We start from the raw sequence: 57671 nt of genomic DNA on the forward strand, positions 1-57671 counted from the left end.
TGGAAAGACTCTTCGGCCGAAGAAATGATCAGAACCTATGTAAAACAGATTATTATCCGGGCTACCAGAAAGTGGAAAAAGCAGAATCTGGATAATGACATTATAAAGATTCCGGGCAGTGAACTTGACATTTTCAGGGACTTCAGCAGGCACCTGGAAATTCACTTCAGAGAAAAGCATCATGTAGCAGACTATGCCGAACTCTTACATGTGGCACCCAAAACACTTAGCCATAAGTTTAAAAACCTCAATTTGGATTCTCCCAACCAGTTTATTATCAACAGGATTTTATTAGAGGCAAAAAGACTCCTTTTCTATACAGATAAACCCGTTAAAGAAATTGCCTATGACCTGGGCTATGAAGATCCGGCCTATTTCAACAGACTTTTTACCCATAAAACAGGAAGCACACCCACTAATTTCAAGAAAAATTACAGCTCGGGAAAAAAGTACAATATTTAAGTCTTTTTATCTATTGAATACGGCAACCCATCGACATATCTTTGTAACATCAAAATCAATCAATATTAAAAAATAAAAATCAAACATTATGAGACGTAACGCAACTGCCGTTTGGAACGGTACTATCAAAGAAGGTAAAGGTCACTTAACAACTCAAAGTACCACTTTAAACCAGACTCAATATTCTTTTAACAGCCGTTTTGCCGATGGTGTAGGAACCAACCCTGAAGAATTGCTGGCAGCAGCACATGCCGGATGCTTCACTATGAAATTGGATGCAGAACTTTCTCAGGCAGGCTTTACTCCTGAAGAGCTTAAAACAACTTCTGTGATCACCCTTGACCCTAATATCGGAAAGATTACAAAATCTGAGTTGACGTTAACAGCTAAAGTTCCGGAAATTTCAGAAGAAGAATTCCAGAAATACGCCAAGATTGCTGAGGAAGGATGCCCTGTAAGTGCAGCTTTTAATTTTGAGATTACTCTAAGTGCTACTTTAGAGCAGTAAAATCTCACTTTATAATATCTTAAATCTGAGTATATCACTACTCAGATTTAATTTTCAAACAAAATATACCGAATGGTATATTTTTTGTATATTTGTATTCAGAATTGTACCCATATGTCGAAGGCAGAAAAAACGAAACAGCATATCATCGAGAAAACAGCTACTTTATTTAATACAAAGGGCTATACTTCTACGTCGTTATCAGACATTACAGAAGCCACAGGCCTTACCAAAGGCAGTATTTATGGAAATTTTGAAAATAAAGATGAAGTGGCTATTGAAGTTTATAAATACAATGCCGGGCTATTAAGTAGAACAATCCAGCATTCTTTTGGGGATGAATATCCTACATCAGCTGAAAAACTTCATGCTTTTGTCGCTTTTTACAGAAAAAACTGGCCGGTGGTCTTTTCCAATGGAGGTTGTCCTCTGATGAATGCAGCCACAGAAGCAGATGACTCTTTTCCGGCTCTTAAGCCCCATGTCAGAAGTTCTTTTGAAATATGGATGACAAAAATATCAACAGTCATTATACAAGGCCAAAAAAACGGAGAAATTAATGAAAAGGTAGATGCTGAGAAATATGCCTCTCTATTTATTATGCTTATTGAAGGTGGAATTCTGCTTTCAAAAACCATGGGTGCCCAAAGCTTTCTGAACAATGCTTTGGATACAATTACCCACATGATTGATCATGAACTAATTATTCTTCCATCATAAATTTCACAATATGGAAACAAAAAGAGTGGCTATTGTAGGATACAACAGAATCCCATTTGCCAGAATGAACACCGCTTATACAGACCAGGGAAATCAGGATCTTTTACTTGTTGCCCTTAACGGCCTCATAGACCGGTACCATTTGAAGGATAAACTTCTTGGAGAAGTTGCAGGTGGTGCCGTGATCAAGCATATCTCAGAGAGCAACCTCATCCGAGAAACCGTAATGAATACGTCTCTTGATCCCGCCACTCCCGCCTGTGATCTTCAGCAGGCTTGTGATACCGGTATTGAAGCGGCAATTTATATAGGAAATAAAATTGCTTTGGGGCAGATAGAAAGCGGCATTGCCTGCGGTGTAGAAGCCATGAGCAATATTCCTTTTGAATCTGCACCCAGATTAAGAAAAGCCCTTCTTAAAGCCAATAAAGAAAAAACAGCATTCGGAAAACTGAAACAGCTACTAAGCCCAAAACTGAAAGACTGGATGCCTGTTCCCTACAAAGGACAGGAACCTAAAACAGGACTTGTTATGGGGGAACATACAGAAATTACTGCAAAATATTATCATATTTCAAGAGAAGAACAGGATCAGTTAGCTTTAAAAAGTCACCTGAATATGGCAAAGGCCTATGATGAAGGTTTTTTTGATGATATGATCACGCCTGCTTTCGGATTGGATAAGGACAATAATATGCGTCGTGATACCAGCTTAGAAAAATTATCACAGCTGAAACCAGCTTTTGACAGGCAAAATGGTACCTTGACCGCCGGAAACTCCACTCCTTTTACGGATGGGGCCTCAGCAATATTGCTAGCCAGTGAAGAATGGGCAAAAGCCAATAACCTTCCTGTCTTAGCCTATATTACTTTTTCAGAGTTGGTAGGGATAGAATATGTTGAAAACAAACAGAATCTGCTTTTAGCCCCTGTTTTTGCAGCAGAAAGAATGTTAAAAAAAGCAGGACTGCATTTTGAGGATTTTGATTATTATGAGATTCATGAAGCTTTTGCAGCCCAGGTATTAGCCACTATAAAAATTTGGGAAGACGATGACCTGGCAAAAAAATTTGGGTTAGAAAAATCTTTGGGAAAAATTGACCGAAGTAAACTGAATGTTAAAGGAGGAAGCCTTGCAGCTGCGCATCCGTTTGCAGCAACCGGCGGAAGAATTATTGCCACATTAGCTAAACTGCTTAATGAAAAAGGCAGCGGAAAAGGGTTTATTTCTATCTGCGCTGCCCGTGGACAGGGTATCACCATGATCTTAGAAAAATAAATTATAACGATAAAAGAGTTTTCTACAGGTAAAATTACTTGCTATGCCATAAATAATATATCTAAATATTCGTGTATAGCGAAAGAAAATTGATAATATTGCAGGTTAAAACAAAATTGATACAATAAAAAGGCAAAACAGACTGTCGGTAAATCGGTTTTACTATATGGAAATTTTGCCTATTTAAAATTAGTAACTAGATATGAAAAGAGTTGTCATTACAGGATTAGGCGCCGTGACGCCTTTAGGAAATAATGTCGAAGAATTTTGGCAAAACAGTATTAATGGGGTTAGCGGAGCTGGATTAATCACTCATTTCGATACCGAAAAGTTTAAGGTACATTTTGCCTGTGAGGTAAAGAATTTTGATCCGAAAGTGTACCTGACCCATAATGAAATAAAAAGAAGCGACCTTTTTACGCAATATGCCATGTATGCCTCCTCAGAGGCCATTCAGGATTCCGGTTTGGAATTTGAAAAAATGGATCCTTTTGATACCGGAGTAATCTGGGGTACTGGACAAGGCGGAATGTGGACTTTTGAAAAAGAGGTGATGGATTTTGCACAAGGTGATGGTACACCGCGTTTCAATCCTTTTTTCGTCCCTAAATTCATTGCCAATATGGCATCAGGAATGATTTCCATGAAATATGGACTTCAGGGGATTAATTACACTACTATTTCTGCTTGTGCTACAGGAAATACGGCATTAATGGATGCATTTAACTATATCCGTCTCGGAAAAGCAAAAGTGATCATCAGTGGAGGTTCTGAAGCAGCTATTTCCCCTGCTTCTATTGGCGGATTCTCTACTATGAAAGCGATGTCTACCAGAAATGACGACTTTGCCACAGCTAGCCGCCCCTATGATGCGGAAAGAGATGGTTTTGTAATGGGTGAAGGTGCAGGAGCATTGGTGCTTGAGGAATATGAGCATGCAAAAGCCAGAGGAGCCAAAATCTATGCAGAGCTGGCAGGTGCCGCGATGACGGCGGATGCTTATCATATGACAGCCCCTCATCCTGAAGGAGCCGGAGCGATTAAAGCAATGCAACTGGCCGTAAAAGAAGCCGGTGTCAATATGGAAGACATCAACTATATCAATCCACACGCTACGTCCACTCCATTAGGAGATTTAATTGAATTGAAAGCAATCAATAACGCCTTTAAAGGAAGTAAAAACCTTGATATCAGTGCTACCAAATCAATGACCGGGCATTTGCTGGGAGCTGCGGGAGCTGTTGAAGCGATCCTTTCCATTAAGGCGATTCAAAACAGCATTATCCCTCCAACCATCAACCTTCATGGTATTGATGAAAACATTCCTAGGGATATCAATATTGTTTTTGGAGAAGCAAAAGAAAAAGAAATCAACTTTGCGCTAAGTAATGCCTTCGGATTTGGAGGTCATAATGCCACTGTTGTATTTAAGAAATTCAGCTAATTTTCAGCTTGAAATAATTTTTAATCCCTGCATATCATTATCATGCAGGGATTTTCTATTTTGTTCCCGTTGATTGGGTAGATTACTACATAAGAGATCATTACTTTGGATCCGGAATAAAAAAATCTTCAGTATTTTCTGTCATTGGAATATAGAGCCTTTCCCATTCTTTACTCTCTACCATCTCCCAACTATGTCCTTCACCCATAACATCTTCTGCTAAAAGAACAATCCCTGGTTCAATTATAAATGTTGAACCATCACTTACTTTAAATTTTATATTTCCTTTGATTGTAATGACATACTGTCTTCGGGGTGCAACATGTGCATTTTTCTCCCATTCTTCAGTTTTGGTACTGAACCAAAATCCTGTAGTGGGTATATGTTTCAGACTAGGTATTTTTCCTTTTTCGAATGTACATGTGGTATCTGAGTTATTCAAAAGCCTTACAGCCGGAATAAATTCTGTGAAAATTTCCGAAGCCGGGTTTATATCGAGGTTGTTTTCATGCTCTGCATTCATATTAGTCAATACTTAAATAGTTGGCTTTGATAAATTTAATTATTTAAAAATAAAAACAACCATTTTTTACTATAAAAACAGGAAGCTTCATATCCGGAAGATTTCAAGGACTATATAAAAAAAGCAGCCAAAATTGACTGCTTTTCTCTTATGCTTTTAACCATTCTGAGGAGGAAAGGTAATTCTGATCAGGATAGTAGATGAACAGAAGGTTTCTTCCTTTGATACTGTTGATGATAGGCTGTGTAAGTTCTTTAGGAACGGCAGGGCATCCCCAGCTTCTTCCAATTCTTTTATGCATTGCAGCAAAGTCATCACTTACATAATTGGCTCCATGCAGTACAATTGCTCTTCTGTACGCTGCATCATTAAAGCCTTTATCCATTCCTAACAATTTCAGAGAGTATCCGTTGTCCCCTTGATAGGTGGCATCCGTGATATAAAATCCCAGGCTGCTCTGCAACGAACTTTCCCTGTTAGAAAAATTCGTCGCAAATTCTTCACCTGTATTTTTTCCATGGGCAACCAGTGAGTTGAACAGAACTTTCTTGTCATTTAGATCAATTACCCAAAGTCTTTTCATATTGGAAGACATAGAAAAATCGCAAATCGTTAATAAATGTGATTCTTCGGTAAGTAATCCTGCTTTTTTTAAATTTTCAAATCCCGTCAATGCTTTTGAGAACACTTCATAGTTTAATTCATGTTCCGGGTCAAATGCAATTGATTTGTATAATACTTCTGATGAAGATGCCGTTTCAGCATTCTTTACAGATTTCGTTTCCGCTACTTTTTCAGTTTTTGCTGTATTAATCTTTTCATTCTTTATCGCCACTCTTGGAGAAAGATAGAATGAAGTCGTCACCATGTACACAAGGCCTATTACGCTATAAAATCCTTTCATTCAATAATTATTAATTCCAAATTAGTGGGGCAAAATTATAAAAACATAGCTGTCAGACACTTATATGTCTAAAAAGTTTAACGCAATTTAAGAAACTTTAACGGAGGCTTCCTCCATCTGCCTGATTATAAATCTCTTCGATTCTTTTCCAATAACTCCTATTTATCTTATCATAGAAAAGGTAAATGCATTTGACAGCGAAAATATCCAGCTTACTTCTTGTTTCAATCCATTTCATAATATTTTTAACCAATAGCAATTCATTAAATCCTGCCCATTCTCCTGCCGGACTTAGCAGATTTGAAAAGAGGACCGGAAAAACTTCAAATTGGTCAATTCTTTTTACTTCCTCAAAAGTAAAAGGGCTTTCAAGGAGAGTTTTTGCTATATATATGAAATCAGATTCCTGAAGCTCAGTATCAAGATATAGCTCCGACAGAGCGATCCAAACTTGTTTTCTGTTTTCCAGACTCTCTTCTCCCATAGCAAGTGGATAAAAATACTTTTATGGTTGTGAATCCGAAACGAATTCCAGACTGATAGAATTCATGCAATATCTCAGTCCTGTAGGTTTTGGGCCGTCATCAAAAACATGTCCCAGGTGGGAGTCACAGCGTTTGCAAAGCACTTCTACCCTTTCCATTCCATAGGTCTGATCTCTTTTGTAGTATACCCCTTCTTTATCTGCTTCAAAAAAACTTGGCCATCCGCAGCTGCTTGCAAATTTTGATGTAGAACGAAACAAGTGGTTTCCACAGACAGCGCAATAATAATCTCCGGTTTCATCAAATTCATTATATTTTCCGGTAAAAGCCCTTTCTGTTGCCGCTTCTCTGGATATTGCGTACAGATCCGGAGCCAGAATTTTTTGCCATTCCTCATTGGAAATGTTCAGCTTGGCGGTATCAGTTCTTGAATAATATGGATTGTTTTTTGCTTCTTTATTTTCCATAGAAGTAATTTTAATAGGTTGATGTTTCTGCTTACATCCCAGCAGAAAAATTAATATGATGATTGAAACTAAAAATTTCATCACAAATTTTAATTTCTTATATCTTAACCACAAAAATGATGAGGAATGTAAAACACTTCAGTCAGTAGGAACTTACTCAAGTCTTCCAAAGTCTTTACAATAAAAATTTTATGCCTTTTGTGGTTTAAATAGTAAATGGTTTAACACCCAAATTTAGTAAATTTGAGAATATGAATGACGAAGCAAAAAGAAAACAGCTAAGAAAATACAAGGCATTTGCCACGGGATTATTTGTTCTGATGGCCGTTATTTTCATTATCACCACCATTTTACAGAAATCTAATCATTCTCATTGGATTGGCTATGTCCGTGCTTTTTCTGAAGCGGCAATGGTGGGAGCATTGGCAGATTGGTTTGCTGTAACCGCTTTATTTCGCCATCCACTCGGGTTACCGATTCCCCATACCAATCTGATCGAAAACAGTAAACAGAGGCTCGGTGATAATCTGGGAAGTTTTGTGGTCAGTAATTTTCTTTCACCTCAGAATATACGTCCTTATATTCAAAAAATTAAGGTTTCAAACTTTGTGGGTGAATGGCTGGGTAAAGAAAAAAACCAGAATATCCTGATCAGAAATATTTCAGATATTGTACTGGATATTCTTAATAAGCTTGATGATTCTACGGTAAGTCAATTCATCAGCAAGAAGGTATCCGACATGACTGATGATATCAAGCTGAATAAAGTCGTAGGAAACGGAATTCATTATATTCTGGAAAAGAATGACCATCAGAGAATCATTACCAATCTTTCTAAACAGATCAAAGACTACATTATCGAAAATGATGAAATGATCAAAGAGCGGGTAAAGCAGGGAAGCTATTCGTTTGTTCCTTCTTTTGTGGATAATAAGATTGCAGACAAGATTGCAGACGGGCTTTCCGATTTTTTCAGAGAAATTGAAGAAAACCCCCAACATGAAGTCAGGGCATTAATCACACAAAAAATCTATGAATTTTCGGTTGATCTTAAAGAAGACCCGAAATGGGAAGATGAGTTTAAAACGATCAAAAACGGACTTCTGAAAAATGATAAACTGGATGAGTATTCTAATGACATCTGGGTTTCTATCAAGAAAACACTCATGAAAGAGCTTCAGGAAGAGCAGTCTGCACTGAAAAATTATCTGTATAAAAACCTGGATGAATTTTCACAAAATCTAAAGACTGATGAAAACCTTCAGAATAAAATCGATCATTGGGTCCGTGTAACCGCCTATAAATATATTCTTAAAAACACACACCAGTTCGGAAACCTCATCAGTACAACCGTAGGAAACTGGCAGGGAAAAGAGCTGAGTGAAAAAATGGAACTTGAAGTTGGAAAAGATCTGCAGTTTATCAGGGTAAACGGAACTTTAGTGGGCGGCCTGGTAGGGTTGATTATCTATACCGTAGCCAACTTTTTTATTTAAAAAAAAATTAAAACACCATCTTCCAGCCATGAAAAAAATAGGCCTAGCAGTACTCCTACCCCTTTTTATCTTTTGTATGAGTCAAAAAGTGGAATTAAAAGCTGTAACAGACTCTTCCCAGGTTTTTAAAGGAGCAATTTCGGGAGTTCCTGTTACGATGCAGCTTAATTATACTGGGGTTGTGGACTGTCATCAGTATCAGCATTTTGTAGAAGGATGGTACTATTACGATAAATATCAAAAGAAAATTCCACTCACAGGAATTTATGATCTGGGAGTTCTTTATCTCTATAATTTTGGAAATAAACATAAACTGTATGCGAAGGAGCTAAGGAAAGTGATCACTTCTCCGCGTAAAGTAGAAAAAACAGACAGTATTGCCCGTACTTTAAAACCCAAAGAAGCATTAGTCTTTGAAAGAAACAATACGAAACAGGAGGTATTCGGAACGTTCTATATGGGAAAGCAATCCCAACCCGCTATATTATACACCAGCAATCCAACGATCTACCGGTATAATAATTATTTGCTTCTTCCTGATAATAAGAAACTCAATACTTTTGATTTTATGAACCGGCTGGGGGGAAATACACTGGTATCAACATCCGCTTACAGTACGGGAAACAGGGTACTGCTTTATTTTGAAAACCTGTCCAATTTTAATTTTTGCGGAATGTGCGGAGCCAGTGATGGCGAAAAAGGATACCGGGTTTTGTATTTTACCAAGAACTGGAATTATAAAAACTATGAAGAATTCCTTACTGAAAGTTGCCTGGAAGGAATATCTGAAACCCAAAAGATAAAGACCAAAGATCCCAATATACTCCAGTATAATGTGAAAAAATCATATGCTTCTGCTCCTTATATTCTGACCGTGGATGTAAAAAATGCTTCGGTTTCCAAATCAAAGTAATGGAAATATAAAACAAAAAAAGAGAGCTTTTCAAGCTCTCTTTTGTATTTATCTTGGCAATCGGCTTGCTCTTTTCAGCAGTTCCTGATTGATATCATTGATCAGTTGTGGACCTTCATAGATAAATCCGGTATATAGCTGTATCAAGCTCGCTCCGGCATCCAGCTTTTCGATGGCATCTTTTGCAGAATGTATACCTCCTACTCCAATGATCGGGAAAGACCTGTTGCTTTTTTCTGAGAGGTATCTGATCATTTTTGTACTTCTCTCACGAATTGGTTTTCCGCTTAAACCACCATTTCCTATTTGTTCCAAAACTTCAGGAGAGGTTTTAAGACCTTCTCTGTTGACAGAGGTATTGGAAACGATTACTCCATCTATTTTTGTTTCTGCAATCAGCTCAACAATTTCATCCAGCTGAGTATTATTAAGATCCGGAGCAATTTTCAGTAATATAGGTTTTTGTACAGATTTTGACTGATTGATTTTCTTTACTTCTGTAATCAGCTCACGAAGGTATTCTACATCTTCAAGTTTAGCATGACTTCCCACATTCGGGCAGCTTACATTCAGTACAAAATAATCCACATGAGGATGAAGACCTTCAAAACAATCCAGATAATCCTGTGTATAGTTCTCAGCTTTTGTATCGGTATTTTTTCCGATGTTTCCTCCGATGATTATTTTTCCTTTGTTGGATTTTAATTTTTCGATTGCTGCCTCAAGCCCATCATTGTTGAAGCCCATTCTGTTGATGATTCCGCCATCTTCAATAAGACGGAATAATCTTTTCTTAGGATTTCCTGCCTGAGCTCTTGGTGTCACGGTTCCTATTTCTACAAACCCGAAACCTAAGTCTCCCAATTCATTGAATAAAACAGCATTTTTATCAAAACCGGCAGCCAGTCCTACAGGATTTTTAAATTTTAATCCGAAAACTTCTCTTTCCAGACGTTTGTCTTCGATAGGTTTTGGGAGAAATAATTTGGTGAGAAATCCAAAATTCTTGAGCATTGAAAAAGTAAAGTGATGTACTTCTTCAGGATCAAATTTGAAAAGAATCGGACGAATGAGCGATTTGTACATTGAAAAAAAGTTTTACAAAATTACTCATTTTAAAATTAATCGTGGATTAACCTATGACCTTTTATCAAAATGTCTGATAAACAGGATCTATAAAGCAGGACCATCTGCAAGATATAATGGTATAAAAATTTTTTAGTGGAAGCTATTTCCCGCTTTTCATTGCAATCTTTTTTGCTAAAAAAGGATTTTCATTACAATCGGGGCTAAGATTGCAGTCTTTTATTCAATAGATTAAACTTTGTGGTGATGTGGTAGCGGAGCCTTGCCAAGGTTTTAAACCTTGGCAAGGCTCTATCTTGGAGATTTCTTTATAAAATGTTTAAAACATTTGGTTTACATTAAGAATATGCACTCAAATCAAAGTTCAGAATCTTCCCTACTCTTCCAAATTCATCATCTATAGTAGCATTTACTGTAATCCTTTCATTAGAAGTAGGATGATTAAAAATCAATTGATGGGCATGAAGCGTCATTTTGCTGATCTCAAATGTTTGAAGCCACAACTTATTTTGTTTATTGCAGCCATGTTTACGGCAGCCTAAAATAGGATGCAGAATATGCTTAAAATGTTTTCTTAACTGGTGAAATCTTCCCGTTTCAGGAATGGCTTCTACCAAAGAATATCTCGAAGTCTGATGTTTTAAAAAGGGTAAATCTATTTCCGAAGTCTGCAAACGACGGTAATAGGTCACTGCATTTTGCTTGACTTCATTTTCATTAATTAAATCATAATCAATGGTTTCTTCTTCTTTTGTCCAGCCACGAAGAATTGCCAGGTATTTCTTCTCCACTTCGCGTGAGGCAAACTGCTCGCTCATGATTCTAAGGGTATCTTTATCTAAAGTAAACAGCAGAACACCCGAAGTTTTTCGGTCTAACCGATGTACAGGAAACACTTTTTGTCCAATCTGTTTCTTCAACTCCTGAATAGCGTAAGTATCAGCTTCTCCTGCATAGAAGGATTTATGAACCAGCAATCCGCTGGGTTTGTTGATGGCAATAATATGTTCGTCGCGATAAAGAATTTCTAACATGGGGCAAAAATAGAAATTTTCAACCGATCTAGCCCTGATTGAAGCGGCATCCTTTTGCAAAGCAAAAGATATAGTGGAAAGCAGGTTCCCGGCTCCTGGAAATTAAAATGTAAATTTTTGAACTTTTATTTACCGCTTTTTTTGTTGAATTTCATGGAATTGGAATTCAAATTCATATTTTTGCACATCAGACGTTAAAAAAATTATGGCAAAGCAAGAAGATGTTTTCAAGAAAGTGATTTCTCACGCTAAAGAATATGGTTTTATTTTCCCATCGAGTGAGATCTATGATGGTTTATCCGCTGTTTATGATTATGGACAGAACGGGGCTGAACTTAAAAATAATATCAAACAGTATTGGTGGAAAGCTATGGTACAGCTTAACGAAAATATTGTGGGTATTGATTCGGCAATCCTTATGCACCCTACTACATGGAAGGCATCGGGCCACGTAGACGCTTTCAATGATCCATTGATTGATAATAAAGATTCTAAGAAGCGTTTCAGAGCAGATGTTTTGGTAGAAGATTACTGCGCTAAAATTGAAGATAAAGAAAATAAAGAGATCGAAAAGGCAGCGAAAAGATTCGGTGATTCTTTCGATAAGGCTCAGTTTGAAGCGACCAATCCAAAAATCCTGGAATACAGAGCAAAAAGAGAGGCTATTCTTTCAAGGCTGGCAAAATCTTTGGAAAACGAAGACCTTGCTGATGTAAAATCTTTGATTGAAGAGCTTGAAATTGCTGATCCGGATACGGGTTCTAAAAACTGGACGGAAGTAAGACAGTTCAACTTAATGTTTGGAACTAAGCTAGGTGCTTCCGCAGACAGCGCTATGGATCTTTATCTGAGACCGGAAACGGCTCAGGGTATTTTTGTGAACTTCCTGAATGTTCAGAAAACTTCACGTCATAAACTTCCTTTCGGTATTGCACAGATTGGTAAAGCTTTCAGAAATGAGATTGTTGCAAGACAGTTTATCTTCAGAATGCGTGAGTTTGAACAGATGGAGATGCAGTTCTTCGTTGCTCCCGGAACTGAATTAGATTTCTACGAACAATGGAAACAAAAACGTCTGAACTGGCACTTAGCGTTAGGATTAGGGAATGACAATTACAGATTCCATGACCATGAAAAACTGGCTCACTATGCCAATGCTGCCGCTGACATTGAGTTCAACTTCCCATTTGGATTTAAAGAATTAGAGGGTATTCACTCAAGAACGGATTTCGATTTAAAAGCTCATGAGAAACATTCAGGTAGAAAGCTTCAGTTCTTCGATCCTGAAAGAAATGAAAACTATGTTCCTTATGTAGTAGAAACTTCGGTAGGTTTAGACAGATTATTCCTTTCTATTTTCTCACATTGCCTTAAGGATGAAGTATTGGAAGATGGCTCTGAAAGAACGGTTTTATCTCTTCCACCCGCTTTAGCTCCTGTAAAAGCAGCTATTCTTCCATTGATGAAGAAAGATGGTTTAGCAGAGTATGCAGAAAATATCTTCAACGACCTGAAATATGATTTCAACTTATTCTACGAAGAGAAAGATGCAATCGGAAAACGATACAGAAGACAGGATGCCATTGGTACGCCTTACTGTATCACCATTGATCATGACTCTCTAACGGATCACACCGTAACAATAAGAGACAGAGACACGATGAAGCAGGAAAGAGTTCCTGTTTCTGAACTGAGAAGGATCATTGATGAAAAGACCAACTTCAGAAATTTACTTTCTAAAATATAATTTAAGAGCCCTGATTTTTCAGGGCTTTTTATTTTTGTAGACAATAGATGAATATATTACGGAATATTATTATTTTTGACGGACTTTAAAAACTAAAAAAATAATAACTATGAAGAAATTAATTATTTCATCACTGGCTATGGCAGTGATCGTAAGCTGTAGCTCATCCAACGATAATCCGGAAGACAATAATAATGGCAGCAATAATAACACCCCTTATCTTTTAAAAAAATTTACCGAAGTTACTCCAGATGGACAATCTTATGTTGTAGAATATAAGTACGATGGAAACAAAATAACTGAGTCTTTTGACGTTACAGACAACGAAAAGGAAATATACACTTATGACGGGGACAATATCATAAAAACAGAATTGTTCAGGAATGGAGTCATGAAATACATGAGAGAATTTACCTATTCTAACGGAAGGCTCGCTTCTGAAAAAGTAACTAATAAAGAACAGGCCGGAACTTTGGTATACACCGAAAACTACCAGTACCTGAGTGATAACCATGTGAGGTATAATGATTATAGCTCTGCTACATATAACCCATCAACAGGAACTTATTCCAATATACAATACGTTCAAAAAGATGTTTATCTTAATTCTAACGGGAATATAGCTTCTTCCAGCTATACGAACAATGGAACGACATATAATACTACCTTCCTTTATGACTCCAATAATCATCCTATGAAAAATGTAAAAGGTTTTGTAAAAATGGAGATGTTTTCGCTTGATGATGGTGAAATGGCTTACAATAACCTGTTAAACTCGAACGGAAGTTATTCCGGGACCGTGAGCGGAACACGCAGCTCCAGCGGGGTTCATACTCTTAATAGTTCCGATTATCCTACTAAATCGGTCATGACCTATAACAGCTCTTTTTTGGGAACCAATAAGCATACTTACCTTTATGAGTATAACAAGTAATTATTTACTTTATTAACATACATAGCCTTGAATAACTTCAAGGCTTTTTTATTTTCAACCTTATCTCTTAATTTATTATTTTAGATTTCAAAAAATTCAAATATGAAAAAAATAACGTTCTTAATGTTTGGGCTGATCCAAACATTAGTATTTTCCCAAACTCAGGATTTGACGGCATTGGCCACAGGAGACCATGTAGGGATGAACGCCTTATTCGATAATAAAGACAATCTTTATGGTTACATTTCTTTATATTCTTACGGAAAATCCGGAGAAAAGACTAAAAAGTTTGAATATGTTATCCTAGACAAAAACCTCAACCCCGTTGCCAATAAGGAATTCGAAGGAGATATTACAGCGGCTTCCTACAAAGGGTATGTGGACTTCAAAGGACAAATCATTCTAAAACCTTCTATGATTGATTATTCTTTGATAAAAAGTAAAGAACTATTCACTCCCATTTCTATGATTATCGATCCAAAAACCAATACGATTAAAAGAAAGATATATTATGACTACCAAGAAGATGGGACTTTCAAAGAAATCAATGAACCTCAAAGCTGGGAAACTCAACGTAAAGAAACTCGTGATGAGAAAAAAGAGAAGGGATACAATTATATTTCCGCAGTAGGCGAATTGAAAGAAGGAGGATACTTTGCCCACGAATACAAGCTCTATAATAAATATGTAAACGGTAACAGTCTTATCAGGTTTGATGAGAATAAAAAGGAAATATGGAGATACAAATACAATAGTGATGGGAATAAAAAAGTGTATACAACTCTAGCTATACTGGAAAGTGATGAAAACTATATATATTCTATCATGAAAAAAGTGGATAATGGGCAAAATGTATTCAGCCTTCTAGTTATTGATATGAAAACCGGAAAAGAATCATCAAACAAACCTATTGAAGGCATCTTAACGGATAATACCCTTGATAATATCGAGTCTTACCGATCAGGATACAGGAAACTTACTAATGAAAAGACTTTTGATGATAAATTTGTTTTGTTAGGCAGAAATTATGACCAGTCTGAAACTGTGGGATATGCAAGAATGATGGTCAATAAAACTGACTTTACTGTAGATAGCCGATGGATCAATTTCACCCCGGATCTTGAAACTTTTGTTCCCGCAATCAATAGAAACGGCTATGTAGAAAACGATTATTTGCTTCAAACCAAGGATATGTACTTTATGAGTGATGGAAGTGTAGGAATCCTTACGGAAAAATTCAAAGGGGACGGGGTATACACCACTCCAAAAACTACAGACCTTGTTTATATCTACACAGATAAAGATTTCAAAGTAAAAAATGTTCAGGTTTTTAAAAAGGAAAAAACAAAATGGAGCAACAATGATTACCTGTTTTCACAATATCTCAACGGAGGTAAGGATGTGGTCTTTTTCTATCGCGATTATCAAAAAGACGAAGTTACCAGACAGAAAAGATGGAACCTTTTCATCAACACCATTATCGACGGAAAGTTTAAACAGGAGACCATTCCTATTTCAGAAAAAGATAATTACACGGTAATCCCATACGTAGGAAAAGAGGGTTATATTTTACTTCGTGAGTTTAATGAAAAAGAGAAATTCAATAAAATCCGTTTGGAAAAACTGAACTACTAGATAAAAAAGAATCCTGATGATATCAGGATTCTTTAATTTGATAATAATCTGTAATATTTTTTATTTCATCCAGACTCAGATTCCACATAAAAGTCAAAAACTGCTGATAGCTTTCGCTTTGATTCTTGGGTTCTACCCTGTCTAAGTATCTGTTGAGATTATAATTTTTTCTGGCTTCATATATTTTAGAAAAACATTTCCCCAACCATCTTTTATAATATTTTTCTTCTTCATCATCCTGTAGAAACTGCATGGTTATATAAATCCCTAACCCATAGTCTTCAGCATGAAAATAATTGGGTATGGCTTCCATTTTCGCTGTTTTCTTTAACGCAATAAAAGAATCGGTAGGGTCTCCCGATGGATTTAAAGTTGTAAGCTCTGTAAATGTTTTTTTCAACATAGCTATTCTTCTCGACATTTCAGGATGGGATGCCAGAGAATCTTTATCCAGTTTTTCTTTATAAAAATTATAATTGTATAGCGAAAAGTCTTCTTTTTTCATCCATTTATCATTGAAAGCTTGCTTTGGAAGATTAAAAAGTTTTTTATATGTTTCCATTTTGAGCTCCCGTGGTGAAATGGTATCAAAGTCTTGCAATCTCTGAAGTGCATTCACAAATTCGGACTTCTTAAAATTACTGTTTTTAAAAATTATATATCCCAAAGAATCTGCCTGTATTTCCTGCTGTCTTCTTTCTACTCCTCTTTTGTAGACTTTGTTTTTCAAAATATCAAAAGCCTTCTGGTTCTGACTCTGGCTACGGTTGGGAGTGGTTGCTTTAATATCTTGAACTCTAATTTTATCAAGTTTATCCTGCTCAATAATCTTTAAAAAAGATTTCAAGGAATGCTCTTGAATTTTGTGTCCTAATTCATGTGAGATTACTGCTGCAATCTGTTCTTCATTGTTAAACCAACCGTAAAGTCCCATGTTGATAACAAAAGTTCCATCTGCAAGACAGTAAGCATTAGGAGTATTATCTCTTGCTATTAGAATTTTCAGATCCTGGGGAATCTGGGGATTATTTTTTTTAAGACGCTGAATCAAGGACTGTATACTGGTTTCAAATTCAGATTTAAAGATAAAATCTTTATTCTTCACCTGCTTTTCAAAGTCTGTTCCGAATTCATTATAAATCTTTGATAACGCTGAACCTGTCTTCCCAGAATACTGTGATTTTAATCTTTTAATGGTAGATTCATTGTTCCCGGCAAAACTTTTCAAAAATTCTTTTCTCTGAAAATAATCTGCAGTGTCTATCGCTTTATAAGCCTGTGCTATCCCCATTGTCGAAAATAGGAAGCACAGTGATACAATAAGTTTTCTGATCATATTTTTTCATCAATAAAACAAAAATAGCTTATTTGGCAATTCATTTCCATTTTTCTACCTAAATTATTCTAAATTTGTTAGAGACCGATTCACGTGAATATGAGAATATTAAAGTATATGATAGGTGGAGCTGCAGCGGGTGCTGTAGCAGCTTATTTCCTGGGATATGATTATTTGTTTAGTGGTATTTCCAAAACCTATTTTAAAGGAAAATCAAGCGCCTATATTGATGACGGAAATCTTTTCCCCAGCAATCCTATTGCTACTGAAGCACCCGAGCTCTGGGAAGAAGATTTTGACTACAACAAAAAAGAATTACCTAAACATTTAGTTGATAACCTAAAAGAGTCTAAAACAGCTGCTTTTGTAGTGATCCGAAATGGTAAAATTCTTCACGAACAGTATTGGGCCGGTTATAATCAGCTTTCACAGACCAATTCTTTCTCTATGGCAAAAGCCGTTACGGTAATGCTTTTGGGTAAAGCACTGGAGGAAGGAATTATAGGAAGTATTGATGAAAAACTTTCAGAATTTTATCCTGAACTCAAAGAAAAGGTGTTCGGAAATACAGTCACACTTAAAAATCTGGCTCAGATGGAAGCCGGACTTGACTGGGATGAGAATTACAATAATCCTTTCCTCCCCAACGCCAAAGCCTATTACGGGAAAAATCTTGTAAAAGCCGTATTCACAAGAAATTTTAAAGAAGAACCGGGAACAAAATTTGAATACCAAAGTGGATCTACACAGCTCCTGGGTTTCGCAATAAGAAAAGCATTAGGAAAACCGCTGGCAAGCTATCTTTCTGAGAAGTTCTGGATTCCGCTGGGTATGGAACAAAATGCCAAATGGAGCACAGACAACTACGGAATGGAGAAAACATATTGCTGTATTCATTCCAATGCGAGGGACTTCGCAAAACTGGGACAGCTGTTTCTGAATGACGGCAAAGTTGGAGATCAGCAGGTTCTTAATTCCGGCTTTATTGAAGACATGAGAACCCCAACAGAGAAATCTGCAGGAATCTATGGTCAGGGACTTTGGATCAATCATGATAATCCGATTAAACATTATTATTTCCTTGGGCTACAGGGTCAGTATATTATTATGGTCCCTGAGCATAATATAGTCATTGTACGAACGGGAAGTTACTCCAACAGTCCTAAAAATGACAGAGGAAGACCGGATCAGGTAAAGTTCCTGGTGAATGAAACCGTTCAATTATTTCAATAAAAAACAATGGAGAAATACAGCCCTAAAATAGATGCTTATATCGAAAAATCCCAGGATTTTGCCAAACCGATTTTACATTATATCCGTGAGACTGTTCATGAATGCTGTCCGGATGCGGAAGAAGCCATAAAGTGGAGTTTTCCTCATTTTTTGTACAAAGGAAAAAATCTTTGTGCGATGGCTTCATTTAAGCAACACTGCACCTTTGGATTCTGGTTGGAAAAAGAGATGAAAACCATGCAGGAAATGACGCTGGATATAGAAAAGAATTCTATGTTCAGTCTGGGAAAAATCACTAAGGTAGAAGATCTTCCATCAAAACCTCAACTTAAGAAGGCCATTCAAGAAGCTATGGAACTTACGGATATGGGAGTTACCATGAAAAAAGCAGCTCCTTCCAAAACAGAAATGGAAGTTCCGGAATATTTTCAGGATGCTTTGCTTGCTAATGGAAAAGCATGGAACGTCTTTGAGAAAGCTTCACCCTCGTTCAGAAAAGAATATATCACCTGGATCACTGAAGCTAAAACTGAAGCTACCCGGAATAAAAGGATGGAACAGGCTTTGGAATGGATTGCAGAGGGCAAAGGGAGGAATTGGAAATATGAGAGAAAGTAGAGATGCCTGGCAAGAAAAAAGCAGAAAGTTTTCCCCGACTTCAAACTATCGGGCAAGAAGAAACACTAATGAAACCTAAAATTAGCTTCAGGCAATGTATTATTCTTTAAGAAAGCTTCATATTCAGGAGACAGCTGTGCCCTGCCAAAGGTATTTTCACCGCTCATACTTCCAAGGCGGACTTTATCTTTCCCGAACTTGCGGTTCATAGCATCCATGGCCTTCATTACCGGAAGGTGCTGGTTTTGGGTATCTTCTTCAAAAAGACCGATCTGCCTTTGATCTTCGGGAACAAAATCATTGACTATAACGCCGGCTCTTTTATAATGAAAACCATCTTTATAAATCGATTCAAAAAGCTCATTCACCACCCTTCCAATAATTATAGAGGAATTGGTAGGATTGGAAAGGACTCTGGTGACGGCATTTTTATATTCGGGAAGATCTTTTCGAAAGCGGTTGGTCTGCACAAAAACCGTGATCATTGTACAGCATGTACTCTGTTTTCGCAGTCTTTCAGAGCAATACATCCCAAAAGTTTCTACCCTTTCCCGTACCTCCTCTTTCTGAGTCAGCATCTCCATAAAGCTTCGGGTTACGGCTATAGATTTTTTAGGGGATGGTGAATCCAGTTCCAGCTGGCGGATTCCTTTCAGCTCATTAAGCATTCTTATCCCATGAATTCCCATGATCTTTCGGATCCACATTTCAGGCTTCTGAAGAAGATCCCAGGCTTTATAAACTCCACTGTCGTTCATTTTTACAGCCAGTTTTCTTCCTATTCCCCATACATCTCCTATATTGAGCCATTTCAAAGCTTTCTCAATTTTTTCAGGGGTATCCAGGATATACACCCCATCAAATTGATCAGGAAAGTCTTTCACAATTCTATTGGCCACTTTACACAACGTTTTGGTAGGGGCAATTCCAATGCTTACAGGAATGCTTTCCTTTTCTTCAATTTCCTTCCTGATTTTATCACAGTATTCGTGGATGTCAATATACTTAAAGCCTGTAAGATCAAGGAAAAGCTCATCAATACTGTATACTTCGTACTCAATAACATACGATTTAGCAATATTGATCACCTGCTGGCTTTTGTAATTGTACAGTTCAAATTTGGCAGAAAAACTTTTCACATCATGCTTCTGAAAGAGCTCTTTATATTTAAAAGCAGGAGCTGCCATAGGAATTCCCAAATCTTTTGCTTCCTTACTTCGGGACACCACACATCCATCGTTGTTGGAAAGCACCACAACGGGTTTGTTTTCAAGAGAAGGGTCTAAAGTCCGTTCACAGGAAACAAAAAAGTTATTGCAATCTACCAGAGCATACATAATGAAGGATGAATATGTACACAAAATTAGAACTTTTAAAGTATAAAATCAGTTTCAGTTAAAAATTAACACCACTTTTAACACACTGTATTATACGTCATTAAATTTTTATAATACGACATGTTCTGTCGCATCAGCGCTTTAACTTGGTCTTCAAAAACCGGTATCTGTTGATCAATATGCCTTAAATCATTTTCAGGCGTTCTTCTTCCAAATCAAGCTGGAAAAGCTGATGGCGAATGATCTCTTCATCAATCGAAATATCCTTATTAAGTTCCGTGAGAAACTGCCTCTGGCTTTCAAGCATTTCGATAAAAACAGCTTTGATATTTTCGTTCATCCAGTCGGCATCATTAGCTTTATTCTTTTCTTCCCAATGCCTTAACAACCGTTCTATTCCTGCATGGCTGTTAAGTTCACTTTCATGTTTATTTTTAAGAAAATGATAAACGTGTTCTCTTAATTTTTGTTTGATTTCCTTCCGGGCCAGTTCTTCTTTTTCTTCATCTATAAAGTCATCAAATACTTTTCCATATTTTATAAAATAAGGCAATGTAAGCCCTTGTACCAAAAGAGTAAGCAGTATTACGACAAAGGTGATGAATAATATAAGGTTCCTGTTTGGAAAAGGAGTCCCATTTTCAAGAGTTATAGGAATAGCCAGTGCAGCTGCCAGAGATACCACTCCCCTCATTCCCGTCCATCCAAGTAAAATAGGCATCATCAGACGTCTTCCCATAGAAGATGCCCTGGGAGCTACAGAAGGACGAAAAATAATGGTGGCAATCATTGCAGCATAGGAGCTTATTATTCTGGCTACAATAAGAATAACGGTCACTAATATTCCATAATTAATTGCCGTTTTTAAAGCTATTCCTTCAGAGCGCAGCCCTCCTACGATTTCAGGAAGCTCCAATCCGATAATTAAAAATACAATTCCATTCAGAATAAATACAAAACTTTCCCAGACACTATATCCTCTAATACGGCTGGTGCTGTTTAAAAATATCAATCGTTTTCCCGACATATATAATCCACCACATACCACAGCCAATACTCCGGAGCTGTGAAACTGTTCTGCCACCCAATACATTAAGTAAGGTTCAATTAAAGTCAGTGCAATATCTGAAGAAGCCTCTGTAGGGAGGTGTTTATGCGCTTGTACAAAAATCCAGGCCAATAATAATCCAATTCCTGATCCTCCGATCATCATCCATAAGAAATCCAAAGAAGCGTCCTGCCATACAAACTGTCCGGTTCCTACAGCGATTAAGGCAAAACGAAAAATAATAAGCGAAGAAGCATCATTGAGTAAACTTTCTCCTTCCAAAACAGCTGCAGTCGTATTGGGAATTTTCACAAATTTCATAATGGCACCCGTACTTACAGCATCTGGCGGAGACACTATGCCACCCAATAAAAATCCCAGGGCAATGGTAAATCCCGGAATAAAATAATTGGCAGCAATGGCCACTGAAAATGCCGTAAAAAACACCACAAGGAAAGCAAAGCTTCCAATGATACGCCACCATCTCTTCATTTCTTTAAAGGAAATGGACCAGGCAGCTTCAAATAAAAGCGGCGGTAAGAATATGAAAAAGATAAGATCGGGATTGATCTTTACCACAGGCAAACCGGGTATAAAACTGACAAGAAGGCCAAATACAACCAGCAAAATCGGATAAGCGATTTTTAATTTAACAGCCCACATATTTAATAATACAATAGCGGCTATCATTGCCAAAAAAAAAGGTAATATGGTGTGCATTGATATTGTGTTTTTTAATTTTTTATCCGTTATCCTCATGACCTGTCTGAAGACGACATCTATTACAAATATACAATCAATCTGTATTTTCGTAACCATTTTTTCAATCTTATCAAAACTTAAATAGAAACTGTATAATAATACCCCAACATGATCCCTGCTCATCAGGAAGAAAATTTAAAATAGTAAAAAATCAATTAAAACACGTCAAGTTTCGTCGCTACCGCCCTATACCTTTGCTCTATAATAGTAAAAAAATATGGACAAAGTAACATCAGAAAGAATCCAGTTACTTCACCCACTGGTCAGGGATGAAGTAAAGCAGATCATAAAAGAATGTGACAAAGCACTTACCGGAAGAGCAAAAATAAGGATCACCCAGGGTCTGAGATCTTTTGAAGAACAGGAAAGACTTTATGCCATTGGAAGACTTACTTCAGGAAAAAAAGTAACCAATGCCAAAGCCGGACAAAGCATTCATAATTATGGTTTTGCTGTAGATATCTGTCTGATTATTGACGGAAAAATGGCGAGCTGGGATACCGCAAAAGACTGGGATAATGACCGGGTTGCCGATTGGTATGAATGTGTAAAAATCTTTGCCAGACATGGCTGGGATTGGGGTGGAAACTGGAAAACATTCAAAGACCTTCCCCACTTTGAAAAAAAGAATATCTCCCAGGGAGAAGATCTTATTAAAGTCAATTGGAGAACCCTTTTAAAAATGCCCAGAGATCAACAGAATTATATCCTATTTTAATTCTTTTTTACCTAAAATTAATTATAATACGACACGTTCTGTCGCTTTCCCCGCCTACCTTTACCTGACAAGAAAACCACTAAAAAAGCAATGAAATCCCGATATAGAATCCTAATTTTTCCCAGTAAAATAAAAGGTTCCAGAGATTTAAGATTGCATGTGTCCCTTTAACAAACAATTAAAACATCACATGAAAAAGACAACCATTCTTTCTTTGGACGGGGGTGGAATAAGGGGAATTATTACCTGTATTATTCTACGTTACATAGAAGAACAGCTCCAGTACTATGATAAGCCTACAGCAAGGCTCGGAGATTATTTTGATCTGGTAGCAGGCAGCAGTACAGGAGGTCTGATTGCTTCTATTATCTTATGCCCCGACGAAACCCGAAAGGCAAAATATTCTATCCAGAAAGGGTTAGAATTATATGCTGAAAAGGGTGGAGACATCTTTCAGGTATCTTTTTGGGAAAAACTGGTTAATCCATTTGGATTACTGAATGAAAGAATTTCCCAGGAAGCACTTGAAAAAAATCTGAATGACTTTTTTGGAAATTTAGAATTAAAAGAATTAATAAAACCGTGTTTAATTACAAGTTATGATATAGAAAACAGAAGAGCCAAGCTTTTCAATTCCTGGGAAGCCAATCTCAGTACTGATAATTTTTATGTAAAAGATATTTGCAGAGCTACTGCAGCAGCCCCTACTTATTTCAGTCCTGTACAGATCAAATCTATGTACGGACAGATCTTCAGCCTGATTGATGGGGGAATGTTTGCGAATAACCCTGCTCTTTGTGCTTATGCCGAAGCCAGGAAAATTCCTTTTGCCGAAGTTTTAAAAAACCATCAGAAAGCCAATCATCCCGGTGTTAATGATATGATCATCATTTCTATAGGCACCGGAGTGGAATCCCGTCCTTATCCGTTTAAAAGATTAGAAAAAGCAGGAAAAATAGGATGGGTAAATCCAATCATTGATATTCTGATGTCTGCCAATGCAGAAACGGTAGATTATCAGCTTTCTCAAATGTTTCAGACATTAGGTTTAAGAAATCAGAAAAATTATTACCGTCTGAACCCATCTCTGAAAAACGCTTCACCGGCTATGGATAATGTAAGGCGCTCCAATATTGAAAACCTGATTCAGGCCGGTCTGAGTTATATTGATGACAACCGGGAAGTTTTAAATCAGATTGTACAAAAACTCATTAGAAACAAAATATAAGCTTTTAAGCTTATAATGAACCCAAATAAGCTTAAAAGCTTATATTATAAATTCTCATCGAATGAAACAGTTGACTTGGTCAGTTTATAATATACACAAAAAACAAAATAAAAGTGAAAATAAATTATAACACGACAAGTTTTGACGCATGAGTCAACTATCTTTGAATAAACAAAATAACCAAGGAAACCAAAGCTAAATAAGCTTATTCCAAACTTAACATATCCCCATTATTTTTAATAATAATCTTCAGTAGATCAAATACTGAACAGGATAATTATTGCCCAATATTGAATATTAGTCTGCTAGCACTACTATATATTATTAACCAATTAATAACCTTAACAATTTTAGAATTATGGCAAATTTAGTACAAGAATTAAACAGTTTAGATTTCAGCGTTTACATCGGGGGGCCTATGCAGGCGGCTATCAAAGCACAGCATGATGCATCGATGTCACAGGTCAACTTTATTAAAGAGGTTGGCTTTGAAGAGGGTGTTGCAGAAGGAGGAGCCAAAAAACTTAAGTATGTAGATTTTACCTATACAAAATCAGTTCCCAGCACCACTGAAAATAGTGATAGCGTAGTAAAATCAGAAGTAAAATTAAGTGTTCCATTGCTTTCTATGCTGACAATTCCGGCTTTAAGAATTGATGAAATGACTATTGATTTCAATGCAAAACTTAATTCAGTAGAAACTCAGAGTATTGCTAGTGAATTCCAGGGAAGCGCTTCTATCAGCGCTAAATTCTGGAAAGTTAAATTCAACGCTTCAGCTTCTTATAAGAAAACCAACTCAAGTACTTCAACCACGGAAAAAACATATACGTTGGGAGTACATGTAAAAGCTGTAAATGATGAATTACCTGCAGGACTTTCAAAAATTATGGATATGTTAGAAGATGCTATTGTTGCTTCCGCAACACCGGTAACTAATCCTTCTTAATAATTTTCAGGATGGCTGTTCCGGCAGCCATCCTTTTAAAAAATCTTTATCAATTAAAAAAAAATTATCATGCCAAAATTGAATGAATATTTAGGAGGTATTGTCTCTGAGATTGCTGCAGCCAGAAAAATGACCGATTTACAGACTGTACAAATAGCAAAAGAATATGCTAAAGATGATTTATTGAAACATTTTTCCATTCCAAGAATGAAAGTGGGAACAGTGGATCTTACCATTCCTTTTGCTGCAGCCGGAAGTTCTCCTATCCTGCCTTTCAGAGACTTTTCTTATGATGAAATTACCAAAGTAGCCCAGGCGGATTATAATCCTTCTGATATAAAAAATGATCAGAATTTAAAGAATTTTTTAGCCAATCAGGAGCTTAGTTATAATGATTATATAAAGAAAATCAAGGCCGAAAACAAACCTAGTCTCACCGATACTCAGATACAGTATTTTGAACCTATTTCAAAATATACCGTGGAATACTGCCGGTCACTTTCCAATTTTACATGGAATAATACAGATCCTCAGTTTTTATCAGACCGCCTTTTCGACAGAATTGTTTTGGAGGCCAGAAGAGTTATTGAAAAAACAGATGACCGTGAGATTATTGTGGAGGCCAGTAAGTTGATGCAGCTGGATGCCAAATGTCTGATTTTTGCTAAAATGAGTGTGAGTGAAGCAGGTATGGAATGGTCAAGATATGAGGATATCAATGGAAATATTATAGAAACACTTATCCCTGAATAATAGAATGAAAAAGTCACAGTTTATTTTAGTTTCCCAGTTAAAGGATCAGCTGCTGGAGTTTCCAGGCATTGTTTCTTCTCTGGAGAAAAAAGATCCTTTTTTTGTTGAGAGAATGCTTTCATGGCTGAAGTCTGTAGAAAATATTCTTTCTACAAACAGCATCAGTGAAGTTTCAGAAATAGCAGGATTCAGAAGTAAGATTCTGGCAGGTAAAATCAGCGATGAGAGAAGTTTTAATGCTAAAAAAAAACAGCTCAGAATTACAGCAAACCTTCTTCACGATGCACAAAGCTGTGTCCTGAATGTATTACTGCCTCATGAAACCAAAATGAATGAGTGCAGAGATATCACCAAACAAATATTAGCGTTAGCAGCACAAAAAACAACCCGCCTTTATACATCAGAAATAGCATTTGAGGATTTCGTTCAGAAAGTCTGGTGGCATATTATTTCGGATGATGATTTAAAATTAGGTGGAGTAAAGCTCAAGTCTATGCTTTCTGAAATGGATATTATTATGCTTATTGCTGATGAAATAGATATCAAAGATTTTTCTTAAAACTAAAATAGCTCAAAATTTTTTTGAGTTATTTTTTTTATGCGTCAAGTTTTGACGCCTCCCTCGATTATTTTTGAAATATAAACAAGAGCACAAAAACAATTAATAAAAAACTTTAAAAAGCCTTTGAATTCAACATTGATCTATGCTGAACAGCCCGAAATATGTTCAAAAATTAACCAACACCTTAAAACACAAAACATGGAGACACCCAATCACCACACAGATATTATCTTCGATGAAGATCTCTATACTATAGAATGGAGTGACATCGAAAATGCAGAGATGGATTATGAAAACTATCTCAATGACATTGAAAACTTCTTCAGACAAGATTTTGAAAACGATGTACTTGAAGAAGATACACTATAAATATACCATAAACACTATACGTTCTGAAGCTGTCCACCATACTTATACATCCATTGCAATCTCGCCATTTTCAAAACACCTTTGAATTCACCATCACAAAAGAGTGGGCAGCCAGAACAGTGTTATAAATACACCCAATCATTTAAAGAATAGCTTTACCTAAAGCAATTTTTTCATATCATTAGCCTGACATTTTATGAAACCAGCTGCTTACCTGATCCATAACAGGAAGTAGCTGGTTTCTCTTTTATCTGATCCTAGACAAAAATTGTCAACCTTCCTCACGCTATTAAAAAATAATAGCGATGCTCAGTAAACGCTAACCTTCTATAGCAGAATATTTATCGTTCTAAGGCCGCTTTTTCTTTCGAAAAATTTTACAAAAAAATATAACACGACACGTTTTGTCGCATTAAGCCCATATATTTGTGGTACAAAATTTTACCATGAAGAAAGATTTTTATTTGACGAGATATGCCTTAATCATTAAAAGATTAGAAAGCTCCCCAGCCACCTATACTCAGCTGGAAGAATACCTTTTAAACTCTTTTGAATTTCAGGATGCCGGAATCAAGAGCTATTCTATCCGAACACTGCAAAGAGATATCCGTGAGATTTCAGATCTTTTCAACCTTTCTATTCACAATAAGAAAAAGGGAGACAACCGGTACTATATTGAAAGCCGCCCTATCATGGAAGTGGATGAGTACAACCAAAAATTACTGGAATCTTTTCAGGTAAGCAATGCCCTGAATCTTCATCCTGATTTTTCAGATTTCATTTTTTTTGAAAGCAGAAAACCAACCGGGGTGGAACATTTTTATGATCTGTTCTTTGCAATCCGTAATAAAAGGGTGGTTAGTTTTGAACATTACAATTATAAAAACAAACTGATGACCTCCCGAAAAGTACACCCACTTGCTTTGAAGGAATCTAAAGACAGATGGTACCTTATTGCTATAGACACAAAAGATAAAGTCCTAAAATCATTCGGATTAGACAGAATCAATTATCTGGATGTGGGGAAAAATAAATTCCGTGAGAAGTATAATTATAATTTCAGAGAGCACTTTAAAAATGCATTTGGAGTGATGAATCTTGCAGAACAAAAACCACAAAATATTGTATTGAAATGCAGCCGTCATCAAGGGGAATATATCAGAAGCTTTCCGCTTCACCAGTCACAGAAAGAAACCAAAGAAACTCCCGAAGAGATCTATTTTGAGTTTTTCCTTCATCCTACGTATGACTTTATGCAGGAAATTCTATCGTATGGAAAAGAGGTAACCGTTTTAGAACCTAAATGTTTAGTTGACGACATACGCAACCATCTTCAGGAGTCTCTGAACCGTTACCTGGAAAGCTAACCGGGAATGGTTTTATCTCATATTTTTTAATTATATTTACATAAATATACCTGTATTGAGAGCTTTATTTATTGGCATCAGCTGCTTTATTTCTTCGTTTTTTCTTTCCCAGCAGAAGGAAGAATTCAGGGCCGTGAGAAACTATTACGACCAGCATAGAACCATGCTGAATAAAGAGTTCAGGAAAAAATTTGATGCAGAATCCAACACCTTTAAAAAGGCTGCAATAAAAGGAGATTTTCTCTTTTTTATGAAAAAAATGGACAGTATTGAAAATACAGCATTGGTAGGAGCCTTATTACGGGTAAGAAACCAGGAAGACCTGGAAGCGATAAAAATACCGAAAGCTACTTCCATCAATATCAGTGACAGGTTCCGTGATTTGGAAACAGCTCCCAACTATCCCGGAGGACTCAATACATTAAGGAAGGAGGTGGCCAGTCTTATCTATACAGATGGTGTGCATACCGAAGTAAAAATAGTCAAGACAAGTGTAACTTTTATTGTTGAAAATGACGGAAGCATCAGTAATGTTCATGCTCAGGGTGATAATTTCACATTTAACAGACAGGCTGAAATTGCTTTATACTCACTTTCTGAAAGATTTCACCCGGCTGTCGCTAAAGGCGATCCTGCAAGATTCCAGTTCAGACTTCCTTTAACATTAACGATGGAATAATCAATGTTTACTGACGAATATTATATGAAAATGGCTCTGCAGGAAGCAGAAGCTGCCCTTGAAAAAGATGAAGTGCCTATCGGATGTGTGGTTGTTTCCAATAACCGTGTTATTGCGAGAGCCCACAATCTCACCGAAACCTTAAACGATGTTACTGCTCATGCAGAAATGCAGGCCATAACTTCTGCCGCTAATTTCCTTGGCGGTAAATATCTTAAAAACTGTACACTTTATGTCACATTAGAACCCTGTGTGATGTGTTCCGGAGCGCTTTCGTGGTCACAGATTTCAAAAGTAGTGATAGGCGCAAGAGACAAGCAGAGAGGTTTTATCAACAAGCATCTTTCCCTGCATCCAAAAACGGAAATCGTGACAGGAATAATGGAAAATGAGTGTTCCATGATCGTTAAAGAATTTTTTAAAAGTAAAAGATAAAGGAACAATGAGTAATTGTTCCTTCTTTATATTTGTAAGCTAAAAATCAGCACATTACTATACCCTTTAGCCTCTTATTTTATATCATTAAAAATTGAGTACATCACGAGGTCAAAATACGCTCCGTCTTTCTTAGTCTCCTGTTTCAAAACGGCCTCTTTTTCCATTCCAATCTTTTCCATAATTTTTCCGGAAGCAGGATTGTGAAGAAGATGAGTGGCAAAAATTTTATTGAAATTCAATTTTTTAAAACCAAAATGTACAATAGCTTTGGCAGCCTCTGTCACATAGCCTTTGTTCCAGTAAGGCATTGCAATCCAATATCCTAATTCAGCCTTATCATCATCACGGTCATGAAGACCTATAGCTCCGATAATATGCCCTTCTTTATTACGAATTCCAAAAGTATATCCTGTATGATCCTCAAAGGCTTCTTTTGACATGGTAAGCCAAAGTTGAGCATCATTTTCGGTATACGGATAAGGGATATTAGATGTGAGATCTGAATAAATTCTATGCTGCAGATACTCTGTAATGAAAGGAATATCCTTCTCTTCCAATTGGGAGAGAATAAGTCTTTCGGTTTCTATTATTGGAAATTCGTTCATTATATTAAGAATTTAGGGTAAAGATGAGGTAAATTATTCAATTCAACTCAACTTCAGGCTTATAAATCTTTGCCAAGAAAATAAAGCCCTTTTAAAGTATGAAGCCTGTCCATTACATGGATTTTATCCGTCAGAGGCTTATAAACATGAGACACACCTCCCGTTGCCACTACAAAACAGTCGTCATTTACCTCATCATTAATACGGGTCACAAATCCTTCTACCATGCCCAGAAAACCATATACCATTCCGCTCTGCATACAGGTTACCGTATCCAACCCCAGCACTGATTTCGGCTTTTTCAGCTCAATATCAGGAAGCTGCGCCGTCTGGTTGATCAGCGAATTCAAAGAAGTCACAATTCCCGGAGCGATAATCACGCCTAAAGTTTCCCCTGTTTCTGCAACACAGCTGGCAGTAAGTGCGGTTCCAAAGTCAATGACAATTTTTTTCCTGTTTGGATACAGGTTATGGGCAGCAACCAGGTTGGCATAAATATCCGTTCCCATCTGCTTAGATTTGGCCTGAACTGCTGATGGGGTGTTTCGGTCCACAATCACAGGGGTAATCCCATGGATTTTCTTTATTCCTGAGCTCATCACTTTGGTAAGCTGGGGAACTACAGATCCAATGATTACCTTATTTATTTCTGTTGGTTCAATTTTATAGGTCTGATAGAGCATCAGCATTTGTACATATAGCTCGTCTGCGGTTCTGTAAGGTTTAGTATTGATGACCCATGAAATATCACAGTTATCTCCATTAAAAAGGCCGAATCTGATATTGCTGTTCCCTACGTTTATTACAATTGAATTCATTGATTTTTTTTAACAGGCTAAGATTTTAAATTCTGCTCCCAAATTTATAAAAAAATAAAAGGAGTATTCTCAAATACTCCTTATTATTCTATATGTTTATCTTTTCTTATTTTACTTCTACAAAATTATCCGCCATATTAACATCAGCAATTCTCTGGCTGAAGTCGATACCAAGTACTGATAGCTGAGACTTCGGATAAGGAATGGTAAAGGTATATTCTTTCTGAGTCCAAGGCCAGTAAGGCATTGTTTTGAAATTACCATAGATATCATTTTCTTTCCATGTATGAGTCATGTTTAAAGGAATCTGATAGGTTACAATTTTTTTCTCCATGGTCATTACGCTGAAATCAACAGGCATAGGAACCTGTCCGTTATTTACCAGGGTAATTGTGGTGGATTTTGCATCATATTTCACATCCTTAATCCCATAATCAATAGTTTTTGTTGTGTTGATCCAGTAATGGTGAAACCACTTCAGGTCCATTCCGGAAACTTTTTGGGCAATATGAAGGAAATCCCTGTCTGAAGGATGTTTCATACTCCACTGGGCATAATACTGTCTTAGTGTTTCGGCAAGATTCTGTTCACCCATAATGTATCCCAATTGTACCAGATACAATTCCCCCTTCACATAGGAAGAATAAGTATAGGAAGTTCCGTTATCATGATGATCTCCCAACCATACAGCCGGTTCTTCAATACCTTTTTTAACAAAATTTCTGTAAGCATCTAATGTTTTTACGAAAGGGTTTGGAAGGTCTTCCGGAAATAACTGGTGCATGGTGTACCCTTCTGCATAGCTGGTAAAACCTTCATCCATCCAGGGACGTACAGATTCATTGGTGGCCAGCATTTGCTGATACCATGAGTGAGACCCTTCATGAGCCATTAATCCCATCAGCCCTTTAATGTCTTTAGCTTCTCCAAGAATCATGGTACACATTCCGTATTCCATTCCACCGTCACCACCCTGGATAAAAGCATAAGTAGGGTATACATATTTTCCGAAATGGGCATTCATGATCTCGAAATACTTCATCACATAAGATTGTGCTTCTCCCCAAACTTTTGTTTTCTCATTTTTCTGGTAAACCAGATATACTTTCGGACCATTTGGAACATCAAAACCATTGACTACATAATCTCTGTCTGCACTCCATGCAAAGTCAAGAATATTTTTAGCCGTCCATTTCCAGGTTACTTTTTTATCTTTTTCCGCTTTAATTTTTGCGTTGGTATCATATCCTTTTACCTCAGTTGGGTTTTCAAGAATCCCTCCTGCTCCTATTACATAATCTTTGTTGATTTTAATACTAACATCAAAATCTGAGAACGGTGCATGAAATTCTCTTCCCATATAATCAAAAGTTGCCCAGCCATCATAATCATACTCAGCAATTTTCGGGTACCATTGAGTCATTGTCATATCTACACCTTCTCTGTTGTTTCTTCCACTTCTTCTGATCTGCTGTGGAATCACGGCATCCCAATCCATGGTAAAAGTTGTAGAGGAATTAGGCTTGATAGGCTCTGCCAGGTACACTTTCATAATAGTTTCCTGGATTTCAAATTTCAAGTCCTTTCCATTCTGTCTGATCCAGTGGATATTTTGAGATCCCTCCTGATCTTTCGGAATAGATGCCAATCTTGAGATCCCATCTTTCTGCAACCTTGAGTCACCATTTTTTCCCTGGGAAATTATTCTTTGATCCATCATGGAATTAGGCTTAAAAGCATTCCAGTAGAGATGAAAATAAACTACATTCAACTCGTCCGGAGAATTGTTGGTGTATTCTAAAGTCTGTTTTCCCTGATAAGTAAATTTTTCAGCATTAACATCAATATCCATCTTGTACTTTGCAGCCTGCTGATAATAAGCTCCTTGCTGAGCATGAAATTGTGAAATGATAAACGCAAAAATGATTGCAGCCGATTTTCTCATTTAAAATTTTATTTTTTTTCTAAAGGTATGTAATTTAAATAAGAACCTCAAATAGGAGTTATACCGAGGTTTTATTATGTTTAGTATGGGTTTAGATTGAATTTAATTCACTTTGTTAAAAATCTTTTAACAAACATAAGTTTACTGGCTCGTCAACAATTTTTTGATTAAAGTGATCTGGCCCAAATGATAATAGCTATGCTCAATCATTCCATCTATATTTCTTCTGTAGGTTCCATATTTTTCATCTGCAAAAACCTCATCAAGCTGATCATCAGGAATCCGCTCAACCAACCCGGCAAACTTTTCTGCATCAACCCATAACCGACTTAGCAATTCTTCCCATTGAGCCTGAGATTCAATGACAGGAAGATCAAAACTGTACTGGTCTTTTATTTCAAGGGCTCCCCCTTCAAACACGTTAATAATTCCTGCTATATAATAATGTATATGAAAAGTAAGCATTGCGATGGTATTCAGGGAGCTCACTTTGGTAACAGCCTGTTCCCAGCTTACCCCGGAAAGCTGATCTTTAAAATTGGTATTGGCAATCCAGAGACCGTCAAGCAAAACCTCCCGGAATCTTTTTGATAATTGTACTGCAGAGCTCATTGATCGGTTATTTTTATATTTCTTTAAAGATAAGTAATTAAAGAATTGTTTTTTAAGCGCTTACTGATTTTCCAGGAGATTCCACCCACATAAAGAATACAATCATTTGTGTTGCAGAAAATAAAAAGCCTCAGATGTGTTGACATCTGAGGCTTGTATTATAATAGGAAATCAAAAGCTATTTCTTAGCTGCAACTTCTTTTTTTCCACTTTTTAAAATCTTTTCAAGGATTCTTAATGTAATCAGATAAGTAGGTTTTACTCCTGTAAGCCCCAATCCTCCTGATGATAATGTACTTCCTGTTTCCAAAGGATTATCTGAAGCATAATACGCGTAACATACAAACAGATCCGGTGCAATATGATGTCTGATCTTCGAAGCTACCTGGATAGCCTTCTGATAGTGTGCCCCTTCCATTTCAAGACCAATGGCCTTCCATGAAGTATTCATAAAATAAGAAAGGATATCTCTGTTTTGGAGTGAAGTTCCTAAAACAGTAATCATAGGTCCTTCAAATGCTTTTAGCTCTTCATCATGGAAATCGTCCAGCTTTAATGCATTTTCAAAAGGATAATTATCTGCCGTTCCTTCAAAGATATGAGAGGTAGGAATCATAATATCCCCTTTTTCTCCTGTGAGAATTCCGGCTTTCCCCATAATGGAAACAGATCTTACATGCATCATATAGACTTCTCCTTTATGTTCGAAAGGTCTCAGCAGCTCGTCCATCACCTCAAAAGCCTGCTCTCCGAAGGCATAGTCAAATACCATGACTACATCATCACCTCCAAACTTGATATCTCCAAAAGGAGTATTCTTTAAATTTGTTTTGCTAAGGTCAATGATCTGAACATCGATATTACTTCCACTTTTATCAGCAATATGAATCATCCCCTCATCTAAAGCATACTTTGATACTTTATCACGAAGTTCTTTTTTGTTTGAAATCTCTTCATACATTTTATAGTCCACATCATGATGATGCTTCTTCTTAAGAGCTTCATTACCGTACAGCATATTTTTCACCGAATGCATATTAGCAGAAATAATATGCAACGGACGCATATGAAGGTTATTTTCAAATAAAACCTCCTTCACTTTATTAGCCCATTTCTCTCCAAAGTAGTGATGTCCTACTCTTTCCTTTAATATAGCACTGAAATGAATTTCTCTTTCTCTGGTCTGCTTTGCATCTTCAAGACTTACTTTCCCTAAGTTGTAAATTATTTTGAATAAACGGTCAGGATTATGATCATCTCCAAAGGTATTGTAAGCTCTCAATGTCTCATCAAATGTTCTTCCTATTAAAGAGGATAGATGAATAATAGCCACCTCTTTCTCTCTTCTGCTGAATTTCTTTTCTCCTTTCACTACCTCTTCAATAATTTTAAAGGCACGTGTCGGCTTCCAGTTTTCATCCTGGATGAAAGCCAGATTACGGATTTTATCAGCTTCTATAAATAAGAAGGTAAGGTGGGTAAGAATGTCATAAATTTCGGAACGGCCCAAAAGAACCTCAATATTCATCTGGTGTTCGTCTATTCTATAACAGTTTCTTCTTCTTTTCTTAGGAACAATAGGTTCGAAACTTCCTTTATCAAACCCTTCATCAGATGTAAGATGAATAAAAGCACATTCCTCAATCCCTTCAGGAAGCCTGTCTAAAACATACATCAAACCATCAAGCTCCAATTTATTTGGAATATTCATGGTACCATAAATCTCTGGATTGATTGTTTTCAACAAGCTTCTAATGCTCTCTCCTGAAACTCCTCCTGGCTTGAAAAATCCTCTATAAAATAAGTGTCTCATAGAAATATATAATCTTTCGATAGCCTCTGTTGTCTCTCTTGCTCTAGAATTTGTCATAAAATAAATTTCACACAAATATACAAAATCTTTGTCCATTTTATTTTAACTATCTTTTAACAAGTCTTTTAATCCATATAATCTCGTATCTTATAAGACATTCCTCAAATCATGTGTTTTTAGAGTATCTGAGCCTCAAAAAAGAGTTTTACACATTAAATTTTACACATTGAATATCTTTTAACCCCTTACAAAAACGTTAAACTATTGTTTAAATTATATAATTTTTCAAAACACCCCTAATTTTTTTAGGGTTAAAATGATTTCATTTCATTTTTTTTGTAAATTTGCCCTGTAAAAATCACCCAATATGTCAACCTTAAGATTCAAAGCACTAGAAACCCTACCATTTAAGGACTTCAGAAAAGATAATTCTGTTGAGGTTCCTGCAAAACTGTCAGAATTATTCTGTACCAATGTTTTCTCGGAAGAGACAATGAGAGAATATTTAACAAAAGAAGCATTCAATTCTATTATGGATGCTGTAAAAAAAGGAACTAAAATCCAGAGACATATTGCTGACCAGGTAGCTGTAGCAATGAAAGACTGGGCTATGAGCAAAGGGGTAACCCATTATACACACTGGTTTCAACCTTTAACAGGAACTACTGCTGAAAAACACGACTCTTTCTTCACACCTATCGAAGGAGGGAGAGCAATCGAAAGATTCAGCGGAAACTTATTGATCCAACAGGAGCCAGATGCTTCTTCATTCCCTAACGGAGGAATCAGAAATACTTTTGAAGCAAGAGGCTACACAGCCTGGGATCCTACTTCTCCTGCTTTCATCATGGGAACTACATTATGTATTCCATCCATCTTCATTTCTTATACAGGAGAAACCTTAGATTATAAAGCTCCTCTTTTGAGAGCTTTGAATGCTGTGGATGAAGCAGCAACCAATGTAATGCAGTATTTTGACAAGAATGTTACAAAGGTAACTCCTACCCTGGGTTGGGAACAGGAGTACTTCCTTGTAGATTCAGCTTTATATCAGTCACGTCCGGACCTTGTATTGACAGGTAAAACATTACTGGGACATTCTCCAGCCAAAGGACAACAATTGGATGACCACTATTTCGGTTCTATCCCAACAAGAGTAATGAATTTCATGAAAGAGTTGGAAATTGAATGTATGAAACTGGGTATTCCTGTAACGACAAGACACAACGAGGTAGCTCCTAACCAATTTGAGCTGGCTCCAATGTTTGAAGAAGTAAACGTTGCCGTAGACCACAACTCTTTATTGATGGACATCATGGCAAGAATTGCTCACAAGCACCATTTCCATATTTTATTCCACGAAAAGCCATTTGCCGGAGTAAACGGAAGCGGTAAGCACAACAACTGGTCTTTAGCCACTGATACAGGAGAAAACCTTCTAAGCCCTGGAAAAAATCCTAAGAAAAACTTACAGTTCCTAACATTCTTCGTTAATACTATCAAAGCAGTTTATGAATACGCTGACCTTTTAAGAGCAAGTATTGCTTCTGCAAGTAATGACCACAGATTAGGTGCCAACGAAGCTCCCCCAGCAATTATTTCCGTATTCATCGGAAGTCAGTTGTTCAGAGTACTGGAAGAACTTGAAAAAGTAACGGAAGGAAAGCTTTCTCCGGACGAAAAAACAGACCTTAAATTAAATGTAGTTGGAAAAATTCCTGAAATCCTATTAGATAATACGGACAGAAACAGAACTTCTCCGTTTGCATTTACAGGAAATAAATTTGAGATCAGAGCAGTAGGATCTTCTGCTAACTGTGCAGAGTCTATGACGGTAATGAATACCATCGCTGCAAAACAATTAATCGATTTCAAAAAAGAAGTGGATGCCCTTATTGAAACAGGTCTTAAAAAAGACGAAGCGATCTTCAATGTATTGAGAGAATACATCAAGCAGTGTAAGAGCATTATGTTTGAAGGTGACGGATATTCTGATGACTGGGCGAAAGAAGCTAAAAAGAGAGGCTTAAACAACTTAAAGACTACTCCTGAAGCTCTTAAACAGGAGATGGATAAAAAATTCGTTACCCTTTACGAAGAAATCGGAGTATTTACTCACAGAGAGGTTGAGGCAAGAAACGAAATCAAATTAGAAAAATATTCTACGGTCATTGATATTGAAGCAAGAGTATTAAGTGATATTGCAAGAAACCACATCATTCCTTCTGCTTTAAAATATCAGAACAGATTAATTGAAAACGTAAAAGGACTGAAAGACATCTTTGGAGATAAAGAATTCAAAACATTAGCGAAAGAGCAAATGAGCTTAATCACGGATATCTCTGAAAACGTTTCCAAGATTAAACTTGGTGTTGAAGACCTTATTAAAGCGAGAGAAACAGCAAAAGCTGTATCAAATAGCCAAAAGCAGGCAGAGTCTTACTGTACTAAAGTAATTCCTTTATTTGATGTTATCAGAGAAGCTTCTGATGATCTTGAAATGATGGTAGATGATGAGCTTTGGCCAATGACAAAATACAGAGAAATGTTGTTTACAAAATAACATCTGTAAAGTTCCATATTAGTTTAAATTCCTCGGTTTTCCGGGGAATTTTTTGGTTTTATTAACAACAGGAAAATTAGAGTTTTAAATTACAAAACCCGATCTATAGAAGAAAATCGATATGATTTGTTAAAGAATCATAATAAAAAAAACCGCACACTTACCAAAAATAGGCAGTTGCGGTTTATTTTTCTTTAACATATGTAAACAATATGTTAAATAGTGTTAAAATAAGATCCTGACAATTATCATATCAGGGGTCTTTTATTCGGAATCTCTACTTTTGTAATGCTTTTGAAAATAAATATTCCTTTTTAACACGGATAATCAAATATATATGAAGAAAAGAGTTTTGTTTTATTTAGTTGCTTTAGTTACTACTGTATCAATGCAATCGTGTGCTACTAATTATGTAGTTTCAAAACCAGCTACTTACACTAAAGAATACAAAACAGATGCCAAACTAGCCTCTATAGATAGCAAAAAAATGGAGCAGGATAAGCAAAAACTTATCGATTCTTTTCTTTCTGAAAAGGCTGCTACTTTAGCTAACGCTAAAAAAGCTATTAAGAATTCTGAGATTGCCAAAGTTGTGAAGTACAACAAAACAATTGACGGTATCCTTGAAGAGGCAGAAACGTACTTGGGAACTCCTTACAGATATGGAGGAACAACAAGAAACGGTATTGATTGTTCAGCTTTCGTACTTTCCGTTTTTGGAGCAGCAGCAGGTCTTAGCTTACCTAGAGTAGCAGCTTCTCAGGCTCAGGAAGGAGAAAGAATTGAAAAAGGAAACTTACAGAAAGGAGATCTTATTTTCTTTTCTCATGGAAGAAGAATCTCTCACGTAGGTATTGTAGAAAGTGTTTCTGAAGAGGGTGAAATTAAATTTATCCATGCAGCAACATCAAAAGGAGTAATGATTTCTTCACTGAATGATTCTTATTGGGGTCCTAAATTTAGATTCGCAAAAAGAGTGATCAACGAAGAAGGAGAAGCTTATAATAATTTAGCCGCGGTTACTCCAGCTACACCAGCAAATTTTTAATTTTATAAATAATTGATTTAAATAATGAAGCCATCAGACTCTGATGGCTTTTTTATTTATTCTATTTCCTCTATTAAGTTTTGGTAAAGCGAACGGAAGGCATATGAATAAGAAAAGGCAGGCTAAAGCCCACCTCTATTGCATTTTATTATGATTAGCTTATTATAACGTCCAACCTCAAACTTATTACTTCTAAAGCCTAGCTGTTTTTATCAATTTCTATATCCAGCTTATACAACAGCCCATAGACTTCAGACAGTGAAAATTTGGCCTTTTTAAGCTTGTTTAAGGCGGGATCTATAGAATAGTTGACCGATGTTCTGAAATTCGCTTTTTCAAGGTTAGTATTATCGAAAATAGCGCCCGACAAATCGCAATGACTGAAAACGGCATTGGACAGATCACATTCTGCAAAATCTACTTCAATCAGTTTCGAATTTTTAAAAACAGTTTTCTTAACCGATGTCTGATAAAATACGGAATTGTTCAGGGAGCAGCCGTCAAAGGTAAAAGATAGCCCAAATTCATTACAGTCATTAAACTGGAGCCCAAACATCTTACATTCTTTAAAAATAACTTCACGGAAAGCCGTTTTAATAAGTTTTGCCATACTCAGGTTGCATCCTATAAATTCACAGTCAGTAAAATTAAATTCCGACAGCCCTGCATATTCAAAATTGCAGTTCCTGAATATACAGTTCTCATATTCTCCTTTATCTAAAGGAAACTGTGTAAAGTCTGTATTCTCAAAATTCTGATCTAAAATATAAACCTCTTTCATACGCTCTAATAATTTTGGGGAATGAACTTTCCATCCACGTTTTTTTCATGGATATTAAAAAGAAAAGGAAACAGAACATTTTTAATCTTCCGTTTACACCAAACTGTTCTTATCTGAATAATTAAGTTTAAAGAAAATAAAAGTCATCATGGAGAAGGCAAGCAAAGAACTTCCTCCATAACTAAAGTACGGAAGAGGAATCCCTACCGTTGGGAAAAGCCCCATAACCATTCCTAAATTGATTGAAAAGTGCATCAGAAGGATGGAAGCAAAGCAATACCCAAACACGCGGTTAAAAGTGGACTTCTGCTGTTCTGCAAGATAATAGATCCGCCCTATATAAACCATATAACACAAAATCAGCACTGCACTTCCTACAAAACCCCATTCTTCACCTACGGTACAGAAAATATAATCGGTTTCCTGTTCAGGTACAAACTTACCTTGCGTAACAGATCCCTCGCGGTATCCTTTTCCTAAAAGTCCTCCGGATCCTATAGCTGTCTTGGAGTATAATAAGTTATACCCTGAAGTATCTCTAAAAGCTTTTTCCCCTTTATAAAGAACCTCAATTCTTTCTCTCTGGTGCTTTGGAAGTTTCTCTAAGATGTAAGGAGACCCGAAAGCTAATCCACACAACAAAAGGATAGATCCTGATATTCCGGAAATGGAGATCACATCCCAGGACATCCTATGATAATTCATCGCAATCAATACCCCGGCAATCAACACAATGGTAGCCGCCACATACACCGGCGGGATAGCTAATGAAACTAAGAACACCCCGGCAAACATAAATCCTATCCCAAATAAAAGTCCGCTTAAACCTTCCCGGTATAAAGCAATGAAAAACGCAATGAACACCAGCATAGATCCTACATCCGGAATAGCGAGTACTACGGCCGCAGGTATCCCTATAATAGCCAGAGTAGTCCATAGAGATTTTCTGTTTTTCAGATTAAAATCGGGTCCGGAAACATAGTTGGCAAGCATCAATGCCGTTCCTATCTTAGCAAACTCTACAGGCTGCATGGTAAAACTCCCGAATTTATACCAGTTCTTCTGCCCGAGAATTTCTTTACCAAAAGGAAAAAGCCCTATCAGTAGGAGAACCCCACCAATATAAATAATACCGGCCATATTCTCAAAGAATTTGCTTCTGCTAAAGAATATCATAAGCCCCACAAATACAGAAATACAGAAAAAAACCAACTGTTTTTCGCCCAATTTTTGGTCTACACTGTAAATATTGGCAATGGCAAAAATGCATAGCAGGAAATACAGTCCAAGTCCAAGTTTATCTATTCCTTCTGTCCACTTCATGGCTTCGCAGATTTGGTTTTTTTAGTTTCTTCGTCTATCTTTTTTTGTAGTTTCGCTTTCTGTTGCTTTACAAGCTCCAGGCTGTCCTGCATTCTTTTGCGCTTAATAGAGTCTGGCTTAGGGTCTACATACCAGCCTTTACGTTTAAGGTCTGCTACCCATTGCCTTTTATACTCAGGCATAAAGCTTGCCCCGATCATTTTTTTATAGAGATTATCTCTCTTCAGATCACCGGTAATATATTTCTCAGCAATTACAGTACACGCCGGCCCTGCCCAGGTTGCCCCGAACCCAGCATGTTCCATTACGGCTACTACTACAATTTTAGGTTTATCAGCAGGAGCAATAAGTACAAAGATTGAGTTATCTTTTCCCTGTGGCACCTGTGCGGTACCTGTTTTGGCTAGCTGGGTAAAATCATTTGATTTTAAGCTTCTTGCCGTTCCTCTTAGAACCACCGCTTCCATACCTTTTAAAACAGGTTCAAAATGCTTAGGATCTACAAGGGTTTGATGTTTAACCTTGAATCTTTTATCAGGATTGGCTTTCCCATCAATTGCTTTTACAATATGCGGAGTATAATACCATCCTTTGTTGGCAATAGCAGCTACATAATTGGCCAACTGAATAGGAGTGACCAATACATCTCCTTGCCCCATTCCGTTATAAATGGCTCCAGTAGACATCTCATCCCAGTTTTTAAAATCAGTTCTCTTGGAACCGCTCGCTTTCATGATGGCTTTAAATCGCTTCTCATAAAAATCTCCGGAAGGAATTCTCCCTTTTGCCCCCACGGCAAAATCATTATTTAAAAACTCTCCTACTCCAAAGCTGCTCATAATCTTCTTCCATTCGTCAACACCTTTGGAAGGGTTTCCCGGATATTTTTTGATGATGGCAATAAATGCATAGGTGAAAAAACAGTTACTGGAAACCTGAATAGAAGGAATCAACGGATCGGCCCCACCATGTCCTTTAATTCTTTTACCTTTATAGAAAAACCCACCGCCACAAGGGAAAACAGTCTTTTCATCCATTACTCCCATCTGCATTGCAGCCAAAGCTGTTAATAATTTGAAAGTAGATCCCGGAGGATAACCTGCCTGTAAGGAACGATCGAATGTAGGTTTATTTTCGTAAAGTGTATCTTTTGATAAAGCGTATAAATTTTTTGATTTATTAGGTCCGGTGAAAAGATTAGGATCGATATCCGGTCCTGTTGCAGCCACCAATACTTCCCCATTATTAGGGTCAATAGCTACAATGGCTCCATGTTTGTTAACGAGCATTTCTTCAGCAGTTCTCTGAAGATCATAATCAATAGTTAAGGTAATATCTTTCCCGGTAATAACATCTTTATCCAGAGATCCGTTTTTATAAGAACCAATATTTCGGAGTCTGATGTCTTTTTGGATATATTTCATCCCTTTTACTCCTCTGAGTTCTTTTTCGTAAGATTTTTCAACCCCTGTTTTTCCGATAAAGTCTCCCGGTAAGTAATAAATAGAATCTTTTTTAATGTCTCTTTCATTTACTTCACTGGTATATCCCAAAAGATTTCCGGATGTAGAAACTTCGTACTGACGCTGAGGTCGCTGTACAATAGTAAATGCGGGATACTTAAAAATAATCTCCTGCACTCTTGCAATATCTTCTCTGCTGAGGTCCTTTATGAACGTCATTGGAGTCAGCTTGGAATAATATTTTTCTTTTTTAATGGTATTGACTTTGTTGATGAAATCTTTTTTGCTGATCTTCATCAAGTTGCAGAAGCCTAATGTATCAAAATCGGGTTTCATTAATCCCTGGGTAAAAGAAATCTCATAAGCAGGCTGATTCCCTACCATGATTTTCCCATTTCTGTCAAAAATCACCCCACGCTGCGGAATAACGTATTCAATTTTAATGGATGTATTGGCCGCATTCAGTGCGTAGCGGTCTGTAAACAACTGCAAATAAGCCAGCCTCGCTATAAAAATAAGAGCGATAACAACAAGGATGGAAAAGATTTTTAAATAACGTGTGTTCAAACTTTTTGTTTGATTTTAAATATTAATGCGTAAATAACTATAAATATAAATGAAATTACACTAGTCACCAACACATTAAACAATATTTCAAAAAACCTGCTAAACTTAAAGAACTCTATATACTGTACGAAAAGCTGATGTAGGAAAATACTTGAAAATAAAAACAGCAAAAACTGCGCCCATTGTAAGGACTGAAAAGAGAAAAAGTCTGTGGAAGTATCCGTGGAAGTCCTGAATATCAATGTTCTATAATAAGCTATCAGGGTGGTAGCAAATGCATTGATTCCCCAGGAATAGTGGAATCCATCTATAGCCAACCCAATTAAGAAACTTAGTGCCAGGAACTGAAATTTATTTCTGAAAAAAGGATAGAACATGACAAATACGGGATACAGTACCGGAGTATATTTTCCGAACAACGTAATCCTGTTCAATACAAATATCTGTAATGCAACCAGGAAGATCATGATCAATATGTCTGTAAATAAAGTTCTGCTAATCATTTTCTTTTTTTATTACAGCCTGCATAGTATCCTGAATCTTCTGCACTTCGGCCTTTTTAAGATTCTTTACTACAAACACTTTATTTAACGCTCCCATTTTTTCACTCAGCTCAACTGAGATATCCCAGAAGCCTGTTTTATTATCTACCGAATAACCAGCAATAGTACCGATCATAACCCCTTTAGGGAAGATGGCAGATTTTCCGTCTGTTACTACGGTATCACCTACTTTTAAAGCAACGTATTTTGGAATATCGGCAAGATGCATCACTCGTGAATTATCCCCATTCCATGTTAATGTTCCAAAATATCCGGAATTTTTAAGTGCCGCATTGATTCTGATCCTGTTTACACTTAGTACAGACTGAACCAATGCATAGCTATCAGTAGAATTGATAACGATTCCCGCAATACCTCTTGGTGCCATTACCCCCATTTGTGGGAAAACACCATCTCTGCGGCCGCGGTTGATTGTAAAGTAATTATTTCTTCGGTTGATGCTGTTGAAAACAATCTCACCATCAACAAAAGTGTAGATTTGGCCCCCTCCTATGGTATCATGAACTTTTTTGAAAACAGGATTTTTACCTCCTTCTTTTCCGTAAAGTTCAGTCATAAGGGCTTTATTCTGAATCACAAGATCTTCGTTGATCTGTTTAAGTTTCAGATAAGTAACTCCTTCATCAATATATCCGGAAACCCACGAATTCAGCGCAGCTGTCTGGCCCGCTATCCAGGATCTCTGCATGGCATTTCTAGAGAATATCAAAACCAGAGCAATAATTTGCAGGAATATAAAGAAGACGAAAAGAGTGTTCTTCGAAAATAATCTCAGCAAAAATCCCATTCAGATATATAGTCGTAAAAAGTTAAAATTATTTAATTAAGAAATTGAACTTATCCATATTCTTAAGGGCAATACCAGTTCCGCGAACAACAGCTCTTAACGGATCTTCAGCAACAAATACAGGAAGACCTGTTTTTTTGTGAATTCTATCCGCAAGACCTCTTAGTAACGCTCCTCCTCCAGCAAGATAAATACCTGTTTTGTAAATATCAGCAGCCAATTCCGGTGGAGTAAGAGATAGGGTTTCCATTACAGCATCTTCAATTCTGATAATAGACTTGTCTAATGCACGTGCAATTTCCTTATATCCAACCATAATTTCTTTAGGTTTTCCTGTAATAAGGTCTCTACCCTGTACCGGGATATCTTCAATGTCTACATCAAGATCCTCTACTGCAGATCCTACTTCAATTTTAATTCTCTCAGCAGTTCTTTCCCCAATATAAAGGTTATGGTGAGTTCTTAAGTAATATGCAATATCATTGGTAAATACGTCACCTGCAATCTTCACAGATTTATCACATACGATACCTCCTAAAGCTACTACTGCAATTTCTGTAGTACCTCCACCTATATCAATGATCATGTTCCCCTCAGGTTTTTGTACGTCAATCCCCACCCCAATTGCGGCTGCCATTGGCTCATAGATCAACCTTACTTCTTTTGCGTTTACTTTTTGAGCAGAATCTCTTACCGCTCTCTTTTCAACTTCAGTAATACCAGAAGGAATACAGATTACAATTCTTAATGCAGGCTGTATGAATTTACCCTTGATTCCAGGAATTTTTTTGATAAACTCCTTGATCATATGTTCAGAAGCGTGGAAATCAGCAATAACCCCATCCTTCAAAGGACGAATTGTTTTGATATCCTCGTGAGTTTTACCCTGCATATGTTTAGCCTGTTCACCAACAGCAATGGGTTTACCCGTAGAACGTTCAATTGCTACAATTGACGGCTGATCTATAACAATCTTATTATTATGGATGATAAGGGTATTAGCTGTTCCCAGGTCTATCGCAATTTCTTGCGTAAACATATCAAATAAACTCATATATTTCTTCTGATTTTAAGTTTACAAAGATATAAATTTAACACTACTAAAGAAATTTCACACCAACATAATTTGGTTAAAATTTTATTAAAATTTATAATTCTTTATTAACTTTTACTTTAGATGTTTACAGACTTTGAGTTAAACTAAAATTAACAGGGGAAATTATGGGTGAAAAATGGGTAAAAAGCCGGTTTGAAAATCGCTAAATTTGCCCATTACAATAAATTCCGGATGGTCTCTATAGTTTTTTACGATAATTATCATATACACTATCAGAGGCTGGTTAATTAAAAAAAGCGTAAATTTGCGACTGCTTATGTTACAGTATTCCAACATCCATCAAACATCGAATTTTGCCGTGCTTTCCATAAGCTACGAAAAGGCCGATGTAGAAACGAGAGGAAAGTTTGCATTCTTTGATGAGAACATCAAAAACTTCGTTTCCCGGGTCCATCAGGAAGATCTTGGTGATGCTTTTGTGGTTTCTACATGTAACAGGACTGAGATTTATACCACTTCATCCAATTATCTTTTAGTGGCTGAAGAATACTGCAAAACAATTGGAGTACATCTTACGGATTTCCTTCAGTTTGCCAATATTCTTACAAAGGAAGAGGCTTTAATACACCTTTTCAGAGTTGCCGCCGGACTTGAGAGTCAGATTATCGGAGATTTTGAAATTATCGGTCAGATCAAAAAAGCGTATACCCGTTTTAAAAAAGAAAGACAGAATTCCAATCCTTATCTGGAAAGAGCAATCAATGCTGCTATTCAGATTTCGAAAAGAATAAAAAATGAAACAGGAATCTCCAACGGAGCTGCTTCTGTATCTTATGCTGCTGTTCACTATATTTTAAACAACCAAAAGAGGATCAATGAAAAAAACATTCTTCTTTTAGGGGTGGGTGAAATTGGGCAGAATACTGTTGAGAATTTAGTAAAACACGTTTACCAGCCTAAAATAAAAATAGCCAACCGAACTCAGGAAAAAGCTGAAAAGATTTCTGAGAAATATAATATTCCCCATGTTGATTATTCTGATGTGGACAAGGAATTAAAGGAAACGGATATTCTCATTGTGGCGACCGGAGCAAAGCATCCTATTATCAACCAGTCTCATTTTCCAAACGGAAAGGAAACATTGGTAATCGATCTTTCTATTCCGCATAACGTTGAAAAAAATGTAACTGAAAATAAAAATGTAACATTAATAGACGTTGATGAGCTTTCAAAACAAATCCAGGAAACTATTCAGCAACGGGAAAAAGAGATTCCAAAAGCAGAAAAGATTATCAAGGAGCTGATGAAAGACTTCATTGAATGGGAGAAAAAGAGAAAGCTGGCTCCCAATATTCATCATTTCAAAGCCGTTTTAAAGAATATGGAACGCAATGAGATGCATAATTTTTATAAAAAGAATAAATACATAAACATCACGGACATGGAACTTTCTGATAAAATGATCCAGAAAATCACCAACCGTTTTGCAAAATATATCATTGATAACCCTTTAAAAGCCGAAGAAATTAGTAAATTAATGCACGAAATATTAGTTGAACAACCAAACAACGAATTCAATGAAAAGCATTAGAATTGGAACCAGAAATTCCGCACTTGCACTTTGGCAGGCTAGAGAGGTTGCGAGGCACCTTCAGAACCTCAATTATTTAACAGAAATTGTTCCTATCGTCTCTTCAGGCGATAAGAATCTTAATCAACCACTATATTCTTTAGGAATTACAGGAGTTTTCACAAGAGATCTCGATATTGCCTTACTGAATGACGAAATTGATATTGCCGTACATTCTTTAAAAGATGTTCCTACCCAGTTACCTCAAAATATTGAGATGATTAGTTATCTGGAAAGAGATTACCCTCAGGACATCCTGATCAGAAAGGAATCTTCCAGAAACAAAGAATTCCATGAGCTTAAACTGGCTACAAGCAGCTTAAGAAGAAGAGCATTCTGGCTAAAGCATTATCCTGAGACTGAGTTTTCGGACATCCGTGGAAACATCCAGACGCGTCTTCAAAAACTTGAAGATGGAAATTTTGATGCTACCCTACTATCTCTGGCAGGGATCAAAAGAATGAAAATGGAAATTGATTATGAAATGCTTCCATTAATGATTCCGGCACCATCACAAGGTGTTATTGCTGTCGCCGGACATTCTGACAAACCTGAGATCAACGAAATATTAAAACAGATCAATCATGCACCCACTCAAATCTGTGTAGAAATTGAAAGAAATTTCTTAAGCACTTTGGAAGGAGGCTGTACTGCACCAATTGGTGCTTTTGCAGAAATCATCGGTGATCAGATCCGTTTCAAAGCTGCACTTTGTTCTCTGGATGGTAAAAACTGCATTGCTGTTGATGAAAATTTCGAATACAACACTACAGAAAATTTCGGAGAAAAGTACGCGAAAGTAGTTCTTGAAAACGGAGGAAAAGAATTGATGGCAGAAATCAAAAGCCAGATCTAAGATTATTTCAAAGTATAAATTGTAGATTTATATTTTACCTCCCCTCCTTTTTCAGTTTCAAACGTAAAGACATGAAAATCTTATTTACCAAAAATATAGACCAAACGATTATATCCAAGAAATTAGGAGAGGATATCTCGGTTGATTGTATTGAGGTCATTAAGACACAACCTCTAAAAGTCTCACCTTTTGATCTGAAAAATTATTCATTGATCTTCACCAGCGTCAATGGAGTATCTTCATTTTTCGAAAACGGCTTTAAACCAAACGAAGATTTTACTGCGAAAAATTACAATAAGATCTACTGTGTGGGCGAAAAAACAAAGAAAGAACTTAGAAAACATGGCTTTGGAACTTTTAAAGTACTGAGAAATGCAGAAGTCCTTTCCGGATTTATCATTGGAAAATGCCAGCACGAACAATTCCTTCACTTCTGTGGTAATCTTGCTATTAATGTTTTGGATAAGGATTTACCGCTTCAAAACATTAAGTATAAAAAAGTCACCGTATATAACACAGAGGAAATCAATCCTTTAATAACTGAAAAATATCATGCTGCAGTATTTTTTAGTCCGAGCGGAGTTCGTAGTTTTGCAAAGCAAAATTCTCTGGAGAATATGAATCTTTTTTCGATTGGAGAAACCACTTCCGGAGAACTGAGAAATTATACCAAAAAAAATATTTTTACTTCTGAGAGTAACGATGTGGTATCAATTTTGGATATGATAGTGAAATTTTATAAAAACAAACAAATATGAAAAATTTAGCATTTTTATTATTAGGATTAATGATTGCATTTTCTTGTACTTCACAAAAAGAAACTCAAATTTTAAAAGTTCCCTACACTGAAGCCAAAAGATATTTTGTAAAGAACACTTATAAAAGCAGTGAAGTTTCTGTTAAGAAAATCACCTCACAACAGGAATTTGATGAAATCTTCGGAATGGCAACAACTATGGGAAAGGATGGTAAGCCAACCAGCATTGATTTTTCTAAGGATTATGTCATTGCACTAATCGGAGTTGAAACCAATAAATCGACTGACTTTTTAATTAAAAATCTTGTTAGAGAGAAAAACAGCATTATTCTTTCTTACACTATAAAAGAAGAAGGAACAGAAAACTCCTATTCAATACTACCTACTAAAATACTTATTGTCAGCAAGCAATATGATGGCAATATCATTTCAAATAAACTATGATTAAAAACGACCTATATTTAAAAGCACTTCGCGGAGAAACCGTTGAAAGACCTCCTGTCTGGATGATGAGGCAGGCTGGAAGATATCTGCCGGAATTCATTGCTCTGAGAGACCAATATGATTTCTTTACAAGATGTCAGACCCCTGAACTTGCTGCTGAAATTACATTACAGCCTATCCGTCGATTTCCTTTGGATGCAGCGATCCTGTTTTCGGATATTCTGGTAGTTCCTCAGGCAATGGGAATTGATTTCAAGATGAAAGAATCTGTTGGACCATGGTTGGATACTCCGATCAGAACAATGGAACAGGTTCAGAATATTGAGACTCCGGATGTGAATGATACATTAGGTTATGTTTTTGATGCTATTGAACTTACCCTTCAGAAATTAGACAATGCAATTCCATTAATTGGTTTTGCGGGTTCTCCATGGACCATTCTTTGTTATTGTGTAGAAGGAAAAGGCAGTAAGGCATTTGATATTGCAAAATCATTCTGCTTCCAGCAGCCTGAAGCAGCTCACTTATTACTTCAGAAAATTACAGATACTACTATTGCTTATCTGAAGAGAAAAGTAGAAAAAGGAGTTTCTGCGGTACAGATATTTGATTCATGGGGAGGAATGCTTTCTCCTACTGATTATCAGGAATTCTCATGGCAATACATCAATCAGATCGTTGAGGCATTAAGTCCACTTACCCATGTGGTTGTATTTGGAAAAGGATGTTGGTTTGCACTGGAAGACATGACTATGTCTAAAGCTTCTGCTCTTGGTGTTGACTGGACTATTAAGCCGGAATTCGCAAGAACACTTACCAATCATACGATGACCCTACAGGGGAACTTTGATCCTGCAAGGCTTCACTCAACTCCTGAAACCATCAAAAAAATGGTAACCGAGATGATCAACCGTTTTGGAAAAGACAGATATATTGCTAATCTAGGACACGGAATTTTACCTAACGTTCCTGTAGAAAATGCAGAAGCATTCATCAGAGCGGTAGTAGACTGGAAACCTACGCTTTAAAATCCGGATTAATATCTGTATAGAATATAATAAAAGCCCTGTCATTTACTGGCAGGGCTTTTTATGTATATTGTATTGATTCATTTAACTCAACATCCGTTGTGCTTTCTTTACTCCTTCTACCAAAATATCAATTTCCTCAAAAGTATTATACACCGCGAAACTGGCTCTTACCGTTCCTGCAATATTAAAGAAGTTCATAATAGGCTGTGTACAGTGGTGTCCTGTTCTTACAGCAATTCCCATTTTATCCAGGATCATTCCCACATCGGAAGAAATCCCTACTCCTTCCAGATTAAAAGAAACAACACCTGTTCTCTTAGCTTTTTCACCATAAATTTTAATGCCTCCAATTTCTAAAAGCTGTCTCTGAGCATATTCCAATAATGCATTTTCATGGTTCTGAATATTTTCATGCCCTACTTTGTTCATAAAATCCACCGCAGCTCCTAAAGCAATATTTCCTCCTACATTTGGCGTTCCTGCCTCATATTTAAACGGAAGACCTGCATAGGTTGTTCCTTCAAAAGAACAAGTAGCAATCATCTCTCCCCCTCCATGAAATGGTGGCAAAGCTTCCAATATTTCACGTTTTCCGTATAAAATACCTGTTCCCATCGGAGCATACATTTTGTGGCCGGAAAACACAAAGAAATCGCAATCCATTTTCTGAACATCTATATTGAAGTGAGGAGCAGACTGAGCCCCGTCAATAACAACATAGGCGTCTGTATTTTTCCTCGTTTTTGATATGATTTCTTCAATAGGATTGACAATTCCCAACGCATTGGATACCTGGTTTACAGAAACCACTTTAGTTTTTTCACTTAGGAATTGATCAAATTGATCCATCTGAAGAATTCCGTTTTCATCAATCGGAATAACACGAAGTTTTGCTCCGGTTCTTTCACAAAGCATTTGCCATGGAACGATATTGGAATGGTGCTCCAGATAGGAAATAATAATCTCATCATCTTTTTTTAATTTTTGAGTTAAAATATAAGCGATGAGGTTTAACCCTTCTGTAGTTCCTTTTGTGAAAATAACTTCAAAATCATGTTCAGCATTAATGAATTTCTGAATCTTTCTTCTTGAAAGCTCCATTTCTTCTGTAGCCAGCTGGCTTAATGTGTGAATTCCTCTGTGAACATTAGCATTAAGTTCTGTATAATATGCATGACAGACTTCCAACACCGAATTTGGTTTTTGAGATGTAGCTGCATTATCCAAATAAACCAATGGCTTACCGTTCACTTCCCTGCCCAATATAGAAAACTGGTTTCTTATTTCCTGAATGTCAAACATTTATTTAAATTTTAAATTAAAACGTCCTTATTTAGAACACTTCAAATTTACGGCTTTTTTTCCGAAAGGATACATTGGATTGAAGCCTGATTCTTGTCAGTTAATAGAAATATTCGATGGATAAGATTGAAACCGAAACTAGCAGCCAGATTCATTGACCTATTGTCTTTCCTGAATGCTTATCCCAAATAAAAAACCTGCCAATACATTGACAGGTTCTTATATTGTTTAAATAAGCAATTCTTATTCTGCAGATTTCTCTTCTGTTGTTGGAACATCAGGAGATTGAGTAGCCACTTCTGCAGCTTCTTCTTCATCTTCATCATCCTCTGCTGCTGCACCTCCTTTCATTGCATTTCTAGACATCTTAACAGCTACTACAACTGCATTGTCCGGGTGCATGAAAGTATATCCTTCAGCTTTGATACCTCCGATGTAAAGTTTGTTACCAATTCTTAATGGAGTAACATCTACAACTACTTCGTCTGGCAAGTTAGCAGGAATAGCTTTTACTTTCAATTTTCTGAAAGACTGACGTAAAACACCACCAGCAACAACACCTTTTGAACGTCCAGTAATTCTTACAGGAACCTCCATAACAACTGGCTTATCGTCAGCTAATTGATAGAAGTCTGCGTGAAGAATTTTGTCTGTAATTGGGTGAAACTGAATATCTTGAAGAACTGCTGGAATTGTTTGACCATCAACTTCAATAGATACCGTGTGTGCTTCAGGAGTGTATACTAATCCTTTGAAAGCTCTCTCTTCAGCAGAGAAGTTCAAAGGTGCACCACCTCCATAAACAACACAAGGAACTAATTCAGCATCACGTAAAGCTTTTGTAGACTTTTTGCCCACGCTTTCTCTTTTTGTACCTTGAATTGTAATAGATTTCATTTATAAAAAATTTAAAAAATTATTTTAGTTTTAATTTGTAATTTGCTAAAAATCAATTAAATAACAAATTTGCTACTAATTGATCTATGCTCATGAACCATCGTCATAACGTCTGCAAATAACGGGGCGCAAGATAGCACTTTTATTTTAGTTGACAAATTATTTTTAACAGGAATTGAGTCAGTTACAATAACTTCCATTATTTTAGAATTCTCAATATTCTCGTAAGCCTTACCTGAAAGCACTCCGTGAGTAGCCATCGCTCTTACTGTTTTTGCTCCTTTTTCAATCAAGATGTCTGCAGCTTTACAAAGTGTTCCTGCAGTATCAATCATATCATCAATAAGGATTACGTTTTTACCTGTCACATCTCCGATAAGGAACATTTCTTCAATAACGTTTGCTTTCTTTCTTTCCTTATAAGCGATTACTACCTCTGCCCCCAGGTGACCTGCGTAGTTTTTAGCTCTTTTTGCACCTCCCATATCCGGAGAAGCAATGGTAAGATTATCAAGATTTAAAGATCTGATATAATCTACGAAAATAGTAGAAGCATAAAGGTGATCCACCGGAATCTCGAAGAATCCCTGAATCTGATCTGCGTGAAGATCCATTGTCATCACTCTTGTTGCTCCTGCTGCAGTAAGAAGGTTAGCAACTAACTTAGCACCGATCGGCGCTCTTGGTTTGTCTTTTCTGTCCTGTCTCGCAAGTCCGAAATAAGGAATTACAACAGTAATGCTCTTTGCAGAAGCTCTTTTTGCTGCATCAATCATCAGGAGAAGTTCCAAAAGATTGTCTGCAGGTGGAAACGTAGATCCTATTAAGAAAACTCTTCCTCCTCTTACAGATTCGTCTAAAACAGGCTCAAATTCCCCGTCGCTAAACTCCTGAAAGTTGATTTTCCCTAATTCTTTCCCATAATGCTGGGCAATTTTCTCTGCCAAGTCCCTGCTGGTTCTTGTACAAAATAGATAACTTAACTGATCGGCCATTTTTACTTTTTAAAAGATTTTGCAAATTTAAAAAAAAACCACAAGAATTACTCCTGTGGTCTCTAAGTTTTTATTTTATCAATTATTATGGGAATTTAACACCAGAATATTTGTTTGGATCTACCTGTGGTAATGTAGATCTGTATTTTGCATTTATAGATTTAATAAACTCATTGGCAATGACACCATATCCTCGTCCTGTAAGGTGAACACCATCAAGAGAGAAAGCCCCTCCTGTCACAAACTTCGCTGTATATTTCACTCCGTCAAATGAAATTCCCGACTGACCGTTCAATTCAGTCATTTTAGCATTTGCATCTACAAAAGCCAATCCATAAGAGTCAGCCAGTGATTTAATCGAAGCATTATAAGCATCTGTTGCCGTTTTTACATAACCAGCCTCTGTTTTTGTCAATACATGTTGGTTTTGTAAAGGATAAGAAATTCCATACACATTTACCGGAGCTGGCACACCAGGTGCGGTAGTATTAATCACAGAACTTGTAGTAAGCAGAATATAATCATTTGGAGTAGCTTGTCTTGCCTGTCCAAAGATTTGTCCGAAAGCACCAGCCATCACCGGTCCTAAAGAAGGAGTTAAAGCTGCTGTAAGTTGAGCTGATAAATCTGCAAGAGCTACATCTTTAATTAAAACAGGATTGGAAGCAGTAGTAGAAAGAAGATTAATTCTATCTCCTGCACCAAAAGCCGTAAGCGCTTGCTTTAAAGGGCCATATAAACTCGCATTAAGAGTTGCCAGGTTAGCTCCTAAAGCAGCCGGTGTCAAAGGATTGTAAGGAACTGTCGTAAAGAAAGGCACAGTAGTAACATAAGGAATGTTTGCAATAACTCCTTTAGTTGTTCCTACACTTTTAAGACCGTCCAAAACTCCTTTAATAGAACCCGCCACTACTGCCGGATCAGAAATATCATTTGATTTGTATGAAGTTGCATCAGTATTTCCTGTCTGAACTGTAGCAGTAGTATATGTCGTCACTCCACCTGCAGTCTGAGAGTTTGTTCCTCCATTGGTAGCATAGGATAACACATCATTATTTCCTATCCAAAGAGAGAAGAATGTTGCTTTCTGAGCCATAGCATCAGCCAAAACACTTGTTGTGGCAGAAGAAGCAAATCTTACAAAGTAAGGATTAGCCTTTCCAAGCGGAAGACCCGCCTGGCTACCATATCCAGGTGCAACCAGATGGAATGACTTCGCACCCGGCACCCCCATATTATTATAAGAACTGCCGCTAGGCAAAAGATCCAGTGCCGCAGCCGGAGCACTTGGTACCGGAGACAGGGATCCATTAACAACCTGCAGGTTTAATTTTCCGGGAAAACCAGGAAGATTATTAAATCCACCTACATCATTAGGCATTAGAGGTTGTTTGAAATCTCCTCCACCCGCAAGTCTCATTTGCCCGGCAATCATGCTCGGATAAGATTCATTCTGTCCGCTACTGTATAAAGCTCCATCACGATATCCGGAAGTAAGAGAGTTTCCTAAAGAAATATATTTTGAAAAATCTGCGTCTCCTTTCGTTACTGGAATATCTTTTACATCTGTATCGAAATCTGTATTACAGCTCGTTACGGTGAAAAGAAGTGCAGAGACAGCAATTGTTGATATTATAATTTTTTTCATAGTCTTTCAATTAAAAAGGGTTATACGATACGCCTAGACCAAAGTAGAACGCTTTTGCTTTCGCTTGTCCGTAGAATCCAAGATTAGCATTATTCACATCTCTATACTGAGGCATTGCATATCCTCCAGCAATATCAACCCCAAATTGCTTCAACTTAAATCCAACTCCACCAGTGATTACATAGGTATTAAATGAAGGAGTTTCCGGAATAAAGTTTTCGTTGGTATAAGGAGATTCATCATAATAAGCACCTAAACGTCCGTAAATGATGTTTGTGAATGCATATTGAGTTCCCAATCTGAATGTTTTGGAATTTCTGAAATTCTTAGGACTTACAAGAACCGTTGGATCTGCCTGATTTCCAATAGGAGCATTATCAAAGTCTAATACAAGTTTACTGTATCTTTCCCATCCATGATAATTAAAGTCTGCAGAAACCTGCCATTTCGGAGTAACCTTATAAGTTAAACCAATGGTATATTCTTCAACCAGTGGAAGAGTTGCTGAAAACCCATCCTGTCCTGCTGAGTTAAGCTTTAACTGTGAGTAGATAGATTGTGACGGGAACTGAAATGAAGCAGTTCCATTTTTAGCTTTCATATCTACCGGTGAACGATAAGCAATACTCACGTCTAACTTAGGATCAGGTCTGAAATAAAAACCAAACCCATACCCGTGCCCACTTGCTTTTTTATCTTTAATATTAACCTGTCCTCCGAATTGCGTTACCGCTTTATCCCAATCCACTACCCCTCTTGCGTAGATATAACTGGCTCCGAAAGATAACCAAGGCGCTAACTTTACAGAAACCATAGGCTGGAAATAAAAACTCTTCAATTCCAGTTTTTGCACCATTTCCTTACCCTCCCAGGTTTCAGGCCATTGGATTGTGCTTCCAAAAGGTGTCGTAACACTAAGACCTACGGAAAGCTTTTCTATGGGTTTATAAGTAATCGCTGCATAGAAAGGAGTCCCTAAAGGATTATCCGTTTCCGTACTCTGTAATGTATTTAAGTTCTGAAAAGTAATTTTATTACTTGCCCCAAACCCTCCAGCCACTACACTCAGTTTGGTAGGGATAAATGACATACCCGCCGGGTTAAAGAATGTCACACTCGCGTCTTCGGCATGAGCACTAGTATGCGCCATTGCCAACTGTTTCACCCCCTGCAAAGAAACTCTGAAGCCCCCTGCGTAAGATAAAACCCCCGCCAATAAAGCAGTTGATACTAATATTTTTTTCATAGACTATTATTATATAACCCAAATATAAAGTTATTTTGAATACGTCTGTTAATATTTCCCAATATTTTAAACAATATACCTAAAGAAAATTATGTTTAAAATAACACTTTGAATAAAATAAACTATAAAATCATTGTTTTTAAACACTTAAGAGCATATAAAAACACATTCATTTATTTTGTTTAACATTAAACAACAAGGTTATTGAATATTTAAATATTTTAGAATTGCATAAAGATAAAAATACATAAATTTGCAAGATTATAAATAATAGTAATATGAGTTGTGGATGCAAAACATCCGGCGATTCTGCACATTCTTGCGGTCCCAAGAAGACTGCGAGTGGTTGTGAAAATGTAAATACCTGCGGGAATAGTTATAAATTAAGTGTTTTTGACTGGCTTTCTAACATCAACAATCCAGCACCTAACAGGTGTGATTTTGTAGAAGTTAGGTTTAAAAATGACAGGAAATCTTTTTATAAAAATGTAAATAATATCCCTTTACATATTGGTAGCGTAGTTACAGTAGAATCAAGCCCGGGACACGATGTAGGTGTTGTAAGCCTTACCGGAGAATTAGTGAAAATTCAGATGAAAAAGAAAAAATCATCTGAAGAATCAGCACTAAAAATATACAGACAAGCCAACCAAAAAGATCTTGAGGTATGGCAGGAAGCAAGAAAAAAAGAAGATGCAGTAAAACTTGAAGCAAGAAAAATTGCCCACAGATTAGGACTTGAAATGAAAGTCACCGACGTGGAATATCAAGGTGATTCTTCAAAAATTACATTTTATTATACCGCTGATACCCGAGTGGATTTCAGACAGTTGATAAAAGAATACGCCGGCTCTTTCAGAACAAAGATCGACATGAAACAGATCGGTTTCAGACAGGAAGCGGCAAAAGTAGGAGGTATAGGTTCTTGTGGGCGTGAGCTTTGCTGTTCAACCTGGCTAACCGACTTCAGATCTGTAAACACCAATGTAGCAAGATATCAGCAGCTGAGTATCAACCCTCAAAAGCTGGCTGGACAATGCGGAAAGCTTAAATGCTGCCTGAACTACGAACTGGACAGTTATCTGGATGCATTAAGCAATTTCCCATCTTCTTCAACCGTTTTGGAAACAGAAAAAGGAAGAGCATTCTGTATTAAAATAGATGTCTTCAAAAAGAAAATGTGGTTTGCCTATGTAGACAGTTCTATTGCCTGGTATGATTTTGATATTGATCTTGTAAAAAAATTAATTTCAAAGAACAAAAGAGGCGAAAGAACGCTTCCTCTGGAAGATTTAAAACAACCTGACTCTCCTCTTCAAAGCATTGACCTTATTCAGGAAAACAATGTAGACCGTTTCGAAAAGAAAAACAGAGGAAACAGAAACAGAAATAACCAGAATAAGCCAAACAACCCTCAGCAGGGACAAGGACAAGGACAGAAGAGAAACAGACCGGAAAGACAGGACAGACCGGAAAGATCTGAAAAGCCTGAAAATCCAAATGCTCAATCTGGAAATCAGCAGCCTAAACAACAAAAACCTAATCCACAACAAAAACGTCCTGTGGAAAAGACAGAAAATAGTGCTGACTCTGAGAATAAGCCACAAACCAACCCTAATAAGAAAAAATTTAAAAAGAAATATCCTCCAAAAAAAGATAAAGATGCGTAACATTTTAGGATTATTTTCCCTTATCCTTTTCTTTAGCTGTACTTCTTCTTCAGGAGAAGATGTCATAATGAATTCCGTTGATAACAAATGGAATAAGAAAAGTGAGCAAAAATTTAATCTTGAAATTTCAGATCCGCAGAATCCTAAAAATATTATATTTGTTGTAAGGAATAATAACGATTATCCTTACAGCAATATAAGGTTCATTGTCAACTT

Annotated in this window: 55 protein-coding genes (2 of these 55 running past the window's edge); 30 read left to right on the plus strand and 25 right to left on the minus strand. The window is 36.8% G+C overall.

Going from position 1 to position 57671, the window contains the following annotated elements:
* From DRF57_RS02325 to fabF, 5 genes are all read left to right on the plus strand, one after another.
* Positions 1-462 carry the 3' portion of a helix-turn-helix domain-containing protein gene (locus tag DRF57_RS02325; RefSeq protein WP_084086453.1) on the plus strand. It extends 405 nt beyond the left edge of the window, so only the last 462 of its 867 coding nucleotides appear in the window; its start codon lies beyond the left edge, outside the window; it ends in the stop codon at positions 460-462.
* Between the two features lie 88 nt (positions 463-550).
* Positions 551-970: an OsmC family protein gene (locus DRF57_RS02330; RefSeq protein ID WP_115916710.1), complete on the plus strand. Its 420-nt coding sequence runs from the start codon at positions 551-553 to the stop codon at positions 968-970.
* 114 nt (positions 971-1084) lie between these two features.
* Complete coding sequence (locus tag DRF57_RS02335; protein WP_115916712.1) at positions 1085-1690, plus strand: TetR/AcrR family transcriptional regulator; 606 nt, start codon at positions 1085-1087, stop codon at positions 1688-1690.
* A gap of 10 nt (positions 1691-1700) precedes the next feature.
* Positions 1701-2969 (plus strand): acetyl-CoA C-acetyltransferase, encoded by a 1269-nt coding sequence (locus tag DRF57_RS02340; RefSeq protein ID WP_115916714.1) that lies wholly within the window; start codon positions 1701-1703, stop codon positions 2967-2969.
* 202 nt (positions 2970-3171) lie between these two features.
* On the plus strand, positions 3172-4413 hold the full coding sequence (fabF, locus tag DRF57_RS02345) for a beta-ketoacyl-ACP synthase II (protein ID WP_084086449.1): 1242 nt from the start codon (positions 3172-3174) through the stop codon (positions 4411-4413).
* Between the two features lie 100 nt (positions 4414-4513).
* Here the strand turns inward: fabF and DRF57_RS02350 are convergent, their stop codons facing one another.
* From DRF57_RS02350 to msrB, 4 genes are all read right to left on the minus strand, one after another.
* Positions 4514-4936 (minus strand): cupin domain-containing protein, encoded by a 423-nt coding sequence (locus DRF57_RS02350; RefSeq protein ID WP_084086448.1) that lies wholly within the window; start codon positions 4934-4936, stop codon positions 4514-4516.
* A gap of 148 nt (positions 4937-5084) precedes the next feature.
* On the minus strand, positions 5085-5840 hold the full coding sequence (locus DRF57_RS02355; RefSeq protein WP_115916716.1) for a murein L,D-transpeptidase catalytic domain family protein: 756 nt from the start codon (positions 5838-5840) through the stop codon (positions 5085-5087).
* Positions 5841-5937: 97 nt separating this feature from the next.
* Positions 5938-6324, minus strand: coding sequence for a DUF7079 family protein (locus DRF57_RS02360; RefSeq protein WP_115916718.1), 387 nt, complete (start codon positions 6322-6324; stop codon positions 5938-5940).
* Between the two features lie 21 nt (positions 6325-6345).
* On the minus strand, positions 6346-6792 hold the full coding sequence (gene msrB / locus DRF57_RS02365; protein WP_373866357.1) for a peptide-methionine (R)-S-oxide reductase MsrB: 447 nt from the start codon (positions 6790-6792) through the stop codon (positions 6346-6348).
* Between the two features lie 251 nt (positions 6793-7043).
* On the opposite strand from msrB, the gene DRF57_RS02370 reads away from it, so the two are divergent.
* Both DRF57_RS02370 and DRF57_RS02375 read left to right on the plus strand, forming a co-directional pair.
* Positions 7044-8288, plus strand: coding sequence for a DUF445 domain-containing protein (locus tag DRF57_RS02370; RefSeq protein WP_115916722.1), 1245 nt, complete (start codon positions 7044-7046; stop codon positions 8286-8288).
* A gap of 88 nt (positions 8289-8376) precedes the next feature.
* Positions 8377-9201, plus strand: coding sequence for a hypothetical protein (locus tag DRF57_RS02375; protein WP_206607180.1), 825 nt, complete (start codon positions 8377-8379; stop codon positions 9199-9201).
* Between the two features lie 48 nt (positions 9202-9249).
* On the opposite strand, the gene DRF57_RS02380 is transcribed toward DRF57_RS02375, so the two are convergent.
* Both DRF57_RS02380 and DRF57_RS02385 read right to left on the minus strand, forming a co-directional pair.
* Positions 9250-10287: a quinone-dependent dihydroorotate dehydrogenase gene (locus DRF57_RS02380; protein WP_115916726.1), complete on the minus strand. Its 1038-nt coding sequence runs from the start codon at positions 10285-10287 to the stop codon at positions 9250-9252.
* A 338-nt stretch (positions 10288-10625) separates the two neighbouring features.
* The gene (locus tag DRF57_RS02385) at positions 10626-11321 is read right to left on the minus strand and encodes a pseudouridine synthase (RefSeq protein ID WP_047484724.1); all 696 of its coding nucleotides are present in this window, start codon (positions 11319-11321) and stop codon (positions 10626-10628) included.
* Positions 11322-11526: 205 nt separating this feature from the next.
* On the opposite strand from DRF57_RS02385, the gene DRF57_RS02390 reads away from it, so the two are divergent.
* The 3 genes from DRF57_RS02390 to DRF57_RS02400 all read left to right on the plus strand — a co-directional run bounded on the left by DRF57_RS02390 (position 11527) and on the right by DRF57_RS02400 (position 15637).
* Entirely contained in the window at positions 11527-13068 is a 1542-nt protein-coding gene (locus DRF57_RS02390) for a glycine--tRNA ligase (RefSeq protein WP_047484722.1), read from the plus strand.
* 109 nt (positions 13069-13177) lie between these two features.
* Positions 13178-14002, plus strand: coding sequence for a lipocalin/fatty acid-binding family protein (locus DRF57_RS02395; protein ID WP_115916728.1), 825 nt, complete (start codon positions 13178-13180; stop codon positions 14000-14002).
* 102 nt (positions 14003-14104) lie between these two features.
* A complete protein-coding gene (locus tag DRF57_RS02400; RefSeq protein ID WP_115916731.1) occupies positions 14105-15637 on the plus strand; it encodes a hypothetical protein in 1533 nt (510 codons plus the stop codon).
* Positions 15638-15659: 22 nt separating this feature from the next.
* Here DRF57_RS02400 and DRF57_RS02405 read toward each other — a convergent pair whose 3' ends face one another.
* Positions 15660-16973, minus strand: a complete 1314-nt coding sequence (locus tag DRF57_RS02405) for a M48 family metalloprotease (RefSeq protein WP_115916733.1) — start codon at positions 16971-16973, stop codon at positions 15660-15662.
* Positions 16974-17072: 99 nt separating this feature from the next.
* Here DRF57_RS02405 and DRF57_RS02410 point away from each other — a divergent pair, with 99 nt between their 5' ends.
* Positions 17073-18206, plus strand: a complete 1134-nt coding sequence (locus tag DRF57_RS02410) for a serine hydrolase domain-containing protein (RefSeq protein WP_115916735.1) — start codon at positions 17073-17075, stop codon at positions 18204-18206.
* 6 nt (positions 18207-18212) lie between these two features.
* Complete coding sequence (locus tag DRF57_RS02415; protein WP_115916737.1) at positions 18213-18824, plus strand: YdeI/OmpD-associated family protein; 612 nt, start codon at positions 18213-18215, stop codon at positions 18822-18824.
* Positions 18825-18889: 65 nt separating this feature from the next.
* Here DRF57_RS02415 and DRF57_RS02420 read toward each other — a convergent pair whose 3' ends face one another.
* Together DRF57_RS02420 and DRF57_RS02425 are read right to left on the minus strand one after the other, a co-directional pair.
* Positions 18890-20185, minus strand: a complete 1296-nt coding sequence (locus tag DRF57_RS02420) for a Y-family DNA polymerase (protein WP_228450302.1) — start codon at positions 20183-20185, stop codon at positions 18890-18892.
* 160 nt (positions 20186-20345) lie between these two features.
* The gene (locus DRF57_RS02425; protein ID WP_115916840.1) at positions 20346-21929 is read right to left on the minus strand and encodes a Na+/H+ antiporter; all 1584 of its coding nucleotides are present in this window, start codon (positions 21927-21929) and stop codon (positions 20346-20348) included.
* A 259-nt stretch (positions 21930-22188) separates the two neighbouring features.
* Here DRF57_RS02425 and DRF57_RS02430 point away from each other — a divergent pair, with 259 nt between their 5' ends.
* The 9 genes from DRF57_RS02430 (at position 22189) to DRF57_RS02470 (ending at position 29031) form a co-directional block, all read left to right on the plus strand.
* On the plus strand, positions 22189-22689 hold the full coding sequence (locus DRF57_RS02430) for a M15 family metallopeptidase (RefSeq protein WP_115916741.1): 501 nt from the start codon (positions 22189-22191) through the stop codon (positions 22687-22689).
* Between the two features lie 190 nt (positions 22690-22879).
* Entirely contained in the window at positions 22880-23917 is a 1038-nt protein-coding gene (locus DRF57_RS02435) for a patatin-like phospholipase family protein (RefSeq protein ID WP_084086421.1), read from the plus strand.
* A gap of 358 nt (positions 23918-24275) precedes the next feature.
* Complete coding sequence (locus DRF57_RS02440) at positions 24276-24866, plus strand: DUF2589 domain-containing protein (protein ID WP_047484710.1); 591 nt, start codon at positions 24276-24278, stop codon at positions 24864-24866.
* 69 nt (positions 24867-24935) lie between these two features.
* Entirely contained in the window at positions 24936-25619 is a 684-nt protein-coding gene (locus DRF57_RS02445) for a hypothetical protein (protein ID WP_047484708.1), read from the plus strand.
* Between the two features lie 4 nt (positions 25620-25623).
* Positions 25624-26178 carry a hypothetical protein gene (locus DRF57_RS02450; RefSeq protein WP_115916743.1) on the plus strand — a complete coding sequence of 185 codons (555 nt, stop codon included), beginning with the start codon at positions 25624-25626 and terminating at the stop codon, positions 26176-26178.
* A 201-nt stretch (positions 26179-26379) separates the two neighbouring features.
* Positions 26380-26550: a hypothetical protein gene (locus tag DRF57_RS23565; RefSeq protein ID WP_156125996.1), complete on the plus strand. Its 171-nt coding sequence runs from the start codon at positions 26380-26382 to the stop codon at positions 26548-26550.
* A 446-nt stretch (positions 26551-26996) separates the two neighbouring features.
* Positions 26997-27917 (plus strand): helix-turn-helix transcriptional regulator, encoded by a 921-nt coding sequence (locus DRF57_RS02460; protein WP_047484704.1) that lies wholly within the window; start codon positions 26997-26999, stop codon positions 27915-27917.
* 55 nt (positions 27918-27972) lie between these two features.
* A complete protein-coding gene (locus DRF57_RS02465) occupies positions 27973-28596 on the plus strand; it encodes a hypothetical protein (protein WP_228450304.1) in 624 nt (207 codons plus the stop codon).
* A 3-nt stretch (positions 28597-28599) separates the two neighbouring features.
* On the plus strand, positions 28600-29031 hold the full coding sequence (locus DRF57_RS02470; RefSeq protein WP_115916745.1) for a nucleoside deaminase: 432 nt from the start codon (positions 28600-28602) through the stop codon (positions 29029-29031).
* 74 nt (positions 29032-29105) lie between these two features.
* Here the strand turns inward: DRF57_RS02470 and DRF57_RS02475 are convergent, their stop codons facing one another.
* The 5 genes from DRF57_RS02475 to DRF57_RS02495 all read right to left on the minus strand — a co-directional run bounded on the left by DRF57_RS02475 (position 29106) and on the right by DRF57_RS02495 (position 34884).
* On the minus strand, positions 29106-29639 hold the full coding sequence (locus DRF57_RS02475; protein ID WP_047484700.1) for a GNAT family N-acetyltransferase: 534 nt from the start codon (positions 29637-29639) through the stop codon (positions 29106-29108).
* Positions 29640-29698: 59 nt separating this feature from the next.
* Positions 29699-30457, minus strand: coding sequence for a type III pantothenate kinase (locus DRF57_RS02480; protein ID WP_047484697.1), 759 nt, complete (start codon positions 30455-30457; stop codon positions 29699-29701).
* A 106-nt stretch (positions 30458-30563) separates the two neighbouring features.
* Entirely contained in the window at positions 30564-32402 is a 1839-nt protein-coding gene (locus DRF57_RS02485) for a M1 family metallopeptidase (RefSeq protein WP_115916747.1), read from the minus strand.
* A gap of 141 nt (positions 32403-32543) precedes the next feature.
* Positions 32544-33014, minus strand: a complete 471-nt coding sequence (locus DRF57_RS02490) for a DUF1572 domain-containing protein (RefSeq protein ID WP_115916749.1) — start codon at positions 33012-33014, stop codon at positions 32544-32546.
* Between the two features lie 178 nt (positions 33015-33192).
* Positions 33193-34884 carry a DUF6909 family protein gene (locus DRF57_RS02495; protein WP_115916751.1) on the minus strand — a complete coding sequence of 564 codons (1692 nt, stop codon included), beginning with the start codon at positions 34882-34884 and terminating at the stop codon, positions 33193-33195.
* Positions 34885-35194: 310 nt separating this feature from the next.
* Between DRF57_RS02495 and DRF57_RS02500 the strand changes: the two genes are divergently transcribed.
* Together DRF57_RS02500 and DRF57_RS02505 are read left to right on the plus strand one after the other, a co-directional pair.
* Positions 35195-37390 (plus strand): glutamine synthetase III family protein, encoded by a 2196-nt coding sequence (locus DRF57_RS02500; RefSeq protein ID WP_047484688.1) that lies wholly within the window; start codon positions 35195-35197, stop codon positions 37388-37390.
* A 337-nt stretch (positions 37391-37727) separates the two neighbouring features.
* Complete coding sequence (locus tag DRF57_RS02505) at positions 37728-38438, plus strand: C40 family peptidase (protein ID WP_084086412.1); 711 nt, start codon at positions 37728-37730, stop codon at positions 38436-38438.
* A 199-nt stretch (positions 38439-38637) separates the two neighbouring features.
* Here the strand turns inward: DRF57_RS02505 and DRF57_RS02510 are convergent, their stop codons facing one another.
* The 6 genes from DRF57_RS02510 to DRF57_RS02535 form a co-directional block, all read right to left on the minus strand.
* Positions 38638-39219, minus strand: a complete 582-nt coding sequence (locus tag DRF57_RS02510; RefSeq protein ID WP_047484684.1) for a pentapeptide repeat-containing protein — start codon at positions 39217-39219, stop codon at positions 38638-38640.
* 93 nt (positions 39220-39312) lie between these two features.
* Positions 39313-40542: a rod shape-determining protein RodA gene (rodA, locus tag DRF57_RS02515; protein ID WP_047484682.1), complete on the minus strand. Its 1230-nt coding sequence runs from the start codon at positions 40540-40542 to the stop codon at positions 39313-39315.
* Positions 40539-42572, minus strand: a complete 2034-nt coding sequence (locus DRF57_RS02520) for a peptidoglycan D,D-transpeptidase FtsI family protein (RefSeq protein ID WP_115916753.1) — start codon at positions 42570-42572, stop codon at positions 40539-40541. The genes rodA and DRF57_RS02520 overlap by 4 nt, the downstream gene beginning before the upstream one ends.
* A complete protein-coding gene (locus tag DRF57_RS02525; protein ID WP_047484678.1) occupies positions 42569-43075 on the minus strand; it encodes a hypothetical protein in 507 nt (168 codons plus the stop codon). Before DRF57_RS02525 ends, DRF57_RS02520 begins: the two co-directional genes overlap by 4 nt.
* Positions 43068-43922 carry a rod shape-determining protein MreC gene (mreC, locus tag DRF57_RS02530; protein WP_047484676.1) on the minus strand — a complete coding sequence of 285 codons (855 nt, stop codon included), beginning with the start codon at positions 43920-43922 and terminating at the stop codon, positions 43068-43070. Before mreC ends, DRF57_RS02525 begins: the two co-directional genes overlap by 8 nt.
* Before the next feature lie 28 nt (positions 43923-43950).
* Positions 43951-44976: a rod shape-determining protein gene (locus tag DRF57_RS02535; protein WP_045491741.1), complete on the minus strand. Its 1026-nt coding sequence runs from the start codon at positions 44974-44976 to the stop codon at positions 43951-43953.
* A 319-nt stretch (positions 44977-45295) separates the two neighbouring features.
* Between DRF57_RS02535 and hemA the strand changes: the two genes are divergently transcribed.
* From hemA to hemE, 5 genes are all read left to right on the plus strand, one after another.
* On the plus strand, positions 45296-46570 hold the full coding sequence (gene hemA / locus DRF57_RS02540) for a glutamyl-tRNA reductase (RefSeq protein WP_047484674.1): 1275 nt from the start codon (positions 45296-45298) through the stop codon (positions 46568-46570).
* A complete protein-coding gene (gene hemC / locus DRF57_RS02545) occupies positions 46557-47465 on the plus strand; it encodes a hydroxymethylbilane synthase (protein ID WP_047484672.1) in 909 nt (302 codons plus the stop codon). Before hemA ends, hemC begins: the two co-directional genes overlap by 14 nt.
* A gap of 71 nt (positions 47466-47536) precedes the next feature.
* Positions 47537-48223, plus strand: coding sequence for a uroporphyrinogen-III synthase (locus DRF57_RS02550; protein WP_047484670.1), 687 nt, complete (start codon positions 47537-47539; stop codon positions 48221-48223).
* A complete protein-coding gene (locus DRF57_RS02555) occupies positions 48220-48666 on the plus strand; it encodes a hypothetical protein (protein ID WP_047484668.1) in 447 nt (148 codons plus the stop codon). Before DRF57_RS02550 ends, DRF57_RS02555 begins: the two co-directional genes overlap by 4 nt.
* On the plus strand, positions 48663-49694 hold the full coding sequence (hemE, locus tag DRF57_RS02560; RefSeq protein ID WP_047484666.1) for a uroporphyrinogen decarboxylase: 1032 nt from the start codon (positions 48663-48665) through the stop codon (positions 49692-49694). Before DRF57_RS02555 ends, hemE begins: the two co-directional genes overlap by 4 nt.
* 84 nt (positions 49695-49778) lie before the next feature.
* On the opposite strand, the gene DRF57_RS02565 is transcribed toward hemE, so the two are convergent.
* From DRF57_RS02565 to DRF57_RS02585, 5 genes are all read right to left on the minus strand, one after another.
* Positions 49779-50999, minus strand: coding sequence for a cysteine desulfurase (locus DRF57_RS02565; protein ID WP_115916755.1), 1221 nt, complete (start codon positions 50997-50999; stop codon positions 49779-49781).
* Positions 51000-51242: 243 nt separating this feature from the next.
* Positions 51243-51896: a 50S ribosomal protein L25/general stress protein Ctc gene (locus DRF57_RS02570; RefSeq protein WP_047484662.1), complete on the minus strand. Its 654-nt coding sequence runs from the start codon at positions 51894-51896 to the stop codon at positions 51243-51245.
* Positions 51897-51952: 56 nt separating this feature from the next.
* Positions 51953-52891 (minus strand): ribose-phosphate pyrophosphokinase, encoded by a 939-nt coding sequence (locus DRF57_RS02575; protein ID WP_047484660.1) that lies wholly within the window; start codon positions 52889-52891, stop codon positions 51953-51955.
* An 85-nt stretch (positions 52892-52976) separates the two neighbouring features.
* Positions 52977-54539, minus strand: coding sequence for an SGNH/GDSL hydrolase family protein (locus tag DRF57_RS02580; RefSeq protein ID WP_115916757.1), 1563 nt, complete (start codon positions 54537-54539; stop codon positions 52977-52979).
* Between the two features lie 10 nt (positions 54540-54549).
* Positions 54550-55785: an OmpP1/FadL family transporter gene (locus DRF57_RS02585; protein WP_047484657.1), complete on the minus strand. Its 1236-nt coding sequence runs from the start codon at positions 55783-55785 to the stop codon at positions 54550-54552.
* A 278-nt stretch (positions 55786-56063) separates the two neighbouring features.
* Here DRF57_RS02585 and DRF57_RS02590 point away from each other — a divergent pair, with 278 nt between their 5' ends.
* Positions 56064-57455, plus strand: coding sequence for a PSP1 domain-containing protein (locus DRF57_RS02590; RefSeq protein WP_115916759.1), 1392 nt, complete (start codon positions 56064-56066; stop codon positions 57453-57455).
* Positions 57448-57671 carry the beginning of a gliding motility lipoprotein GldH gene (locus tag DRF57_RS02595; RefSeq protein WP_047484653.1) on the plus strand. 241 nt of this gene lie beyond the right edge of the window, so only the first 224 of its 465 coding nucleotides appear in the window; the start codon lies at positions 57448-57450; its stop codon lies off the right edge, out of view. Before DRF57_RS02590 ends, DRF57_RS02595 begins: the two co-directional genes overlap by 8 nt.

Source organism: Chryseobacterium rhizosphaerae (genome assembly GCF_003385455.1).
GTDB lineage: Bacteria > Bacteroidota > Bacteroidia > Flavobacteriales > Weeksellaceae > Chryseobacterium > Chryseobacterium rhizosphaerae.

What these genes read in the sequence shown, in the direction of transcription:
- DRF57_RS02330 (WP_115916710.1), top strand. Translation starts at nt 551, where the DNA reads ATGAGACGTAACGCAACTGCCGTTTGGAACGGTACTATCAAAGAAGGT.
- DRF57_RS02335 (WP_115916712.1), top strand. Translation starts at nt 1,085, where the DNA reads ATGTCGAAGGCAGAAAAAACGAAACAGCATATCATCGAGAAAACAGCT.
- DRF57_RS02340 (WP_115916714.1), top strand. Translation starts at nt 1,701, where the DNA reads ATGGAAACAAAAAGAGTGGCTATTGTAGGATACAACAGAATCCCATTT.
- fabF (WP_084086449.1), top strand. Translation starts at nt 3,172, where the DNA reads ATGAAAAGAGTTGTCATTACAGGATTAGGCGCCGTGACGCCTTTAGGA.
- DRF57_RS02350 (WP_084086448.1), bottom strand. Translation starts at nt 4,936, where the DNA reads ATGAATGCAGAGCATGAAAACAACCTCGATATAAACCCGGCTTCGGAA.
- DRF57_RS02355 (WP_115916716.1), bottom strand. Translation starts at nt 5,840, where the DNA reads ATGAAAGGATTTTATAGCGTAATAGGCCTTGTGTACATGGTGACGACT.
- DRF57_RS02360 (WP_115916718.1), bottom strand. Translation starts at nt 6,324, where the DNA reads ATGGGAGAAGAGAGTCTGGAAAACAGAAAACAAGTTTGGATCGCTCTG.
- msrB (WP_373866357.1), bottom strand. Translation starts at nt 6,792, where the DNA reads ATGGAAAATAAAGAAGCAAAAAACAATCCATATTATTCAAGAACTGAT.
- DRF57_RS02370 (WP_115916722.1), top strand. Translation starts at nt 7,044, where the DNA reads ATGAATGACGAAGCAAAAAGAAAACAGCTAAGAAAATACAAGGCATTT.
- DRF57_RS02380 (WP_115916726.1), bottom strand. Translation starts at nt 10,287, where the DNA reads ATGTACAAATCGCTCATTCGTCCGATTCTTTTCAAATTTGATCCTGAA.
- DRF57_RS02385 (WP_047484724.1), bottom strand. Translation starts at nt 11,321, where the DNA reads ATGTTAGAAATTCTTTATCGCGACGAACATATTATTGCCATCAACAAA.
- DRF57_RS02390 (WP_047484722.1), top strand. Translation starts at nt 11,527, where the DNA reads ATGGCAAAGCAAGAAGATGTTTTCAAGAAAGTGATTTCTCACGCTAAA.
- DRF57_RS02395 (WP_115916728.1), top strand. Translation starts at nt 13,178, where the DNA reads ATGAAGAAATTAATTATTTCATCACTGGCTATGGCAGTGATCGTAAGC.
- DRF57_RS02400 (WP_115916731.1), top strand. Translation starts at nt 14,105, where the DNA reads ATGAAAAAAATAACGTTCTTAATGTTTGGGCTGATCCAAACATTAGTA.
- DRF57_RS02405 (WP_115916733.1), bottom strand. Translation starts at nt 16,973, where the DNA reads ATGATCAGAAAACTTATTGTATCACTGTGCTTCCTATTTTCGACAATG.
- DRF57_RS02410 (WP_115916735.1), top strand. Translation starts at nt 17,073, where the DNA reads ATGAGAATATTAAAGTATATGATAGGTGGAGCTGCAGCGGGTGCTGTA.
- DRF57_RS02415 (WP_115916737.1), top strand. Translation starts at nt 18,213, where the DNA reads ATGGAGAAATACAGCCCTAAAATAGATGCTTATATCGAAAAATCCCAG.
- DRF57_RS02425 (WP_115916840.1), bottom strand. Translation starts at nt 21,929, where the DNA reads ATGCACACCATATTACCTTTTTTTTTGGCAATGATAGCCGCTATTGTA.
- DRF57_RS02430 (WP_115916741.1), top strand. Translation starts at nt 22,189, where the DNA reads ATGGACAAAGTAACATCAGAAAGAATCCAGTTACTTCACCCACTGGTC.
- DRF57_RS02435 (WP_084086421.1), top strand. Translation starts at nt 22,880, where the DNA reads ATGAAAAAGACAACCATTCTTTCTTTGGACGGGGGTGGAATAAGGGGA.
- DRF57_RS02440 (WP_047484710.1), top strand. Translation starts at nt 24,276, where the DNA reads ATGGCAAATTTAGTACAAGAATTAAACAGTTTAGATTTCAGCGTTTAC.
- DRF57_RS02445 (WP_047484708.1), top strand. Translation starts at nt 24,936, where the DNA reads ATGCCAAAATTGAATGAATATTTAGGAGGTATTGTCTCTGAGATTGCT.
- DRF57_RS02450 (WP_115916743.1), top strand. Translation starts at nt 25,624, where the DNA reads ATGAAAAAGTCACAGTTTATTTTAGTTTCCCAGTTAAAGGATCAGCTG.
- DRF57_RS23565 (WP_156125996.1), top strand. Translation starts at nt 26,380, where the DNA reads ATGGAGACACCCAATCACCACACAGATATTATCTTCGATGAAGATCTC.
- DRF57_RS02460 (WP_047484704.1), top strand. Translation starts at nt 26,997, where the DNA reads ATGAAGAAAGATTTTTATTTGACGAGATATGCCTTAATCATTAAAAGA.
- DRF57_RS02470 (WP_115916745.1), top strand. Translation starts at nt 28,600, where the DNA reads ATGTTTACTGACGAATATTATATGAAAATGGCTCTGCAGGAAGCAGAA.
- DRF57_RS02475 (WP_047484700.1), bottom strand. Translation starts at nt 29,639, where the DNA reads ATGAACGAATTTCCAATAATAGAAACCGAAAGACTTATTCTCTCCCAA.
- DRF57_RS02480 (WP_047484697.1), bottom strand. Translation starts at nt 30,457, where the DNA reads ATGAATTCAATTGTAATAAACGTAGGGAACAGCAATATCAGATTCGGC.
- DRF57_RS02485 (WP_115916747.1), bottom strand. Translation starts at nt 32,402, where the DNA reads ATGAGAAAATCGGCTGCAATCATTTTTGCGTTTATCATTTCACAATTT.
- DRF57_RS02490 (WP_115916749.1), bottom strand. Translation starts at nt 33,014, where the DNA reads ATGAGCTCTGCAGTACAATTATCAAAAAGATTCCGGGAGGTTTTGCTT.
- DRF57_RS02495 (WP_115916751.1), bottom strand. Translation starts at nt 34,884, where the DNA reads ATGACAAATTCTAGAGCAAGAGAGACAACAGAGGCTATCGAAAGATTA.
- DRF57_RS02500 (WP_047484688.1), top strand. Translation starts at nt 35,195, where the DNA reads ATGTCAACCTTAAGATTCAAAGCACTAGAAACCCTACCATTTAAGGAC.
- DRF57_RS02505 (WP_084086412.1), top strand. Translation starts at nt 37,728, where the DNA reads ATGAAGAAAAGAGTTTTGTTTTATTTAGTTGCTTTAGTTACTACTGTA.
- DRF57_RS02510 (WP_047484684.1), bottom strand. Translation starts at nt 39,219, where the DNA reads ATGAAAGAGGTTTATATTTTAGATCAGAATTTTGAGAATACAGACTTT.
- rodA (WP_047484682.1), bottom strand. Translation starts at nt 40,542, where the DNA reads ATGAAGTGGACAGAAGGAATAGATAAACTTGGACTTGGACTGTATTTC.
- DRF57_RS02525 (WP_047484678.1), bottom strand. Translation starts at nt 43,075, where the DNA reads ATGATTAGCAGAACTTTATTTACAGACATATTGATCATGATCTTCCTG.
- mreC (WP_047484676.1), bottom strand. Translation starts at nt 43,922, where the DNA reads ATGGGATTTTTGCTGAGATTATTTTCGAAGAACACTCTTTTCGTCTTC.
- DRF57_RS02535 (WP_045491741.1), bottom strand. Translation starts at nt 44,976, where the DNA reads ATGAGTTTATTTGATATGTTTACGCAAGAAATTGCGATAGACCTGGGA.
- hemA (WP_047484674.1), top strand. Translation starts at nt 45,296, where the DNA reads ATGTTACAGTATTCCAACATCCATCAAACATCGAATTTTGCCGTGCTT.
- hemC (WP_047484672.1), top strand. Translation starts at nt 46,557, where the DNA reads ATGAAAAGCATTAGAATTGGAACCAGAAATTCCGCACTTGCACTTTGG.
- DRF57_RS02550 (WP_047484670.1), top strand. Translation starts at nt 47,537, where the DNA reads ATGAAAATCTTATTTACCAAAAATATAGACCAAACGATTATATCCAAG.
- DRF57_RS02555 (WP_047484668.1), top strand. Translation starts at nt 48,220, where the DNA reads ATGAAAAATTTAGCATTTTTATTATTAGGATTAATGATTGCATTTTCT.
- hemE (WP_047484666.1), top strand. Translation starts at nt 48,663, where the DNA reads ATGATTAAAAACGACCTATATTTAAAAGCACTTCGCGGAGAAACCGTT.
- DRF57_RS02565 (WP_115916755.1), bottom strand. Translation starts at nt 50,999, where the DNA reads ATGTTTGACATTCAGGAAATAAGAAACCAGTTTTCTATATTGGGCAGG.
- DRF57_RS02570 (WP_047484662.1), bottom strand. Translation starts at nt 51,896, where the DNA reads ATGAAATCTATTACAATTCAAGGTACAAAAAGAGAAAGCGTGGGCAAA.
- DRF57_RS02575 (WP_047484660.1), bottom strand. Translation starts at nt 52,891, where the DNA reads ATGGCCGATCAGTTAAGTTATCTATTTTGTACAAGAACCAGCAGGGAC.
- DRF57_RS02580 (WP_115916757.1), bottom strand. Translation starts at nt 54,539, where the DNA reads ATGAAAAAAATTATAATATCAACAATTGCTGTCTCTGCACTTCTTTTC.
- DRF57_RS02585 (WP_047484657.1), bottom strand. Translation starts at nt 55,785, where the DNA reads ATGAAAAAAATATTAGTATCAACTGCTTTATTGGCGGGGGTTTTATCT.
- DRF57_RS02590 (WP_115916759.1), top strand. Translation starts at nt 56,064, where the DNA reads ATGAGTTGTGGATGCAAAACATCCGGCGATTCTGCACATTCTTGCGGT.